At 36.9% G+C, this 45,822-nt stretch carries 41 protein-coding genes, 1 rRNA gene and 1 pseudogene; 7 read left to right on the forward strand and 36 right to left on the reverse strand.

Going from position 1 to position 45,822, the window contains the following annotated elements:
• Positions 1 to 118: pseudogene (locus EPJ89_RS07180) on the forward strand (IS30 family transposase); the annotation flags it as partial.
• Positions 119 to 168: 50 nt separating this feature from the next.
• Here EPJ89_RS07180 and EPJ89_RS07185 read toward each other — a convergent pair.
• The 18 genes from EPJ89_RS07185 to EPJ89_RS07270 form a co-directional block, all read right to left on the reverse strand.
• On the reverse strand, positions 169 to 1,821 hold the full coding sequence (locus tag EPJ89_RS07185; RefSeq protein ID WP_161636685.1) for a putative manganese-dependent inorganic diphosphatase: 1,653 nt from the start codon (positions 1,819 to 1,821) through the stop codon (positions 169 to 171).
• A gap of 220 nt (positions 1,822 to 2,041) precedes the next feature.
• Positions 2,042 to 2,344: an antibiotic biosynthesis monooxygenase family protein gene (locus EPJ89_RS07190; RefSeq protein WP_161636686.1), complete on the reverse strand. Its 303-nt coding sequence runs from the start codon at positions 2,342 to 2,344 to the stop codon at positions 2,042 to 2,044.
• A gap of 209 nt (positions 2,345 to 2,553) precedes the next feature.
• Entirely contained in the window at positions 2,554 to 3,198 is a 645-nt protein-coding gene (locus tag EPJ89_RS07195; protein WP_200549370.1) for an HAD family hydrolase, read from the reverse strand.
• Between the two features lie 14 nt (positions 3,199 to 3,212).
• On the reverse strand, positions 3,213 to 3,887 hold the full coding sequence (locus tag EPJ89_RS07200) for a metal-dependent hydrolase (RefSeq protein ID WP_202605988.1): 675 nt from the start codon (positions 3,885 to 3,887) through the stop codon (positions 3,213 to 3,215).
• Positions 3,888 to 3,942: 55 nt separating this feature from the next.
• A complete protein-coding gene (locus tag EPJ89_RS07205; protein WP_200549371.1) occupies positions 3,943 to 5,733 on the reverse strand; it encodes an ABC transporter ATP-binding protein in 1,791 nt (596 codons plus the stop codon).
• 1 nt (position 5,734) lies between these two features.
• The gene (locus tag EPJ89_RS07210; RefSeq protein ID WP_161636689.1) at positions 5,735 to 7,465 is read right to left on the reverse strand and encodes an ABC transporter ATP-binding protein; all 1,731 of its coding nucleotides are present in this window, start codon (positions 7,463 to 7,465) and stop codon (positions 5,735 to 5,737) included.
• Complete coding sequence (locus EPJ89_RS07215) at positions 7,449 to 7,889, reverse strand: MarR family winged helix-turn-helix transcriptional regulator (protein WP_200549372.1); 441 nt, start codon at positions 7,887 to 7,889, stop codon at positions 7,449 to 7,451. Before EPJ89_RS07215 ends, EPJ89_RS07210 begins: the two co-directional genes overlap by 17 nt.
• A gap of 102 nt (positions 7,890 to 7,991) precedes the next feature.
• Positions 7,992 to 8,180, reverse strand: a complete 189-nt coding sequence (locus EPJ89_RS07220; RefSeq protein WP_003773029.1) for a hypothetical protein — start codon at positions 8,178 to 8,180, stop codon at positions 7,992 to 7,994.
• 2 nt (positions 8,181 to 8,182) lie between these two features.
• Complete coding sequence (locus EPJ89_RS07225; RefSeq protein WP_161636691.1) at positions 8,183 to 9,124, reverse strand: ABC transporter ATP-binding protein; 942 nt, start codon at positions 9,122 to 9,124, stop codon at positions 8,183 to 8,185.
• Positions 9,125 to 9,126: 2 nt separating this feature from the next.
• Positions 9,127 to 10,614, reverse strand: a complete 1,488-nt coding sequence (locus tag EPJ89_RS08855) for an oligopeptide/dipeptide ABC transporter ATP-binding protein (RefSeq protein WP_125164782.1) — start codon at positions 10,612 to 10,614, stop codon at positions 9,127 to 9,129.
• Between the two features lie 59 nt (positions 10,615 to 10,673).
• A complete protein-coding gene (locus tag EPJ89_RS07235) occupies positions 10,674 to 12,533 on the reverse strand; it encodes an ABC transporter permease subunit (RefSeq protein WP_161636692.1) in 1,860 nt (619 codons plus the stop codon).
• 11 nt (positions 12,534 to 12,544) lie between these two features.
• Positions 12,545 to 13,516, reverse strand: coding sequence for an ABC transporter permease (locus EPJ89_RS07240; RefSeq protein WP_161636693.1), 972 nt, complete (start codon positions 13,514 to 13,516; stop codon positions 12,545 to 12,547).
• Between the two features lie 79 nt (positions 13,517 to 13,595).
• A complete protein-coding gene (locus EPJ89_RS07245; RefSeq protein ID WP_200549373.1) occupies positions 13,596 to 15,374 on the reverse strand; it encodes an ABC transporter substrate-binding protein in 1,779 nt (592 codons plus the stop codon).
• Between the two features lie 387 nt (positions 15,375 to 15,761).
• A complete protein-coding gene (gene lpdA / locus EPJ89_RS07250; RefSeq protein ID WP_161636695.1) occupies positions 15,762 to 17,168 on the reverse strand; it encodes a dihydrolipoyl dehydrogenase in 1,407 nt (468 codons plus the stop codon).
• 19 nt (positions 17,169 to 17,187) lie between these two features.
• Positions 17,188 to 18,771, reverse strand: coding sequence for a dihydrolipoyllysine-residue acetyltransferase (locus EPJ89_RS07255; RefSeq protein WP_200549374.1), 1,584 nt, complete (start codon positions 18,769 to 18,771; stop codon positions 17,188 to 17,190).
• A 20-nt stretch (positions 18,772 to 18,791) separates the two neighbouring features.
• Positions 18,792 to 19,772 carry an alpha-ketoacid dehydrogenase subunit beta gene (locus EPJ89_RS07260; protein ID WP_125164787.1) on the reverse strand — a complete coding sequence of 327 codons (981 nt, stop codon included), beginning with the start codon at positions 19,770 to 19,772 and terminating at the stop codon, positions 18,792 to 18,794.
• Positions 19,772 to 20,902 (reverse strand): pyruvate dehydrogenase (acetyl-transferring) E1 component subunit alpha, encoded by a 1,131-nt coding sequence (gene pdhA / locus EPJ89_RS07265; protein ID WP_161636697.1) that lies wholly within the window; start codon positions 20,900 to 20,902, stop codon positions 19,772 to 19,774. The genes EPJ89_RS07260 and pdhA overlap by 1 nt, the downstream gene beginning before the upstream one ends.
• A gap of 125 nt (positions 20,903 to 21,027) precedes the next feature.
• Positions 21,028 to 22,014: a lipoate--protein ligase gene (locus tag EPJ89_RS07270; RefSeq protein ID WP_161636698.1), complete on the reverse strand. Its 987-nt coding sequence runs from the start codon at positions 22,012 to 22,014 to the stop codon at positions 21,028 to 21,030.
• 133 nt (positions 22,015 to 22,147) lie between these two features.
• On the opposite strand from EPJ89_RS07270, the gene EPJ89_RS07275 reads away from it, so the two are divergent.
• The gene (locus EPJ89_RS07275; RefSeq protein ID WP_161636699.1) at positions 22,148 to 22,567 is read left to right on the forward strand and encodes a DUF2721 domain-containing protein; all 420 of its coding nucleotides are present in this window, start codon (positions 22,148 to 22,150) and stop codon (positions 22,565 to 22,567) included.
• A gap of 41 nt (positions 22,568 to 22,608) precedes the next feature.
• Positions 22,609 to 23,217 (forward strand): histidine phosphatase family protein, encoded by a 609-nt coding sequence (locus EPJ89_RS07280; RefSeq protein ID WP_161636700.1) that lies wholly within the window; start codon positions 22,609 to 22,611, stop codon positions 23,215 to 23,217.
• 24 nt (positions 23,218 to 23,241) lie between these two features.
• Here the strand turns inward: EPJ89_RS07280 and EPJ89_RS07285 are convergent, their stop codons facing one another.
• Positions 23,242 to 23,598 carry a hypothetical protein gene (locus EPJ89_RS07285; RefSeq protein WP_161636701.1) on the reverse strand — a complete coding sequence of 119 codons (357 nt, stop codon included), beginning with the start codon at positions 23,596 to 23,598 and terminating at the stop codon, positions 23,242 to 23,244.
• 94 nt (positions 23,599 to 23,692) lie between these two features.
• Here EPJ89_RS07285 and EPJ89_RS07290 point away from each other — a divergent pair, with 94 nt between their 5' ends.
• Complete coding sequence (locus EPJ89_RS07290) at positions 23,693 to 24,739, forward strand: M24 family metallopeptidase (protein ID WP_161636702.1); 1,047 nt, start codon at positions 23,693 to 23,695, stop codon at positions 24,737 to 24,739.
• Positions 24,740 to 24,905: 166 nt separating this feature from the next.
• Here the strand turns inward: EPJ89_RS07290 and EPJ89_RS07295 are convergent, their stop codons facing one another.
• A complete protein-coding gene (locus EPJ89_RS07295) occupies positions 24,906 to 26,051 on the reverse strand; it encodes a CDP-glycerol glycerophosphotransferase family protein (protein WP_200549376.1) in 1,146 nt (381 codons plus the stop codon).
• Between the two features lie 110 nt (positions 26,052 to 26,161).
• Positions 26,162 to 26,641 carry a peptidylprolyl isomerase gene (locus EPJ89_RS07300; RefSeq protein WP_125164792.1) on the reverse strand — a complete coding sequence of 160 codons (480 nt, stop codon included), beginning with the start codon at positions 26,639 to 26,641 and terminating at the stop codon, positions 26,162 to 26,164.
• A gap of 203 nt (positions 26,642 to 26,844) precedes the next feature.
• Here EPJ89_RS07300 and EPJ89_RS07305 point away from each other — a divergent pair, with 203 nt between their 5' ends.
• The gene (locus EPJ89_RS07305) at positions 26,845 to 27,552 is read left to right on the forward strand and encodes a GntR family transcriptional regulator (protein WP_161636703.1); all 708 of its coding nucleotides are present in this window, start codon (positions 26,845 to 26,847) and stop codon (positions 27,550 to 27,552) included.
• A 7-nt stretch (positions 27,553 to 27,559) separates the two neighbouring features.
• Here the strand turns inward: EPJ89_RS07305 and EPJ89_RS07310 are convergent, their stop codons facing one another.
• The 5 genes from EPJ89_RS07310 to EPJ89_RS07330 form a co-directional block, all read right to left on the reverse strand.
• Positions 27,560 to 27,967: a hypothetical protein gene (locus EPJ89_RS07310; protein WP_161636704.1), complete on the reverse strand. Its 408-nt coding sequence runs from the start codon at positions 27,965 to 27,967 to the stop codon at positions 27,560 to 27,562.
• An 898-nt stretch (positions 27,968 to 28,865) separates the two neighbouring features.
• Positions 28,866 to 29,975 (reverse strand): M42 family metallopeptidase, encoded by a 1,110-nt coding sequence (locus EPJ89_RS07315; protein WP_003773008.1) that lies wholly within the window; start codon positions 29,973 to 29,975, stop codon positions 28,866 to 28,868.
• 256 nt (positions 29,976 to 30,231) lie between these two features.
• Complete coding sequence (locus tag EPJ89_RS07320) at positions 30,232 to 32,082, reverse strand: ABC transporter ATP-binding protein (protein WP_200549378.1); 1,851 nt, start codon at positions 32,080 to 32,082, stop codon at positions 30,232 to 30,234.
• On the reverse strand, positions 32,072 to 33,865 hold the full coding sequence (locus EPJ89_RS07325) for an ABC transporter ATP-binding protein (RefSeq protein WP_200549380.1): 1,794 nt from the start codon (positions 33,863 to 33,865) through the stop codon (positions 32,072 to 32,074). The genes EPJ89_RS07320 and EPJ89_RS07325 overlap by 11 nt, the downstream gene beginning before the upstream one ends.
• A gap of 93 nt (positions 33,866 to 33,958) precedes the next feature.
• Complete coding sequence (locus EPJ89_RS07330) at positions 33,959 to 34,186, reverse strand: hypothetical protein (protein ID WP_125164796.1); 228 nt, start codon at positions 34,184 to 34,186, stop codon at positions 33,959 to 33,961.
• A 103-nt stretch (positions 34,187 to 34,289) separates the two neighbouring features.
• Between EPJ89_RS07330 and EPJ89_RS07335 the strand changes: the two genes are divergently transcribed.
• Both EPJ89_RS07335 and EPJ89_RS07340 read left to right on the forward strand, forming a co-directional pair.
• Positions 34,290 to 35,813, forward strand: coding sequence for a bifunctional metallophosphatase/5'-nucleotidase (locus tag EPJ89_RS07335; protein ID WP_200549382.1), 1,524 nt, complete (start codon positions 34,290 to 34,292; stop codon positions 35,811 to 35,813).
• Between the two features lie 153 nt (positions 35,814 to 35,966).
• Positions 35,967 to 37,247 carry an adenylosuccinate synthase gene (locus tag EPJ89_RS07340; RefSeq protein WP_161636709.1) on the forward strand — a complete coding sequence of 427 codons (1,281 nt, stop codon included), beginning with the start codon at positions 35,967 to 35,969 and terminating at the stop codon, positions 37,245 to 37,247.
• Between the two features lie 32 nt (positions 37,248 to 37,279).
• Here EPJ89_RS07340 and cysE read toward each other — a convergent pair whose 3' ends face one another.
• The 10 genes from cysE to rrf form a co-directional block, all read right to left on the reverse strand.
• A complete protein-coding gene (gene cysE / locus EPJ89_RS07345; protein ID WP_125164799.1) occupies positions 37,280 to 37,810 on the reverse strand; it encodes a serine O-acetyltransferase in 531 nt (176 codons plus the stop codon).
• A 10-nt stretch (positions 37,811 to 37,820) separates the two neighbouring features.
• Positions 37,821 to 38,423 (reverse strand): deoxynucleoside kinase, encoded by a 603-nt coding sequence (locus EPJ89_RS07350; RefSeq protein WP_237558271.1) that lies wholly within the window; start codon positions 38,421 to 38,423, stop codon positions 37,821 to 37,823.
• A gap of 134 nt (positions 38,424 to 38,557) precedes the next feature.
• Positions 38,558 to 39,484: a helix-turn-helix transcriptional regulator gene (locus EPJ89_RS07355; RefSeq protein ID WP_200549384.1), complete on the reverse strand. Its 927-nt coding sequence runs from the start codon at positions 39,482 to 39,484 to the stop codon at positions 38,558 to 38,560.
• Entirely contained in the window at positions 39,477 to 40,031 is a 555-nt protein-coding gene (locus EPJ89_RS07360; RefSeq protein WP_237558272.1) for a hypothetical protein, read from the reverse strand. Before EPJ89_RS07360 ends, EPJ89_RS07355 begins: the two co-directional genes overlap by 8 nt.
• Before the next feature lie 102 nt (positions 40,032 to 40,133).
• A complete protein-coding gene (locus tag EPJ89_RS07365) occupies positions 40,134 to 41,393 on the reverse strand; it encodes an ABC transporter substrate-binding protein (RefSeq protein WP_200549386.1) in 1,260 nt (419 codons plus the stop codon).
• A gap of 20 nt (positions 41,394 to 41,413) precedes the next feature.
• Positions 41,414 to 42,691: an MBL fold metallo-hydrolase gene (locus EPJ89_RS07370; protein WP_161636712.1), complete on the reverse strand. Its 1,278-nt coding sequence runs from the start codon at positions 42,689 to 42,691 to the stop codon at positions 41,414 to 41,416.
• Positions 42,675 to 43,535 carry a carbohydrate ABC transporter permease gene (locus EPJ89_RS07375; RefSeq protein WP_125164803.1) on the reverse strand — a complete coding sequence of 287 codons (861 nt, stop codon included), beginning with the start codon at positions 43,533 to 43,535 and terminating at the stop codon, positions 42,675 to 42,677. The genes EPJ89_RS07370 and EPJ89_RS07375 overlap by 17 nt, the downstream gene beginning before the upstream one ends.
• A gap of 2 nt (positions 43,536 to 43,537) precedes the next feature.
• Positions 43,538 to 44,422, reverse strand: coding sequence for a carbohydrate ABC transporter permease (locus EPJ89_RS07380; RefSeq protein WP_200549388.1), 885 nt, complete (start codon positions 44,420 to 44,422; stop codon positions 43,538 to 43,540).
• Positions 44,422 to 45,492 carry an ABC transporter ATP-binding protein gene (locus EPJ89_RS07385; protein WP_161636714.1) on the reverse strand — a complete coding sequence of 357 codons (1,071 nt, stop codon included), beginning with the start codon at positions 45,490 to 45,492 and terminating at the stop codon, positions 44,422 to 44,424. The genes EPJ89_RS07380 and EPJ89_RS07385 overlap by 1 nt, the downstream gene beginning before the upstream one ends.
• A 238-nt stretch (positions 45,493 to 45,730) precedes the next feature.
• Positions 45,731 to 45,822: ribosomal RNA gene (rrf, locus tag EPJ89_RS08935) — 5S ribosomal RNA — on the reverse strand; the annotation flags it as partial.

The raw sequence follows: 45,822 nt of genomic DNA on the forward strand, positions 1-45,822 counted from the left end.
ACAATATCTTGATGATATTTGCTTCAAAATTAACTCAATGCCGCGAAAAATATTTGACTTCAAAACGGCCTATGAGATAGACTTTAATAAAAGTAAAAGTGGTGCGGTTGAGATTTGATAAAAGAAACACAAAAAAACTTCTTAAAGTGCTAAGAAGTTTTTTTATGTTTACATTCCCGTTCCTAAGTACTGCGAGATTGCTGCAGACAAACGTGGAATAATTTGATTCTTTCTTGAAACAACATCTTGTAAGAACGTACGTGCTTCACCATCTTTATTTGGGAATGCATCCAAGACAGCTTCTTTTAGACTTCCTGAAGCGACAATAATGGATCCATTATCTTCTACACTGGTAAAGACGACAACCAATAAATCAAGATGATGTTGAACTACAAACTGTTCCATTACTTCTTCAAATGAATCTAAGATATCATCCAATTCATCAAAATGGTAAATGACCAATTGTGATACCATAACCTCTTTTTGAGAGATGTAGAATTTCTTAATATCTTGGTTAATGATGTCTTCATACGGTTTATTTTTTAGACCGGATGTGACTTCATACATATCGCGTGCAAATTCATTACGATCCAGCCCGGAACGATCTTGAAGAATCTGTGCAATCTCAAAATCTTTAGGCGTTGTTGTTGGTGATTTTAAGTTTAACGTATCGGATATCAATGCTGAGAGCAGTAAAGATGCAATATCTTTGGGAATTTCAACACCATGCTCCAGATACATCTTTGTGATGATCGACGCAGTTGAACCGATAATCTCATTTCTGAAATATATTGGTTTAACGGTTCGTAAATCGCCAATACGGTGATGATCAATGATTTCGAGTATTTCTGCTTGTTGGATCCCATCAACGCTCTGTGAAGCCTCATTGTGGTCCACAAGAATCATTTTTTTACTGGATGAATTGAGAATATGATAACGTGAAACAAAACCATAAATCTTATTTTGATCATCCAATACTGGATAGGCACGATAACGTGTTTTAAGCATGCGCTTTCCAACATCATCCACAAATTCATTCCAATTAAATGTTACCAAGTCTGTTGACATGACTTCCCGAACACTTGGTGCAAAGAGTAAATAACGCGATGTATTCATCGTTCCATGTGTTGATCGAATAATCCCACAATCATGAAGTTTCGCAAGCGATAACACAGATTCCTCAATCTCATCCGTCCATACCGTCACGATACACGAAGCACCTTTACGTATAGCCGTTAATTGTGACTCCGTATCATTCCCAATGATCACCAAACGGTCTGTTAATTCATAATTATCCAATTTCGTCTTGGAAATCGCAATAATGCTTGTTTTTCCATTAAAATGAAAATGTTTGGGTTCATAAATTAATTCACCGTCGATCGCCTGCGCAATATTACACATAGGGGTTTTCTTTAAGAGTGCGATTGAATGTTTCGTATCCCCCATCGCGATATGCGCAAGATTTGAACTGGTCACAAGCCCAATAAGTTGATCCCGATCATCAACCACCGCAAGTGTTTGTCTTTTATCTGAAATAATTTCCATTGCTTCCTTAATGGAGGTATCCAAATGAATCTTAACCGCATCATCCATTTCAATTTCATCAAGCGTTGCTCGTGCATCTTTAAGGAGTGTTGGCGTTTCAAAACCAAAGCGATCGAGAAGATAGCTGGTCTCATCACTCAGTTCACCCAAACGACATGGCACTGCTGGAGCACCAAGAATGTTTTTTAAATGAGCATATGCAATTGACGATACAATTGAATCCGTATCTGGATGACGATGTCCACAAATATAGATTAAATCTTTTTCGTTTTTCATATAATTTCCCTTTCAGTCATTAATATTAGTTTATCATATCTACTTAATATATAAAGATGACCCTGTGAAAAAGAACCGCAATTAAACACTATTTATGGGTATAACTCACCGATTCTATTTCAATGTTGCGTTATTTATTCTGTTTATATTTCATACACCAAGTTTCTTTGAGCATCTTGCTTTTTTATTACTTTATAAAAAAACACTGATTTCTCAGTGTTTAGTCTTCATGAATCATATCGTAGCGATATGATGAATGCTTAATCATATTTGGATTTGGTTTACGTGTTCGATGAATTTCTTTATGTACATCACTGCGCTTAAAGTTTGTATAAGCATCTTCATTCTCCCAAACAAACGATACATCTACACAATCATAACTATGGCATGATTCGTTCAATCCTACACGAATACTTACAAACCCTGGAAAATCTTTAACTACCGTACGATTATAAAAATTCTCGGCAAAATCACGACCAGTTCCTTTTTTCATTTCAAAATGCTTAACTTCTACATATTTCATTGTGATACCATCCTTTTTAAAATCGTAAGTTCTCTACTAATATTTTATGCAAAGTGCAACAATGAATCAAGCATTCTATAAGTTAAATTAACCAAATATTTCACAAAGACTCTATTATGGGAATGATTTGTTCTAAAAAACGGAACTCATGTCACAAAATAAAAAGCACCGTAAATCGTTTGTGATTTGTGGTGCTTTTATACACAAAGTTATTTTGTAAGACGTGGCAAACTTAGAACGTCTTCAATTGAGTCAATAATATATTGAGCACCATGTTCTCGAAGTTCTTCAACACTACGAAAGCCCCATGACACGCCTACAGGTATCATACCCGCATTTTTCGCTGTCTTCATATCCACATCACTGTCCCCTACAAAATAAATTAGAGAAGGGTCGATCGCCATTTTTGAAGCAATCGTTAATGGGTAGTATGGATTGGGTTTATGCTTGCCATCAAAGCTATCACCAATCGTCGCAACAAAATCAATATCTCCATAGTAATGTTTCACAATACCATCTGTATACTCTTGTTTCTTATTTGTACAAATTGCGATTGGAATGTTACGCTGATTGAGCGTTTTTAACGTTTCACACACCTTATCATAAGGAACGGATGCCTCCGTGTAGTGATGACTGTACTCATCAAGGTATTCTTCTAGGATTACATCAAATGCTTCGTAATCGCTCGGTAATGCCCGCTCAACGAGTTTCTTCATCCCATTTCCTACAAACTTTTTATACTGTGCGCGATCATAAATGGGAAGATCATGACGCAAAAGCACTGTATTTAAATTATTTCCTAAATCATCAATTGAATCTAATAACGTTCCATCTAAATCAAAAATAAATGCCATTTGAGACCAACTTTCTAAATTACATGTCTAAATATTTGATTATCATGCTTTGGTTCATAACATGTAGTGATTGGACGGGAAGCCGCCCATTTGAAAAAGCGTGAATCATCATGTTTGGTTTTAATCGGAAAAAAGCAAAGTGGTTGAAGTAAATCCAGCGCTTCACGGGCACCACGATCAAAATTTTTCCCCATTGAAGGTTCAAGCGTAAACATCATGAGGTCAATGGGCGCAAAGTCCGCAATATTGTGGAGGATTTCATGAAAACGATGTGTTTCAAAGCGTGATTCCGCAACGGTAAAGGTATCATCCCAATGCCAATTATTCAAAGAGCCTGCATGTAAGATTTTTAAGTCACCTTCTTGAATTAAGTAACACACTCCACCACCCGTACTTTCATATGTACGCACTTTCGCAAATCCCAAGTGAATTTCATCACCCGGCTCCATCATAAATACATTACGATAAGGCGAAACTAAAATATCCGAAGATAAGATAACCGTCTTCCCATAGCTGTATATTGCATCATTATAGTGATTACGATGGCGACTTGTCACAAAAAAGAATGTTTCTTTTTCACTATACAAATATCGAGACGGTAACAGTCCCTCCACATAATCAAAAATATAGATTGCTTTTTCTGTTTCCACAACATAACCCGCATTATTAATATATTCTACATTTACCATGATAATGCCCCCCTTCCTTTTATTATAACACGAAAAAGAGTAGCATTATGCTACTCTAAGATAACTGTGATTGACCTGAATACAATGAAGCATATCGTCCGCCTAATTGTATCAAATCATCATGACTTCCACGTTCAATGATTTCACCGTGTTCCAAGACAATAATTGCATCCGCATTCCGAACTGTTGATAGACGGTGCGCAATCACAAATGTAGTACGTCCTTCCATAATTGAGTCCATCCCTTTTTCAACCATACGTTCCGTACGGGTATCAATGGAAGAGGTGGCTTCATCAAGAATAAGAATTTCAGGATTGGCTACGGCTGCACGTGCAATATTGAGTAATTGCATCTGACCTTGTGATAAATCATCCCCATCGCCCCCAAGAACGGTTTGATAGCCATGTTTAAGTTGGCGAATGAAGTGATCAGCATTCGCCAACTTCGCAGCTTCAATACACGCCTCATCACTTGCTTCAAGGTTTCCATAGCGAATATTTTCCATAACAGTACCACTGAACAAATGAGTGTCCTGAAGTACCATCGCAATATGTTTTCGTAAACTGTAACGATTTATGCGATCCAAGGGTTTTTCGTCAATTAAGATTGTGCCTGCGTCAATATCATAAAATCGCGAAATGAGGTTTGTGATCGTTGTTTTCCCTGCTCCGGTAGACCCTACAAAAGCAATTTTTTGTCCCGGTTTCGCCCAAAACGAAACATCTTTTAAAACAGGAACCCCGGGATTATAACCAAATGTTACATTTTCAAATCGAACCGATCCTTCAACCTCATCCAGAATCAAATCGGTCTCATTTTCGGATTCCAAACTCCAGTCCAATAATTCAAAGATTCGTTCTGCGGAAGCAATTGCAGACTGAAGTGTTGTGAATTGGCTGGAAATTTCATTAATGGGTTTTCCTTGAGTACGTGTCATATTCACATAAGCACCCAAGTCTCCAATACTTAATCCATGATTAATTGCAAGATATCCCCCTACAATCCCAATGATTGCATAACTTATCGTATTCACATTTTGCATTAATGGAAACATCATGATTGAGGTGATTTGAGCTTTTTGAGAATTCTTCCGGTAATCTTGATTTAGGACTTGGAAATCTTTCTCTGCCTCTGTTTCATGATTAAAAAGTTGCATAACCATCTGACCTTCCATTGACTCTTCAATATACCCGTTTAAGGTTCCCAAAGAACGTTGTTGGCGTTTTGAGTAAATACGACTGCGCTTCACAATCGCATTCGCCATAATTGAAAGAAGCGGAAGAATTATCAAAGTCACAAGAGAGAGTGTTGGACTTAAGATAAACATCACAACAATGGTTCCCAATAAGGTAAAGATATTGATCACAATCGACGCAGCTGCAGAGTTTAACCCTTCCCCTACAAGGTCAATGTCGTTTGTAAAACGACTCATTAAATCCCCATGGGCATTTTGATCGTGATACTTAACATCCATTTTCAATACATGATCAAACATATCTTTTCGGATTGTTTCTACCGTACGCTGCGAAATTTTCACCATCATCCGGTTTGAAAAAAGCATCGCCAAAACCTCAATCGCGAAAATGATTGCAAGAAAAATAAGTTTACTAAAGAGCTGTTGGAACATCAAATCTCGGGTAATCGTTCCATTTAACCCATTTTCAATAATTTTAATTAACGGAGAAATCGAATAGGATCCATAAAGCCCGCCAAGGGTAGAGATAATGGATGCGATGATAACCATGATGAGCAGTACTTTATTTTGCCCTAAATATCCCAATAATCGTTTTAGCGTTTTTTGTTGGTTTCGTGGTTTATGACCAATTACAACTTTACGTTCACTCATGCTATTCATCCCCCTTTCGTAGTTGGCTCTCATAGATTTCTTGATATACATTGCAGGACTCCAACAAGCCTGTATGGGTTCCTTGTCCGACAATTTGACCTTCATCCATGACTAAAATCATATCACTGTCGGAAACAGAACTAATTTTTTGCGCAATACTAATTACCGTAACATCTTCATAAAGACTCTGAACGGATTCTTTAACGCGTTGTTCTGTAGCTGCATCCAATGCACTGGTACTATCATCTAACACAAGAATTTTAGGTTCTACGACAAGAGCCCGTGCAATACACATGCGTTGTCGTTGACCTCCTGATAAATTGGTCCCACCTTGTTGGATTGGGGCCTTAAAGCCTTCTTCTTGTTCCATAATAAAGTCATAGATTGAAGCAGCCTTTGTTGCACGTACAAGATCTTCATGTGTTGCATTTGGATTTCCAAGTTTTAGGTTTGATTCAATCGTTCCAGTAAATAAAACATTTTTTTGCGGAACAAAGCCAAATTGACTTCGTAACGCTTTTAAATCAAGAGTTCGAATATCTTTCCCATCGAGATAAATGGTTCCTTCAGTTACATCAATCAAACGAACCATGAGGTTAATTAACGTTGATTTCCCAGAACCTGTCGATCCAATAATTCCAACGTGCTCACCGGGTTTAATTGCGAAGTTAATATTGGTAAGAATATCACTTGCATCTTCATAATAACGGAATGAAACATTGTCAAAATGTATATCCCCTCTTGGATTTTCCGGAAGCGTATCTAAAATTGATGCATTGATAATATCCGGTTCCGTTTCCAATACTTCTTTCAAACGAATTACGGATGCTTTTGATCGTGAAATCATCATTAAAACGTTTGTGATCATCATCATTGAGAACATCGTAAAACGAAGGTAATTAATAAAAACTAATAGATCTCCAATATTAATTAAGTTTTGATCGACAATAAGAAAACTTGATATCCACACAATAAATAGGGTCGCAAAATGAATGGCTCCCATTAATGCAGGATTCATGACCACCATTAAATTCATTGCACTTACGGAAGCATCAAACAACTCACCGTTTTCATCTTTGAATTTATGTGATTCTTCATCCTCGCGTACAAAAGACTTAATAACACGAATGTTCATGAGGGATTCTTGTACTTTTCGATTCATCTTATCGACTTTATCTTGTAACTTTACAAAGCGTGGAAACCCTTCTTTGATTACATAAAAAAGAACGAGAGATAAAACAACTACTGCCCCCAACATAACAAGTGATAAATCTGGACTTATCATGTACGTCATCACAACAGTACTAATAAGAAAAACAGGTGCCCGAACCAAAAGACGTAAGCACATCATAATCGTTCGCTGTAAAAAGTTAATATCATTGGTAAGTCGTGTCACTAAAGATGCGGTTTGAAATTGTGACATATTTTTTAACGAAAAGGTTTGGACTCGTTTAAAAATATCACGACGTAAATTTAACGCAAAATTATTGGACGCTTGGGATGGAAAAATCAATCCAAGCATCGCAATCACGGCACCCAGCAAGGCTAACCCCACCATCTTGAGTCCGACATTTAGGATTACTGTAAAATCTTGATTCGCAATCCCTACGTCAATAATCTGCGCCATCAATTGAATTTGATACAATTCGATGAAGGCCACACTACCGACAAAGATTATCCCCAATAACGCGATTGGGATTTCAGGTTTAAAATATTTAAAGAATGTTTTCATTTGTCTCTCTTGCCTCCAATCCTTTAATCATTTCTGTAAGTAACGCTTCTAACTGAAGTTGTTGTTCTGGGTTTAAGTTTAGGAACATTGAGTTGTTTATGGAATCAAAATTTTTCTTTAACTCAACGATTGTTGCTTCTCCCTTATCGGTTAGATAAAGCTGACGACAACGTTTATCATCTTCGGGTATTTCCCGGCGAATAAAATCACCTTGTTCAAGACGCTTGATTGCAATCGACACTGTTTCCTTTGTAACCACCAATGCCTCTGCTAACTCCCTTTGGGTCATTCCGGGATTTCGATAGAGTTCAAACAAAAAACGTGGTTGTCCAATATAGAGTCCTAAGGTATCAAGATACGTTTGAACAACACTTCGATGTTTTCGTTCTAATGCGCGATAAAGTTGTGATAAGACAGATTCCATAGACTTCTCCTTTAGTTAAACGACTAACTAATTATATCAAAAAAGAAAAAGACACTGTGATAAATAAATGAAAGCCGTCCTGAGACGGCTTCCTTAGTGTCTTTAGCCAATGAAGATCAGCCATAAAAGTCCATAGATCAATCCTAATACAAGGAGTAGCGCTGGTAAGAGTGTTACGATTGCGGCAATAATCATTGCCGTCGTATCATTTTTCTCAAACTCAACATCTTTAAACTTTTCTTGAATTTCTTCTTCAGTTAGTAATTTTCGCTTTTTTCGTTTATTCAACATAACTATTTCTTTAAATTACATGCAACATAATGGTTTTCGCCAACATTATGCCAATCAACATCTGCAACTGCATTTGTTTTAAAGTTATGGAAATCATAAACATCGTTTTCAGAAGCATAGAGGTCTGCCTCAACTTCTTTACGATCTTTACGTCCACTAATATCGGTTTTTAAGAACGCATTTAATAAGCGTTTTGTATATGGATGTTTTGCATCCGTAAAGATTGCTTTAATTGGTGCAGCTTCAACAATCTTACCACCATACATAACAATAACATCATCTGCCATTTGGCTGATAACACCAAGGTCATGGGTAATAAAGAGAATTGAGGTGTTGTAATCATTTTTAAGATCATTCATAAGTTTTAGAATCTCTGCTTGAATGATAACGTCAAGAGCTGTTGTAGGCTCATCCGCAATGAGAAGCTTAGGATTACATGCAAGTGCCATCGCAATCATAACACGTTGACTCATCCCACCTGATAATTGGTGAGGATAGTTTTTTAATACTTTTTCAGGGCGAGGAATTTTAACAGATGCAAGCATCTCAAGTGCACGTTGACTTGCCTCTTGTTTACTCATTCCTTGGTGAAGCATTAATACTTCACTGATTTGACGTTCAACGGTAAAGACAGGGTTTAGACTTGTCATTGGTTCTTGGAAAATCATTGAAATATCATTTCCACGAATTTTACGTAATTGTTCCTCAGTGTAATCAGAGAGCACTTCACCATTAAAGACAATTTCACCCTCATAAATACGTTGGTTTGACTCAAAAAGTTGTAAGATTGACATCGCTGTCTGACTCTTTCCACTTCCTGATTCACCAACAATACCCAGTGTACGTCCTTCATCAACGGAGAAGGATACACCGTTAACAGCTTTTACTAACCCGCGTTTTGTATCGAAGTAGGTATGTAGGTTTTTAATTTCTAATAAAGCCATGCTTACATACCTCCTTTCTTGTTCTTCGCTTCGGCATTAAGCAGACGACATGCTACAAAGTGATCTGGTGCCACTTCATACCAATCTTTATCGGCTTCACCCGTTTCTTCAAATGTGAAATCGAAAATGCCATTAGGAACAACTTTAAGGAGTTCGGCAATTTCTGCTTCATCTTTTTCCATACGAGGAATCGCTGCAAGCAATTGTTTCGTATAAGGATGTTGTGGATTGCTAAAGATTTCTTCAGCAGGTGCAAGTTCAACCAAATTACCAAAATACATAACACCAATACGGTCACTAATATAGCGAACCACACCCAAGTCATGTGTAATAAAGAGGTATGTTAGGTTATGTTCATCCTTAAGATCTTGAAGTAAGTTAATAACTTGTGATTGGATTGAAACATCCAATGCACTTACCGCTTCATCACAAACGATAAACTTAGGACGAAGTGCTAATGCACGTGCAATCCCAATACGTTGACGTTGTCCACCTGAAAATTGGTGAGGATAACGGTGAATAAATTCTTTCTGAAGTCCACATTTTTCCATTATATCAATAATGTATTCATTGTATTCATCACTGTTTGCATCCTTGAAGAGTTTATGAGCAATCAGCCCCTCTCCAATGATGTTTCCTACGGTAAAACGAGGATCAAGTGATGAATATGGATCTTGGAAAATAATTTGTAAATCCTTACGTAAGAAACGCATCTCTTGTTTATTTAATGATGATAAATCGATACCATCATCAAGTAAAGATTCATATTCTTCAAAATTATCATGAGATGATAATTTCGCCTTCATTTCGTTAATAACCACATTAACGTCATTCAACTCTTTTTGCGCTTGTTCTAATTTTTCTTTTAAACTTGTGACATTACCATTCGCTTTTTTATCGTGCATGGTATTGCGTAATGTTTCCATTTCAAGTTCTTTATGTAACTTCGCAACAGCACTCCCTTTTTGATATTTTGAGAGAAGTAAATTGCTTACTTCATTCAGATTATCATGAACAAGAAGCCCACCGGCAAGACGGAAAATATTTCCGTAAGTTGTCTCATATGCAATCTTTAAAAGACGCAATGATTCATTAAGTTCAATAAATTCTTCGCCTGATGTTCCTTCAATTTTTGATTCAAGGTCTTTAATCGCTTGGTATTCCGCATCATGTTTACCAAAAACTTTTGGTATTGATTTGTATACTCCGCGTACGTACTCAGGCATCATTTCTTCAATTGTTTCACCATAATAAAGTGATACACCACCTGTTTGATCGTACAATTGAATTAATGTACGACCAAACGTGGATTTACCACAACCTGATTCTCCAACAAGTCCTAATGTTTCGCCTTCAAAAATTTCAATTGAGATATCTTTGTTCGCTTTTACATATTCTTGTTTACGTTGGAAAATACTTGATTTTTTGATTGGGAAATATTTTTGTAAGTGTTCAACCTTAATGAGAACGCGATTATCTTTATTTTCCATTATATAATCCCATCCTTACTTTTTAATTTTACTGTATTTGTCATTTTATCTACCATCCCCTATTTCTGGTTCGACTTCGGATCCATAGCATCACGAAGTGCATCTCCCATTAAGTTAACAGACAAGGCTGTAAGCATAACGCAGAGTGCTGGTAGAAGCCATTGCCACCAGTAATTTTCAATAACTGTTGTATTTGCAACACCATTAAGCATATTACCCCATGATGGTGAAGGCGGCTTAACACCAAATCCTAAATATGAGAGTCCGGCTTCTGTTAGCAAGCTGGAAGCATATCCAAGCGTCATATTAACAATAATAAAGTTAAATACACTTGGTAAGATGTGGCGAATAATAATTGTTTTTTCTTTTAATCCTAAAGCGCGTGCGGCAAGAACGAAATCTTTCTCACGTTCAGCTAGGATTTGTCCACGTACTAGACGTGCAACACCCGGCCACGAGATAACCCCCAAAATAACCATAATCATCGCAAGACGTTGTGATTGTGTTGTTGATGAAGGTAATAAAGCCGATAAGGTAATTGCAAGCGGCAAGAATGGGAAAGCACTAATAACTTCAGCAATACGCATTAATAAGTTATCAACCCAACCACCGTAGAATCCAGCAATTAAACCAACAAGAACACCGATGAGTGTAGAAATAATCATTGAAATCGCTCCAACGGTTAATGAGATACGACCACCGTAAAGCAAGCGTTCTCCAATTGAGCGTCCCATGTCATCGGTTCCCAAGATAAATCCTTTATTTCCCCAACCGTTAATTTGATTATCTTCGCTCACAGCAAATGATTGGAAGTGATCTGAGAAAATTTGTTTGTTTTTAACGTTTGTTACTGATGTTGGAACATCTGTTAAATTAAATTTGCCCTCACCCCAAGCATAGATGTGACCCGATTCAGTAAGTGCGTTAAAGGATGTTAATGTTGATGAAATTTGAACAACTTTACCATCAAGTTCAGGAACACTTTGGAATTTACCATGTGAACCCCATGTATGAACATTACCATCAGCATCTAAAGCCATTGCTGATGTTTTTGTAAGCTCAACTTGAGTGACTTTAACAGAACCATCTGTTAATTCTGTCGGGATAGCACCAACTTCAGTACCACCTTGACCGAATGCTACTAATGATCCGTCATCAAGTAAAGCGATGATATTAAATTGTCCAATGGCAATGTCTTTAACACGACCTTGGATACTTTTGGGAATATTATCGAGGTTGTTCTCAAGAACACTACCCCATGTATAGATTTTTCCTTTATCTGTAACAATTGCAGTAAAGCGTTTCCCTGCTGCTACTTTAACAATGTTGTCACTACCAAGTTCTTCCATGACATCAAATGGTAGTTCTGTTTGAGAGAAGGTATTTTCACCCACACCAATAAATTGATTGTTTTCGGTGACTGCAACAACAAATTTATCTCCGGATGCTAGTGATTTAATTTTACTATTTTTCGTCTTTTCGACAATTTGATCAACTTTAAATTTCTTATCAGGACGTTGTCCCCAGAAATGTACTTTTCCTGCATCATCTAATGCAACAGAATAGGAAGTACCACTGCTAATTGTCTCAATGTTTTTCCCTTGTATTTCCTTGGGAATATTTAAATACTTCGTTCCTGGAGCAAGGTTATTTAATACGGTTTCATGTTCGTATGAGTTATACGGTCTGAATGTCGTTGTCCCAAAAACAATCGCAAAAATTAACACAAAACCAATAAGTCCCGTTACTCCAAGTTTGTTTTCAAAAAAGTTTCTCGCAATTTGTTTTGATGGGCTGATAACCACATCTTCTGCGATTAAATCTTCAAGTTCTTCGCGTCGTTGTCCACCACTCTTAAATAGATTAGCAAACATCGATTTGATACTTGACCAAAATGAATTTTTCTTATTATTGTCCATATCAAAATCCCCTAATCTAATTTAACACGTGGGTCAACCATCGCGTATCCAATATCCATAACAATGTTTGAAACGAGTGATAAGATTGCATAGAACATGTTCATCGCTAATACAAGCATGAGGTCACGACTACCAACTCCTTGAATCAAGACGTTTCCAATCCCGTTCCACGAGAAGATTTGTTCAGTAATTGCGGCACCCCCAAAAATACCAGCAATCGAACCCGCAAGAACCGTTACAACTGGAATTAGAGCATTTCTAAATGCATGCGAATAGACAATGACTTTTCCTGATAACCCTTTGGCACGTGCAGTACGAATATAATCACTGTTTAACACTTCAATCATTGCATTTCTGACATATCGAATTGTCGATGCAAATGAACCAATGGTTAATGTGATAATTGGTAAGGCTGCATAACGGAACCATTGCCCCACATATGCAATCCCTGTAGTTCCAGCAAGTGGCATCCCACCTGTAGGGAAGATGCTTAATTTAATTGCAAAGAAGTAAATTAACAAGATCGAGATTAACAATGTTGGCATTGACATTCCGACAAGTGAAAAGACTTGCCAAAATTTATCAAATTTTCCGCCACGATTCACGGCTGATTTAATACCTACAATAATTGAAATAACAAACGCAATTGTTGTAGAAATTATATTAAGAAATACTGTATTTTTTAGAGGTGTTGCAATAACCTCTTTTACGGGTTTATTTTTAGAAGTTGAAATTCCTAAATCACCCGAAAGTGTGTTTTTTACCCAACGAACATATTGTTCTGGGAGTGGCTTGTTATGACCGATGCGCTCTGCAGCCTCATCGTAAGCCCTTTGGTATTGTTCTGGATCTTTGATCGCTGGGTTTATCATTCCTATTACGGGATCACCAGGCATCATTTTCACTAATGAAAACAGCATGATTGAAATGATGATCACAACAGGAATCAACGACATAATCCGTTTTATCATATACTTAAACATCGTTTTTCTCCTTTTAACACGACTATAAGAAGTGCCGATTGACACTTCTTATAGTACTTACATTCAATTATAACTCAAATTATCCTTCGATTGAGATATATTCCATAGTTTTTGACCAGTCCATCTCTGGTGTTACTTTTTCTAAACCTTTAACACGGTTTGACGCGATGTCATGGTATAGATTTGAGTAGAGAGGGATTTGGAACAAGAGGTCATTCCAAAGTTGGAAGTATTCAACAACTGCTTCTGAATAAGCTTCACGATTTCCTGGTTCAATACGACGTACCTTTTCAATAGCTGCATCAAGTTCTGGATCTGAAATATCACTCCAGTTTAAACCTGTTCCAACATATTTTGAATGGTTTTGCCATGGATCATAAAGTGATGTGAATGATGTTGCAAGGTTAAATGCATTAAAGTCATTCTCTTCACGTCCTTGCATGTATGCACCTAAAGTAGCAAATTCACCTTGTTCAATGTAGTATTCCATACCAGCTTTTTCAGCTGCAGGAACTAATTGAGATACAATTAAATCTGTTACTGAGTTCTTCTCAGAACCAAAGTGTTTTACAACAAGTTTATTTCCATCTGCATCATAACGAGCATAATCTTTACTTGCTTTACTTGCATCAAATGGTGTAACACCATCTTTTTCGAATTTGTAGATTGATTGATCTAGTAATTCGTTTGCTTTAGTAATGTTGTAAGTATAGTCGATAAGTGAACTTTCAATCTTGTCCTTGTTATCTTTATAGAACCATTGTGATAATCCGAATGGTCCATTAACTACAGAACCGTATCCACCAGCAATTTTTTGAACAAATTCGTTACGGTTTAACATGTAACCAATTGATTGACGTACTTCTTTGTATTGAGTAGGTCCTTTATTTGCTTTTAATGTGATGTTACCAAATCCATTACGTGGATAGTTAACAGTTTGTAATTCAAGTTCTTTTGCTTTATTGATGTATTCACCCTCAATGTTTCCTGGTGATAAATCAACTTCACCTTTTTCGATCGCTTGTACTGTAACGTTTGAGTCAACTTGACGGATTACAACTTTTTCAACTTCTGGTTTTTGACCTTCGTAGTTTCCTACATATTGATCATTTTTAACAAGAATTGTTGTACCATTTTCATAGCTTTCTAACTTATACGCACCTACTACAACAGTTGGTTTGTATCGTTCAGTTGTTGAAACATATTCAACAGCTGCTTGAATTTCTTCAGGTGTGTTGTCGAATGCGTTTCCTTCAGCATTTAATTTAGCATCCTTAAACCAAACATGCATTGGTTCAGGTGAGATATCAGCTTTACTTGCTTCAAAGTAGTATGGCAAGTTTGCTTTATCGATTGTTAATGAGAATGTATTGTCGTCGATTAATTTAACCCCTTCGAAAACTTTTGATTCCCCTGTGCTGTATGCGTTATAACCTAAAAGTTCATCTCCGGTACTTTCCATTGATGCAACTTTCATCCAAGCTGGATGTGAACGGAACAACATAGCCATAACGTAGTCTTTAGCTGTGATTTCTGCTCCATCAGAGTATTTATTGCCACCTTTGATTTTGAAGGTATAAGTTTTATTTCCTTCGCTGTCTGCTTTAACTTCATGGCTTTCTACGAAGTTAGGATTTGGCTTGATCTCTGAAGTATCGCGATCAATATAGAAAACGCTTGCACCTAAGTGCATTAAGTTAGTTGCCCATCGGTCATAGGCATTCGATCCGAACCCTTCCACAAAGTCACCATTTTGTGAAGCAGGGGCCGCAACCGTTAATGTACTGGATGAACCTTGTGATCCACAACCAGTAAGAACCAATAACGCTGCAACGAATGCAATCATTAATTTTTTCATGGTAATTCTCCTCCTTTTGTTGTCAAACATTGATACAGATAAGTGATACTGTATGAATGTATTATATAGGATACAGAAAATTTGTCAATTGGTTTTTCAGTATATTATCAATTTTATGAAAATAAATCATAAAATCTATGAAACAATTTACATTTGCTGTTATTCTATGAAATATCCACTGTTTAGTGCGTTTAATGACGAATATTTTAAGTTGTATGAATATTTATCATGAAAAGTAATTCTAATATATCACAAAAAATCCATAGTTTGGCGTGAAGCGTCCGAAATACCTGAAACAACTTTCAGAAATTAATGCAAGATAATACAAAAAAACTACAAATTCGAATGAATAAAAAAAAGGATGCTTTCGCATCCTTATTATATAGATTAAATATGAATTGGCAATCCGAGTGAAATTTCAGATGCATCCATAACTGTTTCTGATAGTGTTGGGTGAGCATGGATTGTTAATGAAAGATCTTCAACATTCATGCGTGCTTCAACAGCTAATCCGATTTCAGCAATAATATCACTTGCTCCAACACCGGCTACTTGTCCACCAAGTAGTAATCCTGTGTCTTTTTCTGATATAAGTCTTACGAATCCTTCACCTGCATTAAGTGAAAGTGCACGACCGTTTGCACCAAATGGGAATTTTGATACTTTAACTGTTAATCCTTGATCTTTAGCTTCTTTTTCAGTTAATCCAACAGTTGCTAATTCAGGGTCTGTGAAACATACCGCTGGAATCGCAACATAGTCGATTTCTGAAGGTTGGCCTGAGATTGCTTCAGCAGCAACTTTTGCTTCGTATGAAGCTTTGTGCGCTAATGCTAAACCTGGAGTTACGTCACCAATAGCAAAGATATGTTTTTGGCTTGTACGTCCTTGTTTATCTACAGTAATAAGTCCACGTTCGTTTGTCTCAACACCGGCAACTTGTAAGCCAAGATCATCTGTGTTAGGACGACGTCCAACTGTAACCATAACGTAATCAGCTTCGATTGTAGCGGGTTTGCCATCTACTTCATAAGTAACAACAACTCCATCTTTTGTTTCTTTAGCATCTTTTGCCATAGCATTATTTACGATTGTAACGTCTTTTTTCTTAAATTCGTTTTCAACAAGTTTAATCATGTCTTTATCGAATTGAGGTAAGATTGAAGGCGCTCCTTCAAGAATTGTAATTTCTGATCCTAAATTAGCATAAACACCTGCTAATTCTGAACCAATATAGCCTCCACCGATAACAACAAGTTTCTTAGGAATTTCTTTTAAGTTTAATCCACCTGTTGAGTCAATGATACGTTTTCCAAATTTAAATCCTTTGATTTCAATTGGACGACTACCTGTTGCAATAATACAGTGTTTAAATGTATATGATTGAGCTGACTCATCATTTACAACACGTAATTGATGCGTGTCATTAAAGAATGCTGTACCACGGATGATTTCAACTTTATTTTTCTTTAATAACATTGCAATTCCAGATGTAAGTTTATTAACAACTTGCTCATCTTTCCATGCTTGTGTTTTTGTAAAATCAATTTTAACATTTTCGGCTGTAACACCAAATGTTTCTGAATTCATTGATTCTTGGTATCGATGACCTGCATTAATTAACGCTTTTGAAGGAATACATCCAACGTTAAGGCAAACGCCACCAATATTATCTTTTTCAATAATTGCTACTTTTTGTCCTAATTGAGCTGCACGAATTGCCGCAACATATCCACCAGGACCTGAACCAATAACAATTGTATCTAATTCAAGAGCTAAATCTCCTACTACCATGTACTATTCCACCTTCCAATTAAGATTCCATTAATAGAAGCTCAGGATTGTTTAACAATCTCTTGAGTTCGTTCATGGCATTTTGTGCTAGGGCACCATCGATGATACGGTGGTCGAAGCTTAATGATAATGCTAACATATTTCCAACGCCGATTGTTCCATCTGCTAGAACAACTGGTTTCTTATCAATACGTCCTACACCTAAGATCGCTACTTCTGGGTAGTTGATGATTGGTGTAAACCAGAGTCCACGTGCTGATCCAATATTACTAATTGTAATTGAACCATCGCGCATATCTGCTCCAGCTAATGTATTATCATTTGCTGCGGCTGCCAATGTTGAGATTTCTTTAGCAACTGTAAAGATTCCTTTTGAATCAGCATTTTTGATATTTGGAACATATAAACCGTGAGGTGTATCTGCTGCAAAACCAATGTTAATGAAGTTTTTGTAAACAATTTCTTGTGTTGAGTCATCAACACTTGAATTTAAGATTGGGTATTTACGCACAACTGCAGTTAGCGCCTTAACAATGTAAGGTAAGAATGTTAGTTTAACATCTTGTGCAGCTGCAATTTCTTTGAATTTCTTACGGTGATTTACAAGTTCTGTAACATCCACTTCGTCAAATAATGTAACGTGTGGTGCTGTTGCCTTACTTGTAACCATTGCTTTAGAAATTGCTTTACGTGTTGGTGTCATTTTTTCACGTGTAGTTGATCCTGTAACAACAACTGGAGCTGGTTTAGCTGCAGGTTTTGCTACTGGTGCTGTTTCAACGGATGGTGTAGCTTCAACGACTGGAGTTTCAACGGCTGGTGCAGCTGCGCCGCCTGCGATAAATGCTTCAACATCTGATTTACGGATATGTCCGTGTTTACCTGTTGCTGTAACAAGTGTTAAATCAACATTATTTTCACGTGCAAACTGACGAACCGATGGCATTGCTAGAACGCGTCCAGCAATTTTATTTTGTGCAAACGATTCACCATTTCCCGAAACAGCCTGGCTTGCAGTTGCAACTGGAGCTGCTGTTTGTGCAGGAGTTGATGCTGGTGCATGTCCTTCTGCCGCAAATTCAACGAGTGGTTGTCCAACTGTTGCCACTGTACCCGCTTCAATCATGATATTCATAATTTTTCCAGATACTGGGGATGGGATTTCTTGAACAAGCTTATCATTTTGAACTTCTAATAGTGGTGCATCTTCTTGGATGTCATCACCGACTTTAACGAACCATTGTACAATTTCACCTTCAGCGATACCTTCACCCACATCTGGCATATTAAACACAAATGATCCGGCAGCTGCTGCAGGTGCAGGTGCTGCTGTCTCTTCTTTAGCAGGTGCAGATGCTACTGCGCCTTCTGCTACGATTTCAACGAGATCGTCACCAACTGTAGCTACAGTTCCTGGTTCGACCATAATTTTTGTAATTGTTCCTGATACTGGGGATGGGATTTCTTGAACGAGTTTATCGTTTTGAACTTCTAATAGAGGTTCATCTTCTTTAATTGTGTCGCCTTCTTTAACGAACCAACTAACGATTTCTCCTTCAGCAATTCCTTCACCTACGTCAGGCATTTTAAATATAAATGACATTATGCACTTCGCCTCCTAAATTAATCAAAGTTAACAATTTCACGTACTTTATTAGTGATGTCTTCTTCGTTTGGTAACCAATCGTTTTCAGCTAAACCAAATGGGAAAATTGTATCTGGTGCTGCAACACGACCTACAGGTGCTTTTAATGTAAGAATTGCGCGTTCTGCGATTTCCGACATCACATGTGCGCCTACTCCGGCTTGACGTTGTGCTTCTTGTACAACAACTAAACGTCCTGTTTTCGTTACAGATTCGATAATTGTATCTAAGTCAATTGGTGAAACTGTACGTAAGTCGATTACTTCTGCAGAAATACCTTCTGCTGCAAGTGTTTCAACAGCTTTCATTGATTCACGAACCATTGCACCATAAGTAATAATTGTTACATCATTACCTTCTTTAACAACATTCGCTTTTCCTAAAGGAACTGTATAGTATCCTTCTGGAACTTCCTCACGGAATGAACGGTATAATTTCATGTGTTCTAAGAAAACAACAGGATCGTTATCTTCAATAGAAGCTAAAAGTAAACCTTTCGCATCATATGGATTTGATGGGATAACCACTTTAATTCCAGGTGATTGTGCCATTAGACCTTCTAAGTTATCTGAATGGAGTTCAGGGGTGTGAACACCACCACCAAATGGTGAACGAATAGTAATAGGCATGTTACGTGTGTTTCCTAAACGGTAACGTGTACGTGCCATTTGTGCAACAACTGAGTCCATTACTTCGAATACAAAACCGAAGAATTGGATTTCAGGAATTGGACGGAATTTTTCTAATGCCAATCCGATTGCTAATCCACCAATACCTGATTCAGCTAATGGTGTATCAAATACGCGGTCTTCACCGTGTTTTTCTTGAAGTCCGTCAGTTGCACGGAATACTCCACCGTTTTTCCCAACGTCTTCACCGAAAATCAATGTATTTTCGTCACGTTCAAGGGCAATATCAAGCGCTTCAGTAATGGCTTGAATCATTGTTAGTTGTGCCATTATTTGTTACCCTCCTTGTTTTCAAAATATTCAATTTGTTCTGCAATAGTATTTGTTGGTTCTTCGAACATATTCTTCAAGAAGTCAGAAACTTTTTGTTTTGGTGCTGAATCAGCAAGTTTAACAGCTTCTTTGATTTCATCATCAATTTGAGCAATCAATTCAACTTCTTTTTCTTCGTCCCAAAGACCTTTTTCTGTTAAGAAATTACGCATTCTGATCAATGGATCTTTTTTATCCCATTCATCAAAACTTGCTTGCGTTCTGTATCGTTTTGGATCATCACCTGAAAGTGAGTGAGGACCGAAACGTGATGTGAGTGTTTCAATTAACACTGGACCATTTCCTTCAATTGCCCAATCACGTGCTGCTTTTGTTGCAACATAGACTGCTAGGGGATCCATACCGTCTACTTGAACACCAGGGATACCTGCAGCTGCTGCTTTTTGAGCAAGTGTAGGTGCTGCTGTTTGGACGTGACGTGGTGTTGAAATCGCATATCCATTATTTTGAATAAAGAACACTACAGGTGCTTTAAATGCTCCCGCATAGTTAAGACCTTCATAAGTATCACCTTGTGATGATCCACCGTCTCCTGTATATGTAAATGCTACTTGTGCTTTTCCACGTTTTTTCAGTGCAATTCCAGCTCCTGCAGCTTGAATAATTTGTGCACCAATAATAATTTGTGGTGGCATTGCATTGAAATCTTCTGGATAGTTGTTTCCTTCAACGTGTCCACGGCTCCATAAGAATGCCTTATGTAGTGGTAATCCGTGTTTTACTAATTGAGGAATATCACGATATCCTGGGAATAAAATATCCCCTTCATTAAATGCAAAGTGACTCGCCATTTGACTTGCTTCTTGTCCAGCTGTAGGAGCGAAGAATCCAAGACGTCCTTGACGTGCTAATGTAGTTGAACGGTCGTTTAATGCTCGTGACCATAACATATTTTCAAAGAGTTCTACTAACTCCTCATCTTTTAAGTCTGGTAACATTTCTTTGTTAACAACTTTCCCAGTTTCATCAAGAATCTGGAATGTTGGGTAAAGCTTTTCAACATTTTTCAGTTGAGCAGCGAAATCCAACGCTTTATCTTTCTTAACTTGTGCCATTGAAATTTCCATTTCCCTTCTATATCTTGCTTAGGTCATTAAGTGGTAATGCCTAATTACAGTTTAAATGTAACACGTAAGCGCATTTCATTCAACGATATTGCTACTTTCGAGCAAAATTCATTTGATGTTTGAACCTAATCAAACATCAACTCTAATAATTCCTCTTTTGTGATATTACCAAAGTATTTTCGTAAATCCATTTCCGAAAGCACGGCGTCGACATCGCTTTGTTTGAAACGAGCACCTTGAAGGCGCGCTTCGACATCCGCGACATCTTCTAATCCGAGGTAATCTCCAATAAATCGAACGTGATCGATATGGCCTTCGCTGACATCCATCAAGACTTCAACACGTCCGCCCGCAAATCGTTTACTGTTTTTAAGATTAAACTCTGGTGATGCACCATAAATCCAATCCCATGTGCCAAATCGGTTGATTGCCTCATACTCGATTTTCGCAATTTCTTCAGGTGCGAGAATAATTTCTTCATCTTGCCCCTTATTCGATAAAAAGTATTGTAACTCATCCCAGAAGGTTTTAAGATCAGTCCCTTCAGGTAAATGTTCCTTAATATTGGTTACACGTGATCGCACTGATTTTACACCCTTTGATGTAATTTTATCAGGATCAACATTTAACGCTTGAACCATATCCTCAATATTAACATCAAACAACAACGTACCATGGTGCATGAGCTTTCCATTTGCCATGCGTTGTGCATTTCCTGAAATCTTAAGTCCATCAATTAAAATATCATTACGTCCTGACGCCTCCGCATTGATACCCATACTTGCAAGTGCATCAATAATTGGCTGAACATACTTTTTATAATTGACTTTTCCTGGGTCATCCACATTAATCACAAATGTAAAATTAAGATTTCCAAAATCGTGATACACTGCACCACCACCTGAAACACGACGTGCAACTTTGATTTTGTTATCATCAATAAATTTCTGATTAATTTCTTCGACGGTATTTTGATTTTTCCCAATAATTACCGCTGGCTCATTTTGCCATAGAAAGAAAAAATCCTCATCACAATTGATGTGCTTCATCGCATACTCATCAAGTGCTAAATTAAAATAAGGATTTGTTGATGGATTTTTTAAGTATCTCATACTTGTTACCTCACTCTCTATCTCCCACATCCACTTTCATTTTAAAGACCATTGCGATATAATTCAACTAAAGTGAATTTATATTTCACATTCACTTCGTTATCGTTTTGACAACTAAAAAGGAGATTAAATTATGGAATTCACATTACAAACACCCGCTATGATTTTTCCTGCAATTTCTCTGCTCATGCTCGCTTATACAAACCGTTTTGTCGTGCTTGCTGGGCTGATACGCGATCTTTACGAAAAACATCAAGATTCCCCAAATAAACAGATTCTCGCTCAGATAATTAACCTTCAAACACGGATGAAATACATTAAATCCATGCAGGTCCTTGGAGCTATGAGTTTTATTGGGGCTGTGCTTAGCATGCTCCTTACGCTCTTTGCACAATATAACGCAGCCATGGTTACGTTCTCTCATATAGTATTTGCACTCAGTTTAGTTCTACTTGTTATTTCATTGGTCTATTTACTAAAGGAACTTTCTATATCAATAGAAGCACTTACCATTCAGTTACAAGATATTAAAAATAAGAACGAAAACAATTAGCACTTACGTGCTTTTTTTATTAAATAGAATAAAGGAGTCCTATGAAAACAACAATCTACCTCATTCGTCATGGAAAAACATTATGGAATCAAGAGCATCGAATGCAGGGATCTAAAAATTCACCGTTAACGGACGAAGGGAAACAACAAGCCCTGCTCCTTCAAAAACGATTAGAACCAATATCATTTGACGAGATTATCGTAAGTACAAGTGAACGCGCACAAGAAACAGCATCCCTTGTCTTTCCGAATCAGTCGCTAAAATTAGAATCACGAATTCGTGAAATTGAAATGGGCGCTTGGGAAGGCGAACTGCACCAAGATGTTAAGCAGCAATACCCGAATCAATGGCATGCTTTTTTCAATAATCCACTTCACTACAGCCCCGTTGGTCATGGTGAACGGTTTAAAGATGTCCATCAACGCATCACCCCTGTGGTTGATGACATCAAAACGCAATATGCGGGGAAAACCATCGCATTGGTTTCGCATCGAATTACTCTTAAAGTTCTTACAAATTATCTGATCAATGAAAATTTAGAATCGATTTCATCTCAACAAGACTTCGATTCAACAAGTCTTACAAAAATTGTTATGGATGAAAATGGAACGCATCTCATTTATCGAAACGAAACATCTCATTATCAATAAAAAAAATCTCCTGAGGGAGATTTTTTAGTGCATTAAACGATTATCATCATTAACCAGTGTTATAAATTCCTTTACCGCATCAAAGATCATCTTTAACTCGTCGGGATCCATATTTTCAATATCACTTGAAATAAAATACTCAACGATTGGTAGGACATCCCCTTCTTCCATCGATTCTTTAAAAGCAGAGACAAAGAGAACGATGCGCTCAGCAACTTCTTGATTTATAATTTTTGTTTCGATTTCTTGTTTAACTTCTTCAAAATTATCTTCAATTTCAAAAAGATTTATCGGACGAAACGGCGGTATGACAATTTGAATACTGGAATCGTAAGGATTACGATTTACGATAATTACTTGTGATTCTTGTCCTTGTTTCATAGTGTATCATCCTTTCTATAGTATTCTAACATACTTATATGTACATTGCATTTGCCTTAATACCGAGCGTATAATGGTGGAAAGGAGTGATATTATGAATCGAATCGAAAAACTAACAAACCTCATGCTCGAAAAACAACTGATTATCTCAGATAAAATGATGATTTTTTACTACACCGGATATCGTTTTGATGTTGGCGAACGCATGATCGCATTACTGGTTGGCAAAGACCATGAGCCCATTCTGTTTTTAAACAAACTTTTTGAGGCACCGAAAGATTTAAAGACGATTGTCTATGAAGATGGTGATGATACGACATCTCTTATTGAGACCCATCTGACCGACAACCAATTTGCCGTTGATGGGAATTGGCCATCACGTTTCTTAATCCCGTTTATTCACAAAGGGTATACCGTTGTAAATGGGTCGCCATATTTGGAACAAATCAGAACTATTAAAGATGATGTTGAACGTTCAACACTCATCGAAGCATCGCATCATAATGATCGCATTATGCTTGAAATGGAGCAGCTACTTAAAGTTGGCATGACGGAAATTGAACTCGCAGAAATTGTCCGTGAAAAACAGAGCGCAGCACCTTTATCGGGTGTGAGTTTTGATCCCATTGTCTTGTTTACTGAAAACATTGCCGATCCCCATGGTGTTCCATCAAATCGAGTTTTACGTGAAAATGATGTTGTTCTAATCGATATGGGTGGAATCTACCAAAATTATTGTTCTGATATGACTCGATGTTTTTTTATGGGTGAAAATCCTGAGATGGAACACCTCTATAAAATCGTACTTGCAGCGAATAAAGCTGGAATTAATGCTGTGAAACCCGGAGCACGCTTATCCGATGTTGATAAAGCAACGCGTTCGGTTATCGAGGCGGCCGGCTATGGTCCATATTTTGTTCATCGTACAGGACATGGAATTGGTATCGAGTGCCATGAAAACCTCGATGTTTCTTCAAAAAATGACCGCATCATTGAACCTGGAATGTGCTTCTCAATTGAACCTGGAATTTATATTCCAGGAACCGGTGGTATCCGAATTGAGGACCTCGTACATGTCACAAAGGATGGCGTCTTCGTCATGAACCAATGTAAGAAGGAGTTTACTGATATTAAAAAGTGAAACACTCGTGAAATGAACTCGTATTAATTTACATCTGTATCTTTAGGGGGTATGATGTATATGCAGTCATAAGATTGTAATGCTTTACATCCCCTCAAAGCATTTGGCAGCCAATGGCTGCCTTTTTTTATTAAAAAAGCTGATCATATTATGATCAGCTTTTCTTTTATCCAAATACTACATTAACAATTTGTTCTGTAGCATTACCACCATAGGTGACATGATTTTCTTTCATTACCTTAGTTTTCGCAACTTGTTCTTCATAATTCATCGATTTGATGTGTTCGATAAGATGCGCTTCATCATGAATGATACCACTAGGAATCACTGTCTCTAAGTCAATATAAAATCCACGTTTTTCAGAATACGCTTCATAGTCATAACCAAAGCAGATTACAGGTCTTTCAAGGACACAATAATCAAAGATAATACTTGAGTAGTCTGAGATAAGGATATCTGAAATCATCATCAAGTCGTTTACACGAGGATACATCGTTCCATCATAGAAGAAATCATCAAAGGTAACGCCCATCAATTCATTGGTATAAGGATGCGTTCTTAAGATAACAACATATTCATCACCCAAGGCCTTTTTCCAAACGTCACAGTCAATGGGTGGTTTAATTTGATAACTCTTACCGAAGTCTTCACTATCCCGCCATGTCGGTGCATAGAGAATCACTTTTTTATCTTCAGGGATGTTTAAACTTCGTTTAATTTCGATAACTTTATCCGAGTCCACATGGTACAATTCATCATTACGAGGAAGTCCTGTAGGGACCATTGACTCTGGACGTGCATTAAAGTCTCGATAATAGATGGGTCTTTCATTTTCCGCACTATAACAAATATAATCCGTATCGGACCAATCAAAATCGGTTCGACCCGCTACCGCATTGCCCATCTCATTAATTGCTACACCGTGCCATGTATTGAGAAAGACCGTCTTTTTCTTTTTAAAATGCAAGCCGCGTTCAATATTAACACTTGTAATCCAATACTGTGCTTTCAACGCAGTTTTAAAATATTGCCACGTGTCCGCTTTAACAAGATCGGCACCGTCGATTGTTTGTGTAACATCATCAACCGCCCATACAAAACGATACTGTGCGTATTTCGAATCTTTTTTCATATATTCATAAATGGCACGGGGACTATCGTTATAGCCGCGAGAGTTTGCAGATATTAAGATTAAATTTTCTTCAGTACGAATAAACAAACCAATAAATCGGAAGACCATGGACAGGGTCTTTGTAAATACGATTAACAAGACTTTATTGTGTTTTAATATATAATCAAGTTTTTTCTTCATTCATAACCTCCTTGAAAGGTTTTATATACATGGGGTATTATACTATAAATAATCAACAATTCCTATTCTCTTTGAAATAAAGAAAAGGTGCATCACACACCTTTCCCCAATTAAATTAACTCGATTGTTTGAATGATTTGAGGCTCAAGTGGCTTATCATTTCGATCGCGTTTAACATGAACGATTTCATCAACCACTTCAATACCATCCACAAGTTTACCAAAACTTGCATATTGACCATCTAAATGTGGTGCATCCTCAGCCATAATAAAGAATTGACTTCCAGCACTGTTTGGATCCATAGCACGTGCCATCGATAGAACCCCTTTACTGTGTTTTAAGTCATTTTTAAAACCATTTGATGTAAATTCACCTTCAATTTCATATCCAGGACCACCCATTCCTGTTCCATTAGGGCAGCCTCCCTGAATCATAAATCCAGGAATTACACGGTGAAAAATTAATCCATCATAAAACTTTTCTTCGATGAGCTTCACAAAGTTTGCAACCGTTTTAGGTGCGATGTCTTCATAGAGTTCGGCAGTCATGGTTTTACCACTATTCATTGTAATTTTAATTGTTTGTGTCATAAAAATACCTCCGTGACAATCATAGCAAAAGTGCTATACTTTTACTAGGAGGAATTCTTGAAAGGTTTAAAACCACATCTTAACAATATCGGTTCGTCGCAAGTCTTAGACTTACCTTTCGAAGTCAGGTCATCATAAACCCCTAAAGGACGTTCGCGTTACTTTTCTTAGTCCATGTTATAATTGAGATAAAGGAGCACATTATGTCACATAAGTATCGAATAATTAGTACTATAATTGAAGATCGTATTATGGATGGTATCTATCCTTCTAATACAAAAATTCCAACCGAAGAAGCTTTAATGCAGGAGTTTGATGTTAGTCGAAATACCATTCGAAAAGCCATTGGCCTCTTATCACGACAAGGTTATATTATCTCCGTTCAAGGAAGTGGTATGTTTGTTCGTGATGTGGATCATATCAATGCAATTAATTTAGAAAATTTTCATGGCTTATCCTCAAATCATAAAAAAAATCGAATCGAAACCAAAATCTTAGACTTTCAAGAGATTTCAGCCAATCGAGAAATTGCCATTGAGATGAATTGTGAAGTTGGAACTCAATTGTATTTTGTGAATCGATTACGAATCGTCGATGGCAATCGATGGGTTGTAGAGTATTCATATTTTAATCGTAATCTTATTCCGTATTTAAATCGAGAAATTATTGAAAATTCGATTTATTCTTATATTCAAGAGGGGCTAAGACAAGAAGTTGGGTATATTGACCGCTTAATTGAAGCGTGTTCTTTAGATAATACAAATGCGGAATTACTGGGACTGCATCTCGGTGATCCGGCTTTAAAAACAACCAGTAAGGCAATGCTTAAAAACGGAGAAATTTTCGACTATTCGATTGACTACCATCATTATAAGTATGCACGATTCTTAAAATTATCCAGTCCAATTTAAAAGGGAGCTATGCTCCCTTTTCTGCTTCAATCATCAATTTAATTTGTTGGAGTCGTCCCTTAAGTTGTTTACGAACTTTTTGTTTGATAAACGGAAGACGATATAACATTTCACCCTTACTCTTCTCATCATATGAAGAAATAAACGTGCCATCTTTGTCTTCAAAAAATTCATAATGGGTTGTAACGGTCTCTTTAGGATTCTCGGATACAAATGCGAAATGTTTATAGCGGTCATGAATAATAACACGTTGCTTTAATTCAATATCACGACCATTCATGGTTTTAACCTTAGCCTTCATTTCACGATTCAGCATCTTTTTAGGGCTACACTTGAAAAGCTTTGCGAACTCAAGTTCGAAACGTTCCCATGCTTCTTCTAAAGGCGCCTCAATAAAAACTGTTTCTTTAAGCATACATTACCTCACTTTTCTTTATTATAACCGATAAAACGATAAGTCTACGACTTATCGTTTTAAATTCAGATATCAACGATACCAAAAGAAAAATCATTGGATGAAAGGGCATGATTTTTTGCGCTTAAACGACATAAACCCATCAAATTTAAAATGCTACGACTGAATTTGAAAAATGAAAGAAACTATGCTGTCTCTTTTTTTAGTATTATTTTTCGAACCATAACAAAACAAAGATAAAAAATAAAATAAACGGCCACAATTATATTTGAGTCCGGTTTCTCTATATAGAGAATAATCGGAAAAATTAATAAATAAATCGCGTTGGTATATTTGAATAGTTTTCTATTCCAACACCCTTTGGTCTCATATTCTATTAACACTAACATAATCATTATTAGCAATAAACACAGTATGCTTACGATGGTAAAAAACACATCATGATTGTGAATCATCATATCCCTCCCCCAAAATTAGTTATACAGAGAATATCTTGGTATCATTACGAGCAACTAAGCAATATCGAGTCCGAACTGATGCATCAAATGCGCCCTACTAGATCAACCCGATTTATTTGACAGAGCATCCAAATCAGCCATTATCACAACCGTTTTGACGAATGATTTTTATTTATTACTGCAGCTGCGTACTTCTACAATTTTTAAAGATGTTCCCCTTCAATAATTTAAATGTACCATATCTTATGATTAATACAAGCTGATTGAAACAGAACAAGGCCTTTTTGTCAGATAAAATCGCATCTTATCGTTCGAGTTTGTGAAAGGATATAACGATCATTCGTCGTTAAGGCTACAGTCAAGACAAACCGAGAAATAAATACTCAAAGCTTACTCGATATTAAGACGTCTCGAGTAAAAGAAAAAGATAAGTCATAGACTTATCTTTTGTAGTTTTGTAAGGATTCAAGCACATCCGCATCGCATCGTTTACAGAATTCAGTAATGAGAGCAACTGTATCTGCGTAATCTTTACGATGAATAATACCTAAGTGTGAGTGAATGTAACGCGCAGGAATTGAAAGGGTTAACGTAATAACACCATCATGAACTTTATGGATTTCCCCAGAATCCGTTCCTCCAGCAGCCAGGATTTCAAATTGTGTATCAATATTCATCTCTTCAGCAAGATCTTGAAGGTAATAGAGAAGTCCTTTATGACCAATAACAGAACCATCCATCACTTCTAAAGTTGCACCGACACCCATTTTAATACGGTTATCTTCACCTGGTGTATCGGTAGCGATAGTGACATCAACAGCAAATGCAATATCTGGATTAATTGTTTGTGCTGCAGTACGTGCACCACGTAATCCAACTTCTTCTTGTACAGTTCCCACTGAGTAAATATGGGATGCTGTTTGTACATCTTTAAGCTGTCTCATAACATCGACAACAATAGCCGCACCAATACGGTCATCCCAAGCCTTTGACATTAAGAAGTTTGGGTTTGCCAACACGTGGAAGTCAGATTTTGGAGTTACGGTATCCCCAACTTGAATTCCTAATAATTCAACTTCATCTTTTGATGCTACACCAAGATCAACGAAAACCTCAGTGATGTCCATAACTTTATTACGTACCGCCGGCGTCATTCCGTGCGGTGCCTTAGATCCTGTAACTCCAACATACATTTTTCCATCACGTGTTTGAATTGTAACTGGTTGAGACAGCAAGACATGTGGCCACCATCCGCCTACTGGGTGAATTCGTAAAAAACCATTATCATCGATGCTACGAACCAAGAAACCCACTTCATCGATATGACCTGCTAACATAATCTTAGGTCCATTTTCAGCACCTTTTTTATGAGCAATAATTGATCCTAAATTGTCAAAACAGATATCATCCGCACTCTCTTCAACCCATGATTTAAAGACATTGGCAACATCTTTTTCGTGACCTGAGATACCATTTGTAAGCGTAAAATCAGCAAGCATTTCTAAATTTACATCACCATATGCTTCTTCAAGTGTAATATTTTTCTTCATATCATTCTCCTATTTCTAGACCCTCACTATAATCCAATAATCTTACAGTATTAAGATGGTAATTATGATGTAATACGACACCCTACAAAGATGCGACCGAATCATCTAAAATCAATGAATCCCTTAAACACATGTAACGTCAATTGGTGGGAATCAGAGAGCCTCTTTTTTCTAAACTATCATATCACAAACATTTCGTCAGAACACGAATTATGATAGCGAATATTCAAGATGACAAGAATAGCGACAAAAACACCTATTTGGAAATAGGTGTTAACGTATTCATTATTTTTGTTTCATTTTTCTCGTTAAACTGGTTCATATAGAGTTCATAATATCGACCTTTTTGGTTCATAAGACTCTCATGATTACCATCTTCGATAATGGTTCCTTTATCAATAACAAGGATACGATCTGCACTCACAATCGTCGAAAGACGATGCGCAATAATGAAACTTGTTTTTTCTTTAAGAACGGTTTCAACTGCGTTTTGAATAATCGCTTCCGTTTCAGTATCAATTGAGGCTGTAGCTTCGTCGAGGATAAAGATTGATGGATTTACAAGAATTGCCCGAGCAAAGGAAATCAATTGTTTCTGCCCTGTCGACAATCGGTTTCCGCCTTCACCTACATCTGTTTGATATCCATCTTCAAGTTCCGTGATAAAGCGATGTGCATCAACAAGTTTTGCAGCCCGCATGACCGCTTCATCAGAAGCATTGGGTTTCCCATACGCGATGTTATCACGAACCGATCCAGAAAAGAGATGGGGTGCTTGTAAAACATATCCAAGATGTGAGTGGAGCCATCCAATCGATCGTTCTCGATAGTCTACCCCATCAATCCGAATCGAACCTGAAATGGGTTCATAAAAACGACAAATAAGGTTTACAATGGTTGATTTACCACTTCCCGTCTCTCCAACTAAAGCGACGCGTTGTTTGGGTTCAACGGTTAAATTAAAGTTTTTTAATATCGGTTCCGATGCTTGATAATAAAAATCAACATCTTTAAATTCAATATTTCCAACGATCGGTTCATAGACCGATTCTTTGGGATTTAAGATTGTTCCATATTTTTCAATAACATCTGGACGATCGATGAGTGATGAATCTTGTTCCAATAATGAAAGAACACGCTCTGCAGATGCTTGGGCCATTTGTAACTGTGCAAACACATTACTAATATTACGAAGCGGTTCAAAAAAACGTTCCGCATATTGTGTAAATAGGATTAAAGTTCCAATTTGGATAACACCTTGTAACGCCATGTTCCCGCCAACATAAATAATACCCGCATTGCCTAACGAAGAAATAATGGTAATGATAGGCATATACAGTGCACTGAGTATGACAGCATGAATGGACTTTGATCGCATGGCCATGGTGTTGTTTTTAAATTCACTGTAATGAATCGACTCCAATCCCATTGACTTAGTAGTCTTTGCTCCGGTAATCCCTTCACTAAATCCATGGGTGATTTTTGAATTCTCCGCACGAACGTTTCGATAGTTTTTTAGGATACGTTTTTGAAACCACGAGCTTACAAAGTAAACCATAGGTACAATCACAACAATGATTAACGCAAGTTTCCAATTGACCGTAAACATGACCACCAACAACATCATCATGACTAAAAATCCCCAAACTAGATCGTTAAAACTCCAGGAGAGGATTTCCGACAACCGTGAGACATCACTGGTCATTCGAGCCATAATCCATCCTGTAGGCGTTTTATCATAATATGAAAAAGGAAGATTTTGAAGTTTTTCCATAACATTTTGACGGATTTGATAACTAATATCCATCTCAATAAGACCACTTCGATAAATAAATTCATAAATTAGAAATGCTTGGACCGCAACCAAACCTCCATATAAAAGCGCAAACTTCAATATGGCTTCTGTTGAACCTTGACCTTGATAGAAAACATCAATGGCATATCGATTCAAGATGGGAAGGATAATCCCAATAACCGCTTCAAACAGAACAAAAAACAGCGCTAAAAACAGATTCTTTTTGTTCTCAAGCAGCATCATTAGGATTTTTTTCCAAAGCCCAACATCTAATTTTTCAGAAGTAAACTGCTCTTCTTCTCTATAACTCATCGACAAATCCTCCTTTCTGATTGGTTTGAATATCATAAATATTTCGATACAGTCCATCAACGTTCAATAGCGAATTATGTGTACCAATTTGCTTGATTTCGCCATCAAGAATAACAATAATCTTATCCGCATTTTGTGCACTGTTAATACGATGGGTAATGATGATGGATGTGGCATTTTTAGTATGATTTAATGCTTCTCGAATGGAAGCATCAGTTTGAGAATCTAATGCAGATAATGAATCATCAAAAATTAAAATCGGTGTATTTGCGATAAGCGTCCGGGCAATCGCAACACGTTGTTTTTGTCCACCGGATAGGGTAACACCTTTCTCACCAACGGGTGTTTCATACCCTTGGTCAAAAGAAGTTATAACATCATGAATCGAAGCAATTCGAGACGCGTCATAGACGTCTTGCTCCGAAGCGTGTGGAATGGCAATACGAATGTTTTCAAAAAGGGTTTTTGAATAGAGATAAGGTTCTTGTAAAACAAGTCCTACTTGCTTACGGAGAGAACTTTTCGCGATCTCATTTATGTTAATCCCGTCAATTTTAATGGACCCTTCAGATACATCATAAATGCGCGTAAGTAAATGAACCAAACTTGATTTACCACTCCCTGTTGGTCCCATAATCGCAACCGTCTCTCCCGGTTGAATGGTAAAATTCAAATTTTTAAGAACGGGGGTGGATGCATCATCGTATTGAAACGATACATTTTCAAAAATAATTTCACCCTTAATTTCAGGCTTTAATCCTGACTCAAGATCTTCAATCGGCAGGTCTAAGATTTCGTTCAAACGATCAATACTTACACTAACCTTTCCCATATCGGATAAGGTTCGGCCAACATTACGTATTGGCCACAACACCATATTTACATAAGAAATAAAGACAATCGCATTCCCAATGGATAAATTGCCCGCACGCACTTCAAAAATACTTGCGATAAGCACAATTAATGTCTGCATAAAACAAAGTAAATCAGAGGTCCCCCAATAGATTCCGAGAAGTCTGATCATTTCCTTTGTTATGGAGGCATAGGCTTGGTTTTTAGCTTCAAATTTCGTAACTTCAAACTTTTCTTGATTAAATGCTTTCACAACACGGACGGCATCCATGCTTTCTTGAAATGTATTCGATAATGCTGCTTCCGCTTCATCACTTTGCTTAAACACTGCCTGCATTTTTTTAAAGAATAGAAACGCAAACCCAAAAATAAAGGGAAAAGAAATCATGGTAATCCAGGTCATCGTTACATTAATACGGAATAATACCGTCAATGCGATTACAACCATGGTAAAAGCATAAACAAGTTCCTGAATTTTTGATTTGAGAAAACGTCCAATCTGATCGACATCACTGGTACAACGTTGTATTAAATCACCGGTTTTTGCTCGTACATGGTAGGCGTATGGAAGTTTCTGTAGGTGATCAAACACATCATTACGTAAACTTTCTGAGAAAAATTCAGAAAAAGAACCAATTGAATAACCTGCACAAAAATGTGCAACACCACTTAAGATGTTCAGCACAACAATTACCACACCAACATACCATAAATGTTCACGAACGGAATGCATTCCACCTAAAAAATTCGTAAGTGTGTTCATCCATGATGTCGTTATGGGTAAATCATTTAAAACATGATCAATGGTGTATTGAAGTAATAAGGGATTGACTAAAAGCACTGCACAATAAACTACTACCGAAAAGATCATCACAATTATTTTTTTTCGATGACCCTCAGTATATTTAGAAATAAATCTAATATTTTTCATATTCACCTCGATATTATTGTATCTTCTCCTTTAAAGCTTAAAAAACACATTTTCATGTGTTCTTATGAATATCTATGCTGAAAAATAAGTGGGCTAGGAGACACTTAAAGAATCACACAGACAATCATAAGTATTTTGTTCAAAACAAAATGCGACGCTCGATAATGCAACATTATCATTTTTATTCACTTGGGTTAAAAGGTGCTTACTATTTCTTGGAGACACAAAAGCCCCTTGCTGATTAAAAAAGTCAAAAACTATCTCTGCCATAATCATTAGAAATAAAACAACACACATTAAACATTTATCTGAGCGATTCATAAGTTCCTCCTTTCATTTGTATATATTTTATCATATATTTCAAAAAAAGTAATCAATACCCAACATCGTGATAGAGATTTGGTATAATAGAAATGGTGATAAAATGAAACTTAAAATCGTCGTCACAACGGACGTCCATGGAAATATCTTTCCAACAAATTATACAAGTCGTGAAAACCTCGAAGATTATGGGCTTGCACGCATTAGTACTGCAGTAAATCAATTCCGAAAGGAAGGAAATGTTTTACTCTTAGATAACGGGGATGCTTTTCAGGGAACTCCGTTATTAACTTACGCACATCAACATGCGCAATCCGTACCCAATCCTATGGCACAATGTTTTAATGCCATGAATTATGATTTTATTAATTTAGGAAATCATGATTTTAATTATGGACCTGAAATTCTCCAAAAATACATAAGCGAAAACAATGCACCCCTACTTACTTCAAATCTTGAAATAGATGGGTCTGTACCGGGCCAAACTCAAATTCTTACTTATGAAGGTAAAACGATTGCACTTATTGGTGTTTTAACGCAATATATTCCACATTGGGAACGTCCTGCTCATATCGAAAACATGGTTTTCAAAAGTGCTTTTGACCAGCTCCAACAAGAAGTTCAACGTGTACGAAATGATGTCGACTATGTCATTGCTATGTACCATGGTGGTTTAGAGCGTGATCCGCAAACGGGTGAACCGACTGAACGGCTTACTGGTGAAAATGAAGGTTATGCTATGACTGAAATTGAAGGGTTAGATATTCTAATTACAGGACATCAACACCGTTCCTTTATCGAAACCGTTAACGGGGTTTTAGTAACTCAAAACACCTTTAAAGCAAAGGAATTTATTACGATTGATCTTGATTTGGAAACCGGTAACGCCTCAGCAAAACGACTCAGTGCCTCCGATTATGATGTAGACCAAAATTTATTGGAACCACTACAAGGCTTACAAAACGAAACACAAACATGGTTGGACCAACCCGTTGGAACCTTAGAAAACATGGATGTGATGATTAACGATGAATTGGATGCACGCCTTCATAAACATCCGCTCGTTTCACTCTTAAATCAAATACAACTTGAACGATCGGGTGCACAAATTTCTTCTGTAGCCCTTTTTAACGGGGCTCAAGGATTTAGAAAATCAATCACAATGCGTGAATTAGTAAGCACCTACCTATATCCGAATACGTTGGTGGTAAAGCGAATGAGTGGAAAAGCACTTCGTGAAATGATTGAATTTAGCGCCCATTATTTTACCGTCGATGCCCACCAACACATTGTTCCCTCACCGGAATACGTTGAACCCAAGCCACAACATTATAATTACGATATGCTTGATGGCGTGGATTACACCCTTGATATCTCAAAACTGAGAGGTTCACGTGTAGTGAGCCTAACGTATCAAGATAAACCAGTTCAAGATAGTGATGAATTCACCGTGGTTGTAAACAATTATCGAGCAATGGGGGGCGGAAACTATACCATGGTTGCGGAAAGTGAAACATTAGAAGATATCCAAGAAGAAATGGTCGATATCATTATGGATTATTTTATTCAACATTCCCCAGTTTACGTCAATCATTGTGATAATATTAAAGTAATTGCATCAAGATAAAAAACCAAAATACAAAGCTTCGAATACTTAGAAGTTTTGTATTTTTTTTATTCAATCGAAAAAAAATCTTGACACTCGAAAAAAATAAAAGTATTCTAGTTCGTGTACAGTGAGACACAATGGTGTCTCATTTTGTATTTTTAGGAGGTAATTATGATTAAAGCTATAGTAGGTGCCAACTGGGGCGATGAGGGTAAAGGAAAGCTCACAGATGTATTCGCAAGTGAGTCTGACATTATTGTTCGGTTCCAAGGGGGCAATAACGCAGGTCATACAATTATTAATGATCAAGGAAAGTTTGCGCTAAAGATGTTACCATCCGGTGTTTTCTATAAACATACGATTAATGTTATTGGTAATGGTGTTGCGTTAAACATTCCTGCATTCATTCAAGAGTTAGAGGAATTAAAGACTCGAGGTGTTCATCCTCAAGTTATTGTAAGTGATCGTGCTCAAATCGTGATGAGTTACCATAAGAATTTTGATGTTTATGAGGAAGCACGTATGGGTAAAGATCAGTTTGGATCTACCAAATCGGGGATTGCGCCTTTTTATTCCGATAAATACGCAAAAATCGGGTTCCAAGTCTGTGAGTTATACAACGAAGACTGGTTACGCAGTAAAATTGATCGTGTTCTTGATATCAAAAATACTTTATTAGTAAATTTATATCATCAAGAACCGCTGTCAGCGGATGCAATCTTTGAAGAATTAATGCAATACCGTGATTTAATTGAACCTTATGTTCGCGATGTCTTCACCTTTTTAAATGAAGCGCATGATCAAGGTAAAAACATTCTCTTCGAAGGGCAACTTGGTGCATTACGTGATCCCGACTTTGGAATTTATCCTTATTCAACCTCTTCATCTACTTTAGCTTACTATGCGACCATCGGAGCAGGATTGCCACATCCTATCGACGAAGTATGGGCAGTCACAAAAGCTTATTCAAGCTGTGTTGGTGCTGGTGCATTTGTCTCAGAAATTTTTGGAGAAGAAGCCGAGGCATTGCGTAGACGTGGTGGTGATGCGGGTGAGTATGGCGTTAATACTAAACGTCCTCGTCGTGTTGGCTACTTTGATGCGGTCGCAACACGTTTTGGTTGTAAAACCCAAGGGGCAACTCATGTTGCACTCACAAACATTGATGTTCTTTCCTATCTAGATGAAATCAAGGTTGTAACGGCATATGAGTATCAAGGACAACAATCCATGCGATTTGGAAATATTACAGAATTAGAACATACAACCCCTGTAATTGAAACATTCCCTGGATGGAAAGAAGATATTACACACATTACATGCTATGATGACCTTCCTGAAAATTGTAAAAACTATATTAATAAACTTGAAATGCTCATTGATACAAATATTGCACTTGTTTCAAATGGTCCAAATCGAAACCAAATTATGAAGCGTACGCCTTTACGGTAAAAGAAAAACGAACAGAATCTGTTCGTTTTTTTCTATAATCTTCCCTCATCACTACATTTATTGCGTATTGTACGAGCAGGAATGCCTGCAACAATATCACAACGTGCGACATCTTTAGTCACAACACTCCCCGCACCAATTACGGCTTCATCATGAATCATAATATTACCAAGTACCTGTGCTCCAGCACCGACGTGTACTTTATTTCCTAACGTTGGATGTCTTTTGCCCGGTTCGCGTGATTTACCACCTAAAGTAACCCCATGATGAATTAAACAATCATCACCAATAATTGCAGTCTGGCCAATGACAACACCGCTTCCATGATCAATAATAAAACGTCGCCCAATCTGTGCTCCTGGATGAATCTCGATTTGTGTCAAAAAACGTCCGAGTTGCGAAATGAATCGTGCTACAAAGTAAAACTTAATACGATAGAAACAATGTGCGATTCGATAAAACCCCATCGCATGGTATCCTGGATAGAGTAAAATTACCTCCAGAACTGATCGTACAGCAGGATCTTGTTTTTTATATGCACGTGCTGTCTCTAAAAATCTCATAAAATACTCCTTATTTTAATTCGAGTAACGCTTCATTGATAAGTTTTAGAACATAAATTCGATCGGCTTCATTATTTTCAAAATCAAGATGATCAACATTAATCTTAAGCATGGGTGAAAGATCGTAATTATCAAAATAATTACTGTATTCACGATTGAGTTTTTCCCAATATTCGCGTTCAACAATTAATTCATAATCTCTACCACGTTTCTTAATGCGGTTCATTGCCTCATCAACACTTATTTCAAGATATACCATTAATTTGGGAACATGAACATGTTCAAGCATATTTTGTAATAACTCAGAATAAATTTGAAATTCTTCGTCACTCATTTCTCCACTTAAGTTTAACATACGGGCGAATATTGCGTCCCCATATATGCTTCGGTCCATAACCGCTTTGCTTACGTCTTTCGCTTGTTTGATATGCTCAAAACGCTTATTTAAGAAAAACACTTGTAATGGAAATGAATAGCGACAACGGTCATGATAAAACTTATCCAAAACAGGATTATCAACTACCGGTTCTTCAAACTCTTCATAGCCCTCTTGACCAAGAATACGCATTAATGAACTTTTCCCAACACCTACAACACCTTCAATAACTATCATGTCATAAACCTCTTTCCGTGATACATAATTTAATATATCGCTATAATTAAATCCCATAACTCACCACCATCTCATGTCCCTAAGAGACACTCTATTCATAAGTTTAGCTTTGTAATGACAAAAAAGCAAGCCTCTTAACGATAGAGTTTCGTAATTTTATGACATTCATCAACAATCCATTCGCGAAGCCACTCCGGTTTTAAAACCGTAATATGAGAACCGCCTTGTAAAATAAAATCTTTAACGGCAAGTTCATTCGAAAACTCGACTTTTAGAATAAAGCGATGATCATCCAACCACGTAATTTCTTGGTGTTCACCCCAGATATACTCACTAATATAATCTTGCTCAAAAACTTCCAATTCTGCGAAGACGGGTTTTATTTTATAGCCGAATTTTGAAAATACATGCTTGCTTGAAGTTTCGTCATCAAACCGAAAAACCTCATCACGTAATGATAATTCATGAATGCGATTTACTTTTAGGCTCAAATAGCGATTCTTTTCATCATAACCCAAAAGATACCAAAATTTATTGACAATCACAAGCTCATAAGGCTCAAAGACATAGGAACGCTTCTCCCGATGATTTTTACTATAAACAATATCAATACGCAAATGATGCTCAATGGCGTTCTCAAGCAGCTCTATATGTTTTTGATAGAGATTTGGATCAACATTAAGCTTAACCGATTGAAAAGCAGATACAGATACATTCCCACTATAATCCAACTGGTGTGATAATTTTGAAACAACAGCTACAAAGTCATTTCCGAGTGTCGGGTTATCCTGTGATAACAAAACCGCAAACGCTTGCTTTAACATCTTGCGTTCATTACGTTCAAAAGCGAGCGGTTGTATTTGCGTTTTAGATTCTAAAACATAACCCCCACCTGGACCCATGACCGTAGTAATTTCATACCCTACCAATTCAAGTTCTGCTTTGAGTCGTTGCACACCACGCTCACTGATTTCCAAAAGATCCGCCAGCTCTGAAAGGGGAACAACAGAGCGTGCGGATAATACGTCTAACATAACCAAAGCATTGCCTAACTTACTCATAGATCGTTTGACCTTTGATAACATAACAGCGTGTTAAAAGATCATTAAATTCAGATTCACTTCGGGCTATTTGACAAAGCCCACCCAGTGAGAGTTCCGGAAGCAAGTCACTCACTTCAACGATACACTGACGACTTAACAATTCCCCTCGGTGAACCGCACCGGTAAATTCGGTTCCGGTATATGTCTGGATAAATGAAATTTCAAAATTTAAGTCTAGATCACGACTCACCGTTAATAGATTCGGTTCGTTGGACCCAAAATAATCATAAAGTGTTTGCGCTCCCGATACCGTTAAATAATTCGCACCACGATCTGATGAAGCAACCGAATAGTCGTTGGAGTAATGCGTATTGAATTTTAACTCATTATAGAAATCCTGTGCATCCTCATGAGAAACAAACTTTAAAGTCACGGAAACACTGTCTTCAAATGAGAGACCAAAGGTTTCTGTAAAACGAAGTGCTTGATCATTAATAAATGAGCTCACATCATTTCCTTTCATTGCAATCATCAAATCTTTTAAATTAAATCCTTTTTTCATCATGTATCACCTCTTGACTCAAGTATACCAACAGTATACGACAATTTTGGTCGTATATTCAAGAAAGCGAAAAAAAAGTGGATTTATAATCCACTTTCGGTTTAATTATTGCCAGATTGATTGTAAAGAAGTTTTGTATGACTCCATAACAGATTCTGGTGTTTTTGATGTGTCAGAAAGTAATTCTTCCATCTTCACAGTTGCTTCTGTATAAGCAGCATCTGAGTTAGCGGATACTGGAATTGTAAACACATCTTTTGTGATTTCTTGAATTAATGGCGCAATCATTGAACCACTTTCTAAGTATTCTTTGCTTTCGATAACACTTGTACGTACTGGAATATAACCTGTTGATTTAGCCCAGTATAATTGTGAATCGGCAGATACTAAGAATTTCATGTACTCAAATGCTGCAGTTTTTTGTTTTGGTGTAGCGGATGAGAACATGTATAAGTCAGTACCTTGTTGTAAGCTGATTTTTTCAGGACGTTTCACAACGCCAATTTCGAAACGACCGTCTACACCTTTAAGTACGTGTGATTCTCCTGCTGTACTTCCAACGTTCATTGCAAGTTGACCATTACCAAATGGTCCTGATAAGTATTTGTCAGTTCCTGCGATACGTAGGTAACCATCTTTTACACCTTCTTGGTAGAATGATGCAACTTCAAGACTTTCTTTACTTGTAGGATCCATATCCTTATTGAATTCGACGCCTTTATTGATTAATCCTGTAGCATAGTAGTTATTGAGTGAGTCAAAACCTGCTCCCACAATATTTTTCTTTTCATAAACAGTTTTACTTACTTCTTTTAATTCTTCAAGAGTTGTAGGTGCTTTCAGACCTAATTCATCAAGAAGTGTTTTATTGTAGTAAAGAACCTCTGTTGATTTGTTAAATGGCATACCGTACGTTACACCTTCGATTTTACCACCTTCACGGAATCCTTCAACAATATCACTATAGTCTTTCATTCCGATTGTATCGTTTTCGATATACGGTGTTAAGTCTGTAACGAGTTTATCTACTGACGCATTAAACATCCATGCTGGGTATGCTTGTGTCATGGTTGGTAAGTCTTTAGGACTTACAAGTGTAGCAGATAATTTTTGACGTAAATCCGGATAACTTGATTGGTTTTGTAATACAACTTTAACCTTTGGATTTGCTGCCATAAAATCTTCAGTAAGTTTTGTTAATGCTTCTTCTTGTTTACCATTCATTGCATGCCAGAAACGGATTTCTGTTTCTTCTGTTAGTTCTGTAACGATATCAGCAGATGCTGTATCATCACCTTTATTTGAACATCCTACAAGAACAAGTAAAGCAAGTAATGCTACTAAAATCTTTTTAATATTTCCCATATTTGTTTTATGTGTCTCCTTTAGATAGTTTCCCCACGGGTTGGTAAATGACGCATTCCATATTTATTCTCAAGTAAATCTGGTCTTAAGGAATGAATAGGAACTAATAACTTCGGTTGAATTAAGCTCACAATACGATCTAAATCTTCAGGGTAAGCATGTCCAGAACACGCTATACGATTAAATTCAATATTGCAATCCTCCAACAACTGAATAAATGGTAAATATGCTGGATCAAATTCTCCTAGCGGCGAAGCGTCGCTATGGATATAGACACCACCTCCTTTAAGGTTTTCGTGATGATCAACAACCTGCCATAGATAATCTCCCTCATCTTGAAGTAGAGTGTTGTAATCGACCTCTAGATTCTTATCAAGGTTAAAGCTGTTGTCATTTGCATTGTAATACTTACACTCCATATTTAAACACTCTTTCAAGATATTTGCAAAGGATGCTTCAAGCACCACTTCACGTGGACTTTGTTTTACAATCTCAGCTAATCGTTTTACGTTCGCCGGATAGCAATTAAAAGTCACTTGTTTATTTGGGTTGCTGTTTACAATATTCACGATTTTCTTAAGTAAATCTGCTTCGGTCTCAATACGACCCGTTGCGCGGTCTTCTTGAGGGAAACTAATTGATACACCCTCAATAATGAGCATATCTGTATTTTTTGCTTGTTCACAATAGTGAAGTGAATCTTCCACATCAAAACCATGGAGACGAAGATCACCTGTGTAAGCAATATGCATATCTGGGGTTGTGATTAAAAGACCACAGGCACCATAAGCATCATGATCAACACGACTTAATTCTACTTTAATGCTTCCCACTTCGATAACATCATGATTATCACACCCGATAATATCGCGTGTAAATGAATCTGAAGGGTTCGCTTTTGGTAGAATAAAGTCATTTTGTGCATTTAAACTGTTTAATAAAACTTTGGTTTCTTTAAGTGCATACATTGGAATGTTCGGATCCAAATAGTTAACCATACGCGTATGATCTAAATGACAATGACTTAAAAAGACAGCCGTATGGGCATAGTCAGGTCCTTTTTCAAATGGATACGTATATCCTAATTCGGGATCATAAATATTCTCTAAATGGGGCACTAAACGATGTTCAATCAATTGTTGCAATGATTCATTTTTAAGATTCAACTCTGGCTTGAATTCTGTACCAAAGTCAAAGAAAATATGTGAATCTTCATATGCAATTTCAATAACAGTACCACCAATTGTCAGGACACCGCTATGAAATGTAATTTTTGTTTTTCTATCCTTTAAGTCCACTCTTCGACACTCCTTTAATAATTTGATTTCTAAAAATAAAGTAAATAATAAGTACCGGAATAATCGTTAATGTTGCAGCTGCCATTTGAAGATGAACATCCGTTCCACTCTCAGTCGCAAATGCACTTAAACCATTGTTTAATAGACGCATGCTTGAATCATTTGTAACCAACAATGGCCACAAGAATGAGTTCCAATGCGAAATGAAACTAAGAATACCGATTGTTACAAGCGCAGGTTTGGATAAAGGTATCATAATTTTTCGAATAAATTCTAAATCTGTACATCCATCAATTTTAGCCGCTTTATAGTATGAAATTGGAATACTTGTTAGATATCCTTTTAAATAGAATATATAGAATACACTGGCAAGTGATGGAACAATCAATGCAGTATACGTATTTAATAAACCAAGACGTGCAATCGTTTGGTAATTTGTAAAGACTGTTGACTCATACGGTACCATTAATAGTGATACCATCACTAAGATAATTAGACCCTTATGTTTAAACTCTAACTTAACGAGCGCAAAGGCTGCAAGCGTCGAGGTAATTAAAATTCCAAGGGTACTAATCCCTGCAACTACCACTGTATTAAAGAAATACCGAACAAACGGTGCCGTTTGAAATACTTCCACAAAGTTGTGGAACTGTGGGGCTGATGGAATTAGCGTCGGCGGAATACTTGTCGCCTCTTGATAAGTCATCAAACTTGCAAGAATCATGTAGACAAATGGAAATAAGGTAATAATTGCCATAAAGACAATAAAAATTGTCGCAAGAATTTTAAATATTTTTGTTAGTACTATTTTTAAATTTGGTGAAAATTCAGATTTTTCGTTCACAACTATCTCTCCTCTATCTTCTTCAACACTTTATTCTGAATAAGTGTTAATACGAGGATAAACACAAACAGAAGTATTGTTGCGGCCATTGCCGGACCATATCGATTATCGACATGGAAGGTAGTGAATATATAGAATACGGCAGTCGTGGCACTGTTGGCGATTCCTGCCTTACCATTAAAGATCGCAAAGACTTGAGTATAAACTTTAAAGGCATTAATTAGGTTGACCGTTAACAAGAACGTTAACGTTGGAATAAGCTGTGGTAAAGTAATTCGGAATAATTTTTGAAGTTCCGTTGCACCAAACATATCTGCAACCTTGTAGTACTCGCGATCAATATTTCGAAGACCTGATAGTAAAATAATGATATTAAACGCCAAACCATTCCAAATTCCAAAAATGACAAGGGTGGGTAAGCTCATCATAATATCATCTAAGAAGTTGATCGGTCCAACATTTATAAAACTAAGTAGAAAGTTTATAAATCCATAGGAACCGTTAAAGAGATAGCGGAATACAACCCCAATCGCAATAACACTTGTTAGATAAGGAATAAAGAAAATCGTTTCAAAGAAGCTCTTATTTTTAATTTTTTCAAAAATAAGAAGTGCAATAAACATTGAAATGATTAAACAAATTGGCACCACAAGAAAGGCATAAACAGCTGTATTTCGCATCGCAATATGGAACTTTGGATCTTGTAGCACAAATTGATAATTACTAATTCCTGCCGGTTTAAGATTCGTTAAAGTCCCGGATTGAAACGACATAATTAATGCATGAATTAATGGATAAATATTAAATAAAGCAATAATTACCAAAGCAGGCAAAAGAAACAACCATGCTTGTCTTTGATTTTCAGCGCTATACTTAAACTTTTTCATTAGTAGACCCTCTCGCCAGATTCTTTAAACATAAAGATACGTGGGTAATTAAACTCACAATTAACGATTGTCTCTGGTTCAATGAGAGCTTCAATACTTACAATACCTTTAGCATTCTTAGATCCGATTTTGAAATTAAGGATACCTTCTCGACCAATGAGTTCCACAGTTTCAATTTCTGTATTGAAAATCCCTTGTTCTCCAAAAATAATATCTTCAGGACGAACACCTAAAAGATAAGTTCCATCAATGATGGTTTCTTTAATACGATCTTGGACGAGGGTACTTTGACTAAATTCAAAATTCTCACCAACAATCATGCCATTTTTTACTTCAATAGGAAGAATGTTTATGACAGGGTTACCAATAAATTGAGCAACAAATAAATTATTAGGTTCTAAATAAAGATTTTGTGGGTCATCATATTGTTGAATCACACCCTCATTCATCAGAACGATTTTATCACTAATGGATAACGCTTCTTCTTGATCATGCGTAACAAAAATTGTCGTAATGTTAATTTCTTTAACAAGGCGACGAATTTCTTCACGGATTTTCAAGCGCAAACGTGCGTCGAGGTTACTTAGTGGTTCATCAAGTAGTAATATTGAAGGATTCTGAACTAAAGCACGCGTAATCGCTACACGTTGTTGTTGTCCACCGGACATAGTCCCTGGCTTTTTATTTGCTAATTCTTCAATATCTGTTAATGCCATGTATTTACGAGCAATTTTTTCAGCTTCTTCTTTAGGCATTTTTTTATCTCCAACACGTAGTGGGAACATGACATTTTCTAATACTGTCATATGTGGGTAGAGTGCATAGTTTTGAAATACAAAACCAATATCACGATCTTTCGGATGCTTATCAACCATTGAGATCCCTTCATTGTGAATTGTACCGTCGGTAGGATCGAGCAATCCAGCAATTAAATTAAGAATTGTTGTTTTACCACAACCACTTGGTCCAAGTAAGCAAACCAAATCACCTTTCTCAATTGAGAATGTAACTTGTTTTAATGCTTCAAAACCATTATCAAACACTTTCCGTAAGTCCTTGACTTCAATCATTCATCTTCCTCCTATAAACACAATATTACGTAATTTTAATATATTCGATATTATTTATTTCGTGAACACCCACGAATTTTACGTACAGTTGTTACTTCATTATTATAACAGTCAATACACGTATTTGTGTTAAAAACCATTAACAATATTAAATAAACATGTGAAAAAAATATAAACCGTCACATAATTCTGTTTTTTTACGCATAAAAAAAAGACACTCTAAATAGAGTGTCAAATTACCTGGCGATGAACTATCTTCACTAGCGCTTGGCTAGATATTGTCGCCGCTAAAGTGCTTAACTTCTGTGTTCGAGATGGGAACAGGTGTGA

This window comes from Erysipelothrix sp. strain 2 (EsS2-6-Brazil) (assembly GCF_016617625.1).
Classification (GTDB): Bacteria; Bacillota_I; Bacilli_A; order Erysipelotrichales; family Erysipelotrichaceae; genus Erysipelothrix; species Erysipelothrix piscisicarius.

Coding starts and splice junctions, on each gene's coding strand:
- EPJ89_RS07185 (WP_161636685.1), bottom strand. CDS start 1,821: ATGAAAAACGAAAAAGATTTAATCTATATTTGTGGACATCGTCATCCA.
- EPJ89_RS07190 (WP_161636686.1), bottom strand. CDS start 2,344: ATGAAATATGTAGAAGTTAAGCATTTTGAAATGAAAAAAGGAACTGGT.
- EPJ89_RS07195 (WP_200549370.1), bottom strand. CDS start 3,198: ATGGCATTTATTTTTGATTTAGATGGAACGTTATTAGATTCAATTGAT.
- EPJ89_RS07200 (WP_202605988.1), bottom strand. CDS start 3,887: ATGGTAAATGTAGAATATATTAATAATGCGGGTTATGTTGTGGAAACA.
- EPJ89_RS07205 (WP_200549371.1), bottom strand. CDS start 5,733: ATGAGTGAACGTAAAGTTGTAATTGGTCATAAACCACGAAACCAACAA.
- EPJ89_RS07210 (WP_161636689.1), bottom strand. CDS start 7,465: ATGAAAACATTCTTTAAATATTTTAAACCTGAAATCCCAATCGCGTTA.
- EPJ89_RS07215 (WP_200549372.1), bottom strand. CDS start 7,889: ATGGAATCTGTCTTATCACAACTTTATCGCGCATTAGAACGAAAACAT.
- EPJ89_RS07220 (WP_003773029.1), bottom strand. CDS start 8,180: ATGTTGAATAAACGAAAAAAGCGAAAATTACTAACTGAAGAAGAAATT.
- EPJ89_RS07225 (WP_161636691.1), bottom strand. CDS start 9,124: ATGGCTTTATTAGAAATTAAAAACCTACATACCTACTTCGATACAAAA.
- EPJ89_RS08855 (WP_125164782.1), bottom strand. CDS start 10,614: ATGGAAAATAAAGATAATCGCGTTCTCATTAAGGTTGAACACTTACAA.
- EPJ89_RS07235 (WP_161636692.1), bottom strand. CDS start 12,533: ATGGACAATAATAAGAAAAATTCATTTTGGTCAAGTATCAAATCGATG.
- EPJ89_RS07240 (WP_161636693.1), bottom strand. CDS start 13,516: ATGTTTAAGTATATGATAAAACGGATTATGTCGTTGATTCCTGTTGTG.
- EPJ89_RS07245 (WP_200549373.1), bottom strand. CDS start 15,374: ATGAAAAAATTAATGATTGCATTCGTTGCAGCGTTATTGGTTCTTACT.
- lpdA (WP_161636695.1), bottom strand. CDS start 17,168: ATGGTAGTAGGAGATTTAGCTCTTGAATTAGATACAATTGTTATTGGT.
- EPJ89_RS07255 (WP_200549374.1), bottom strand. CDS start 18,771: ATGTCATTTATATTTAAAATGCCTGACGTAGGTGAAGGAATTGCTGAA.
- EPJ89_RS07260 (WP_125164787.1), bottom strand. CDS start 19,772: ATGGCACAACTAACAATGATTCAAGCCATTACTGAAGCGCTTGATATT.
- pdhA (WP_161636697.1), bottom strand. CDS start 20,902: ATGGAAATTTCAATGGCACAAGTTAAGAAAGATAAAGCGTTGGATTTC.
- EPJ89_RS07270 (WP_161636698.1), bottom strand. CDS start 22,014: ATGAGATACTTAAAAAATCCATCAACAAATCCTTATTTTAATTTAGCA.
- EPJ89_RS07275 (WP_161636699.1), top strand. CDS start 22,148: ATGGAATTCACATTACAAACACCCGCTATGATTTTTCCTGCAATTTCT.
- EPJ89_RS07280 (WP_161636700.1), top strand. CDS start 22,609: ATGAAAACAACAATCTACCTCATTCGTCATGGAAAAACATTATGGAAT.
- EPJ89_RS07285 (WP_161636701.1), bottom strand. CDS start 23,598: ATGAAACAAGGACAAGAATCACAAGTAATTATCGTAAATCGTAATCCT.
- EPJ89_RS07290 (WP_161636702.1), top strand. CDS start 23,693: ATGAATCGAATCGAAAAACTAACAAACCTCATGCTCGAAAAACAACTG.
- EPJ89_RS07295 (WP_200549376.1), bottom strand. CDS start 26,051: ATGAAGAAAAAACTTGATTATATATTAAAACACAATAAAGTCTTGTTA.
- EPJ89_RS07300 (WP_125164792.1), bottom strand. CDS start 26,641: ATGACACAAACAATTAAAATTACAATGAATAGTGGTAAAACCATGACT.
- EPJ89_RS07305 (WP_161636703.1), top strand. CDS start 26,845: ATGTCACATAAGTATCGAATAATTAGTACTATAATTGAAGATCGTATT.
- EPJ89_RS07310 (WP_161636704.1), bottom strand. CDS start 27,967: ATGCTTAAAGAAACAGTTTTTATTGAGGCGCCTTTAGAAGAAGCATGG.
- EPJ89_RS07315 (WP_003773008.1), bottom strand. CDS start 29,975: ATGAAGAAAAATATTACACTTGAAGAAGCATATGGTGATGTAAATTTA.
- EPJ89_RS07320 (WP_200549378.1), bottom strand. CDS start 32,082: ATGAGTTATAGAGAAGAAGAGCAGTTTACTTCTGAAAAATTAGATGTT.
- EPJ89_RS07325 (WP_200549380.1), bottom strand. CDS start 33,865: ATGAAAAATATTAGATTTATTTCTAAATATACTGAGGGTCATCGAAAA.
- EPJ89_RS07330 (WP_125164796.1), bottom strand. CDS start 34,186: ATGAATCGCTCAGATAAATGTTTAATGTGTGTTGTTTTATTTCTAATG.
- EPJ89_RS07335 (WP_200549382.1), top strand. CDS start 34,290: ATGAAACTTAAAATCGTCGTCACAACGGACGTCCATGGAAATATCTTT.
- EPJ89_RS07340 (WP_161636709.1), top strand. CDS start 35,967: ATGATTAAAGCTATAGTAGGTGCCAACTGGGGCGATGAGGGTAAAGGA.
- cysE (WP_125164799.1), bottom strand. CDS start 37,810: ATGAGATTTTTAGAGACAGCACGTGCATATAAAAAACAAGATCCTGCT.
- EPJ89_RS07350 (WP_237558271.1), bottom strand. CDS start 38,423: ATGATAGTTATTGAAGGTGTTGTAGGTGTTGGGAAAAGTTCATTAATG.
- EPJ89_RS07355 (WP_200549384.1), bottom strand. CDS start 39,484: ATGAGTAAGTTAGGCAATGCTTTGGTTATGTTAGACGTATTATCCGCA.
- EPJ89_RS07360 (WP_237558272.1), bottom strand. CDS start 40,031: ATGATGAAAAAAGGATTTAATTTAAAAGATTTGATGATTGCAATGAAA.
- EPJ89_RS07365 (WP_200549386.1), bottom strand. CDS start 41,393: ATGGGAAATATTAAAAAGATTTTAGTAGCATTACTTGCTTTACTTGTT.
- EPJ89_RS07380 (WP_200549388.1), bottom strand. CDS start 44,422: ATGAAAAAGTTTAAGTATAGCGCTGAAAATCAAAGACAAGCATGGTTG.
- EPJ89_RS07385 (WP_161636714.1), bottom strand. CDS start 45,492: ATGATTGAAGTCAAGGACTTACGGAAAGTGTTTGATAATGGTTTTGAA.